Here is a 56837-nt window from a genome sequence, read left to right as displayed (position 1 = left end):
TGGATTCTGTCGGCCAGCGGCGCATGGCCGCCTTGCATGGACGTGGCCAGGGCCGCACGCGCGCCGATCTGGAAGTCAGCCCGAACCTGTGGGCCGGGGTTGGCCTGGTTCGCGGCGGTGCCGGTACCGCCCTGGTCGGCAGCCCGCAGACGGTGGTGCAGCGGATCGAGGAATACGCGGCGCTCGGCATCGACACCTTCATCTTTTCCGGCTATCCGCACCTGGAAGAGGCCTATCGCTTTGCCGAACTGGTGTTCCCGCTGCTGCCACGCGCACGCCGGCAACAACTGCCCGGGCAACCACTGAGCGGCCCCTTCGGCGAGGTCATCGCCAACACCATCGTGCCACGCGCTTCGGCGCGCTGAGAGGAGTACTCATGAAGCGTCGCAACCTGCTCAAACTCGGAACGCTGGCCGGAGTCGCGCTCGGTGCCCCGCCACTGCTGTCCGGCGCCGCAGACGCGCCGCGCAAGATCGCCGTTCCCGAGCGCCTGCGCATGGATTACGCCTACTACTCGCCTACCTCGCTGGTGCTCAGGCACTTCGGCTGGCTGGAAGAGGCGCTCAAGCCGCAGGGCACCGAGGTCACCTGGGTGTTATCGGCCGGCAGCAATCGCGCACTGGAGTATCTGGCCGGCAACAGCATCGACTTTGGCAGCACCGCTGGCCTGGCCGCGCTGCTGGGGCGCGCCAACGGCAATCCGGTCAAGGCGGTCTATGTGTACTCGCGCCCGGAATGGGTGGCCCTGGTCGTCGGCAAGCAATCGCCGATTCAGCGCGTGGCCGAACTCAAGGGCAAACGGGTGGCCGCCACCAAGGGCACCGACGCGTATCTGTTCCTGTTGCGCGCGCTGCGCGAGGTCGGGTTGCACCGGAACGACGTCGACATCGTCCATCTGCAGCATCCGGATGGGCGTATTGCACTGGAACGCGGCAATGTCGATGCCTGGGCAGGACTGGACCCGCATATGGCTGCCAGCCAGCTCGAAGCCGGCTCACGGCTGCTCTATCGCAACGTCGCCTTTAATTCGTACGGCTTCTTGAACACCAGCGAAAAATTCGCCGCCGCCTACCCCGAGCAGATTCCGCTGGTGCTGCAGGCCTATGAGAAGGCACGCCGTTGGGCCATCGCGCATCCGGACGCGTTGGCGAGCCTGATCGCCGAGCAGGCCAGGCTCTCGGTGCCGGTTGCGCAACTGCAATTGCGGCGCACCGATCTCAGCCGGCCACTGATTGGTGCCGAGCAATTGGCGGCCTTGCGCAGCGCCGCGCCGATCCTGCTGGAAGAAGGCCTGGTGCGGCCGGGAACCGACCTGACCCAGGTGCTGGGCACCTTGATCGATCCACGCTATGCCACGCGCGCACGCGTGGCGCAGGGGTGACCGCCACCATGAATCAGACCTCGCTCCGCCTGTCGCGCACCCTGCCACCGTCCCGCCGCCCGCGTCGACACTGGCGCCTGCCTGCCGGCAGCCTGGGCCTGGTGCTGCCAATCAGCTTTTTTGCGGCACTGGAAGTGTGTTCGGCGCTGGGGTGGACGCCACGCTATCTGCTGCCGCCTCCCAGCCAGATCCTGACCACGCTGGCAGACGAAGCCGGCCGGGGGCTGGCCGGCCATCTGGGCGCCAGCGTGCTACGGGTGCTGGTGGGCTTTGCGCTGGGTGCCGGGCTGGGGCTGCTGATCGGCATCGGCGTCGGCTTGAACCGCTGGCTGGAGCACTTGCTGGATCCCAGTTTCCAGGCGCTGCGCGCGGTTCCCAGCCTGGCCTGGGTGCCGTTGTTGTTGCTTTGGATGGGCATCGACGAAGCGCCGAAGATCACCCTGATCGCGATCGGTGCGTTCTTCCCGATGTATCTGGGCGTGGCCAATGGCCTGCGCCAGGTCGACCGCACGCTGATCGAGCTGGGCGAGACCTATGGCCTGCCCTGGGGGCGCATGGTGCGGCGGATCCTGCTGCCGGCCGCGTTGCCATCCATCTTCACCGGGTTGCGCACCAGCCTGAGCCTGGCCTGGATGTTTCTGGTGGCCGCCGAACTGATCGCGGCCACGCGCGGGCTGGGCTATCTGCTGAGCGACGGGCGCGAGACCTCGCGGCCGGACATCGTCATTGCCGCCATCGTGTTGCTGGCCCTGCTCGGCAAGCTCAGTGACAGCGTGCTCAAGGCACTGGAAACCCGCACGCTGCACTGGCGCGACAACCTGCAGAACCGCCGCGCCCACCCACACGCGGCGCACGCGGCATGAGTGCCGGCCTGCAGATCCAGGTAGCGAACAAACGCTTCGGTGCACGCAGCGTGCTGCAGGACATCGAGCTGCGCGTGGCACCGGGCGAAGTCCTGAGCCTGATCGGACCCAGCGGTTGCGGCAAGAGCACCTTGCTACGCATCGTGGCCGGCCTGGAGCGCGACTACGGCGGCGAAGTATTGCTGGATGGCAGCCGCGTGCAGGGAATCGACCGCCGTATCGGCTTCATCTTTCAGGAGCCGCGCCTGCTGCCCTGGCTGGACGTAGCAGCCAATGTCGCCTTCGCCGACGACACCGCCGTTTCGCCGGCGGCAGCGCGGCAATCGCCGCGCGTGCAACAGTTGCTGGCCGAGGTTGGCCTGCTCGACCACGCGCAGGCGTTGCCCAAGCAACTCTCCGGCGGCCAGGCGCAGCGGGTGGCACTGGCGCGCGGGTTGTACCGGCAACCGCAGGTGCTGTTGCTGGACGAACCCTTCAGCGCGGTGGATGCGTTCACCCGCATCCGGCTGCAGCAGCTGTTGCTGCGCCTGGCCGGCGAGCACGGCTTCACCGTGCTGCTGGTGACGCACGATATCGACGAGGCGGTCTATCTGAGCGACCGCGCCATCGTTATCGGCGGCCAGCCCGGGTCCATCGTGCATACCCAGGTACTGGACCCGCCGCGGCCACGCGACCGCCGGGCGCACGAGGCGGCGCTGCGTGAGGCGCGTCAGGACCTGCTGGCTGCGCTGCACGACATCCATGCGGTGTAAGCATGCGGCGTTCGCCTGCAGGCCACCCCGACACATACGGCTGCCAACCGGCACGGGCCGGCGGCACGCGCGCCACCGGGTACCGATCATCTCTCTGCGACTGGAACGAGGCCACAGCGCATGACAAGCCACCAACTGCAACCCACTGTACTGAATCCGCTGCACACGGCCCGCCGCCTGGCCAACGACTTCGCAGCCACCGCAATCGAACGCGATGCGCGTGGCGGCACCCCCAAGGCAGAACGCGATGCGCTGCGCGCCAGCGGCTTGCTGGGCCTGAGCATCCCGCTGCAATACGGCGGTCTCGGCGCCAGCTGGAGCGAGGTGCTGACCATCGTGCGTGAATTCGCCAAGGCCGATAGTTCGATCGCGCACGTGTTCGGCTTCCACCACCTGATGCTGGCCACCGTGCGCTTGTTCGGCCAACCGGCGCAGTGGCAGCCGTGGTTGGAGCAGACCGCGCGCAAGCAGTGGTTCTGGGGTAACGCGCTCAATCCCCTGGATACCCGCACCGTCGCCGTGCAGTATGAGGGCTGGCGCGAATTTTCCGGCAAGAAGAGTTTCTGTTCCGGCGCTCTCGATTCGCAGATGCTGATCGCCTCCGCACTGGACGAGCGCAGCGGCAAGCTGCTGATCGGCGCCGTGCCCACCGCGCGCAGCGGCATCACGCTGGGCCACGACTGGGACAACATCGGCCAGCGCCAGACCGACAGCGGCAGCACTACCTTCGAGCGCGTGCGGGTGGAAGAAAACGAGCTACTGCTCGATCCCGGCCCGCTGAGTACGCCATTCGCGTGCCTGCGCCCCTTGCTGGCGCAGTTGCTGTTTGCGCATGTCTTCCTGGGCATCGCCGAAGGCGCGTTCGAAGAAGCACGCACCTATACCTTGACCGAAACGCGCCCCTGGCATCGCTCCGGGGTCGAACGGGCCAGCGACGATCCCTACATCCTGGCCCATTACGGCGAGTTCTGGCTGGGGCTGGAAAGCGCACGCCTGCTGGCCGGGCGCGCCGCCGATCTGCTCGATGCCGCCTGGCGCAAGGAACACGCGCTCACCGGCGACGAACGTGCACAGGTGGCCCTGGCAGTGGCCGCCGCCAAGGTCGCCACCACACGCGTGGGGCTGGAGGTGAGCAGCAAACTGTTCGAGGTCACCGGCGCACGCGCCACCCATGCGGCGCTGCGCCTGGACCGCTACTGGCGCAATCTGCGTACCCAGACCCTGCACGATCCGGTCGACTACAAGGTGCGCGAACTCGGCGAATGGGCGCTACGGCAACAGGCGCCTACACCCAGCTTCTACTCATGAATCGCTGTGGCGGCATGCTCGTCACCGCGAGTTCGCCTGCGCATCTCGGTGCTGCGTAGCTCCCTCTTCTCTCTCCTAGCATCCGGCCCATGTCCGATTTCCGTCTGCTGACCCTACCGTCGTTGCCGCAACGCGTCGCTGCCGGCAACCGCACGACCGCCGCCGCGCATGTGTTCGAAGACCCGGCATCGCAGGCATTGCTGGCACACCTGGAACGCGTGGCGCCCAGCGAAGCCAGCGTACTGATCATCGGCGAATCCGGCACTGGCAAGGAGCTGGTGGCGCGTCATATCCATAGCCTCAGCGCGCGTGCGCAGCAGCCGTTCGTGGCGGTCAACTGCGGAGCCTTCAGCGAATCGCTGGTCGATGCAGAATTGTTCGGGCACGAAAAAGGCGCCTTCACCGGCGCACTCAGCGCCAAGGCCGGCTGGTTCGAGGAAGCCAATGGCGGCACGCTGTTTCTCGACGAGATCGGCGATCTACCGATGCCGATCCAGGTCAAGTTGTTGCGCGTGCTGCAGGAGCGCGAAGTGGTGCGCCTGGGGTCGCGCCGCAGTATCCCGATCGACGTACGGGTGCTGGCCGCCACCAACGTGCCGCTGGAACAGGCAATCGGCCAGGGGCAGTTCCGCCAGGACCTGTTCTACCGGCTCAACGTGGTCGGCGTCGGGCTCAAGCCGCTACGCGAACGGCCCGGCGACATTCCACCGTTGATCCGCCATTTCGTGCAGATCTACAGCCAGCGCCTGGGCCATGGCCAGGTCATGGTCAGCGCGGAGGCCGAGCGGCTCCTGGTGCAGTACCCGTGGCCGGGCAATATCCGCGAGCTGGAAAATGTCATCCACCACACCTTGCTGATCCACCGCGACGGCGTGGTGCGCGCTGACGACATCCGGTTGTCGCCACTGCGCCTGCCCACCCCGTCCACCAGCGATGCGCAACCCGATGCCACGGCTCTGCTCGCACGCGCCTTCGACACCTTGTTCGAGAGCAATGACGGCGCGCTGCATGCCACCGTCGAAGCGCAGCTATTGCGTGCCGCCTACCGGCATTGCCACCACAACCAGGTCAGGACCGCTGCCCTGCTGGGACTGAGCCGCAACGTCGTGCGTGCGCGCCTGATCGAACTGGGCGAGGTGGTGGTCAACAAGCGCGTCGATTGACGCGCCGGGTGTCGATCCACGCTTGCCACGCTGCCTCGCAGTGCGGCGTCGCACCTTGGTCAGCCTTGCCCGGCGTGAAAATCCGGCCGCTCAGCGGCGCCGATAATCCACGTAAGAAAATGCGAAGGCGTGGCGCGCATCGGCTGCATGCTCCTCGCGCTGCACCGGCACCCACACAGCCGGGTCGATCGGCGGGAAGTGCGTATCGGCATGGTCGACCACGGTGTCCACCTCGGTGACAGCCAACAGGTCTGCGCGTTCCATCGTCAGGCGATACACCTCGCCGCCTCCGATCACGCACAACTCCTGCGCGCCCTCGTGCCCGGCACGCTTTATCGCCTGATCGATTGATGCCACCGCCTGCATGCCCGCGAACGGCACCTGCCCCGAGCGCGTCAGCACCAGATTCAGGCGCCCTGGCAAGGCGCGCCCCAGCGATTGCGCGGTCTTGCGCCCCATCAGGATCGGCTTGCCCAGCGTCAGCGCCTTGAAACGTTTGAGATCGTCCGGCAACTTCCACGGCAGATCGTTATCGCGACCGATGGCGTTGTTGCGGTCGAAGGCGACGATCAGGGTCAGTTTCATCGGTCCGGATACAGCGTGTCGTAGATTTTCATCGCGGCGTGCCGGCCCATCATTCCAAGGCAGAAAGCCACAAGGTACAACACAGCAATCACCGCCAGCGCCGCCGAAGACTGCCCGCCGAAGAGGTTCGTCAGCTGCAGGGGTTCGCCCTTGTACAAGGCAATACCGAAAAAGCCGATCGGTGCGATGAGCAGGATGCTCGTGAGATTCACAAACAGGCTGGCCTGCATTGCCATCAGCGAATCAGCCAGTTTTTCCCGTGCCTTGATCGAATGCTTGGCCATCACAGTGCTGTCGTCTCAAGTGGATGCTGGCGGACCATGCCGCAACTCGCTCGTCACACCGCCACCGGCGCCTTGATCGCCGGATGCGGGTCGTAGCCGTCGATCGCGATGTCCTCGAAGCGGAACCCGAACAGGTCGGTGACTTCGGGATTCAGGCGCAAGGTCGGCAATGCGCGCGGGGTGCGCGTCAGCTGCTCGCGGGCCTGCTCGAAGTGATTCGAATACAGATGCGCATCGCCCAGCGTATGCACGAAATCGCCCACGCCCAGGCCGGTGGCCTGCGCCACCATATGGGTCAGCAGCGCATAGCTGGCGATGTTGAACGGCACGCCCAGAAAGATGTCGCCGCTGCGCTGGTAGAGCTGGCAACTGAGCTTGCCGTCGACCACGTAGAACTGGAACAGGCTATGGCAGGGCATCAATGCCATCTGCGGCAGTTCGCCGACATTCCAGGCGCTGATGACCAGGCGACGCGAATCCGGATTGCGCTTGATCTCATCGACCAGCCACTGCATCTGGTCGATCTCGACGCCGTCCGGGCCGGTCCAGCGCCGCCACTGCTTGCCATAGACCGGGCCAAGATCGCCATTGTCGTCGGCCCATTCGTCCCAGATACGCACCTGGTTGTCTTTCAGATACCCGATATTGGTGTCGCCCTGCAGAAACCACAGCAGCTCGTGGATGATCGAGCGCAGGTGCAGCTTCTTGGTGGTGACCAGCGGGAAGCCGGCATTGAGATCGAAGCGCATCTGCCAGCCGAATACGCTGCGCGTGCCGGTACCGGTGCGATCGGACTTTTCGGCGCCGTGTTCCAGCACGTGTTGCAGCAGATCCAGGTACGGCTTCACTTGGCCGCCTCCACGGTTGCGGCAACCGGCACCACCGGCTGCAACACCGGCGCGCGGCGCGACATCGCCAGCAAGACCAGACCCACCGCAATCAATGGCAAGCTCAGAATCTGGCCCATCGTCAGCCAGTTGAAGGCCAGATAGCCAATCGGCGCATCCGGCACCCGCACGAATTCCACGATGAAGCGGAACACCCCGTACAGCAGCGCAAACAGCCCCGACACCGCATAGCGCGCACGCGGCTTCATCGAGAATGCCCACAACACGACGAACATCACCACGCCTTCCAGCGCGGCCTCGTACAGCTGGGACGGGTGACGGGCGAAGCGATCCAGTGCGCCGGCGGCGTACTGCGCGTGAATCTGCGCTGGTGCGATGTCAGCCAGCTCCGGTGCATGCGGGAAGATCACACCCCAGCCGGCCTGGGTGAACTTACCCCACAGCTCGCCGCCGACAAAATTGCCGAGCCTCCCGAAGCCAAGGCCCAACGGCACCAGCGGCGCGACGAAATCCATCACGTCGAAGAAGTGCAGGCGATGCTTGCGTGCCCACAGCCAGCAGGCGATCAATACGCCCAGCAGCCCGCCGTGGAAGCTCATGCCGCCTTCCCACACCTTGAACAGGATCAGTGGATTGGCCAGGAAGGTCTCGAATGCATAGAACAGCATGTAGCCGATGCGCCCGCCCAGCACCACGCCGAGCATGCCGTAGAACAGCAGGTCGGAAAAACCGTCCATATCCACGCCGGGCAGACGGCCGCGCAGGATGCGCGAGCGGCCCAGCGCCCAGGCCGAGAAGAAGGCGGCCAGATACATCAAGCCGTACCAGTGCACCTGCACCGGGCCGAGCGAGAAGGCGATGGGGTCGATGGCGTGCAGATAGATCATGCGGACCGCGTATGACGAAAAGCGAGGCCGCTATTCTGACACCTCGAGCGCGCTCAGCCTAAGAGCTGTGGCCGATCGGGCAGCTCGTCTTCATGCTGCACGTCGCCGGTGGCCGGGAAATGCGCGACCAGCAGCTCGGTCACCGCCTCGATCCCGGCCAGGACCGCGGCCTCGTGCTGGCCCTCACGCAGGAACTGCTGCATGCGCCGGCACACCTCCGCCCACTGTGCCTCCGGCACCTGGCTGCGCAGGCCGCGGTCGGCGACCACTTCGATGGCATGGTCCGCCAGCAGCAGATAAATCAAGACACCGTTGTTGGCGTCGGTGTCCCAGGTGCGCAGCTGCGCGAACGCCTGCTCGGCGCGCTGGCGGGCCGTGTGCCCACGCCACAGCGCCCCGAGCGGCAGGTCCGCATCCACCGCCACCATGATCTGGCCGGTATGGCTGCGTTCGCTGGCGGCCACGGCCGCAGCGATGGTGTCCATGCAGGCAGCCGGAAACCTGCGCTGCGCCGAGGGCGCGAAAAAATGCCTGAACCACCGCATTACCAGCTCCCCGAGGCGCCACCGCCTCCCGATGATCCACCGCCGCCACCCCAGCCGCCGCCAAAACCACCACGGCCACCGCCCCCGAATCCTCCGAACCCACCGCCGCCCCAGCCTCCGCCACCGACGAAGCGCCCAGGCGAACCGGAGACCAGGCCCGCCAACAGGCCGATGATGGCTGCACCGACGCTGGCGAACAGCAACGAGGTGAACAGCAGGGCGGCAGCGCCGGCGGCGACACCGGTCAACACGGCGCGCAACGGCCGCGGCAAGGCGCCGAGAATGCCGCGCGCCACCATTGCGGCCACAAATCCGATGAACAACGCCATGATCCAGCCGCCACCGCCTGCACCGCTGCCCACGCCACCATCGGCATGCCCGCTGACCGGTTCCGGCAGGGCTTCTCCCTCGATCAGGCCGGCCAGCGTCGCGGTCGCATCGCGAATGCCGCCGCCGTAGTCGCCCTCGCGAAAGCGCGGCGCCAGATACTCCTGGATGATGCGGTTGGCCACGATGTCGGGGATGGCGCCTTCCAGGCCATAACCGGGCTGGATCCGCACGCGGCGATCGTCCTTGGCCACCAGCAGCAGCACGCCATCGTCAACGCCCTGACGCCCGATCTTCCATTGATCGAACACGCGCTGGGCGTATTGCTCGATCGCCTCCGGCTGGGTGGTCGGCACGATCAGGATCTGCAGCTGCGCGCCCTTGCGCTGCTGCAACGCCAGCGCCTGCTGCTCGAGCTGCTGGATCTGCGCCGCATCGAGGGTGCCGGTGACATCGACCACTGGCGAGCGCAAGGGGGGAATGGCCGCAAGATCCTGCGCCAGCACCGAAGCGGGCAGCAGCAGTAACGCCATTATCCAGCACACCCACCTGTCCATTTTCCGCATTACCGACTCCTACCTGATAAGTACTGACAATTCATCAGCACTGACACTTGGCTGTCCCTTCTCCGTGCGGGAGAAGATGCCCCGCAGGGGCGGATGAGGGAGCGAGCGACGCCACGCGCAGTTGGAACGATGCAAGGGCGTCGCTGCGTCCCCTCATCCAGCCCCTCTCCCGAGGGGAGAGTGGCTTGATATACCGTATCTACAAATAGGTCTTGATTGAGCAAGCGACAGATGGATCGACATGGCCAACGTAGCGACTGCCTCGACGTGCCGTGCAGCACACCGCGCAGCATTCGGTACTGCGCAGTGCAGGGATTCAATGCGCAGGCTGCGGTTGCTGCTGTGGCGGCTGCTGCTGCGGCGCTTGCTGATTGCCGAAATCCACCTGCGGCGCGCGCGAGATCTGCGCTTCGTTTTCCACGCTGAAATTCGGCTTGGGCTGATAACCGAAGATCTTGGCGGTGATCACCTGCGGAAACGAACGGATGTAGGTGTTGTAGTCCTGCACCGTCTGGATGTATCTGCCGCGGGCCACGGTGATGCGGTTTTCGGTGCCTTCCAGCTGCACCTGCAGGTCGCGGAACGACTGGTCGGACTTGAGCTGCGGGTAATTTTCACTGACCACCAGCAACCGCGACAACGCGCTGCCCAGCTCGCCCTGCGCCTGCTGAAAACTCTTGAGCGAGGCTTCGTCATCGGCATTGACCTGGATCTGCCCGACGCGCGCACGCGCATTGGTGACTTCGGTCAGCACCTGGCGCTCCTGCTGTGCGTAGCCCTGCACGGTGCGCACGAGGTTGGGAATCAGGTCGGCACGGCGCTGGTACTGGTTCAGGACTTCCGACCAACCGGCTTTGACGCCCTCTTCCTTTTGCTGGATCGCGTTGTACCCGCAACCCGACAGAGAGGCGGTCAGGAGCAGCAATACCAGGGCACGCATCAGGACAGACATGCAGGCGATTCCGTTGAAAGAGAGCCGCAGCATGCCACGCGTCGGGTCAAGCCGGCATACACATGCCTGCGCCTGGCGTGCGCGGCGGTGCTGCACACCAAAGCGACAGGCGGTGCGCAATGCGCAACGCTGTCGATCGGCGCTCCATCGCGACAGCGCTAGCGCCCAAGGCCGCTGCCAGCCAATGCATCGCAGCACCTGTCACCACGCCGATCCTGCGTTGCGCGAACCGGCGGACGTCTCCAACCCGAGTGCCCAACGCGTCATTGCCCATCGCGTGCGTCCGAGCGCGGCATGCAACGCCCAGGGAGCACTAGCGTCCGATTCCGGGCGGCACCAGCGAGCAGTTGCCGCAGCAGCCACCGCATACGGGAGGGCTCTAAAGACCGGTAAAGTCCTTCACAGCACCCGCGGCACCAGAATCACCCCCCAGCACAGCAGCACATTGAGCAGCAGCAGAAACACCGCTGCCGAGCCCATGTCCTTGGCGCGGCCGGCGAGCACGTGGTGCTCGGGACCATAGCGTTCGATCACCGCTTCGATGGCCGAATTCAGCAGCTCGGCGGCCAGCACGATCAACAACGGCGCGACCAGCGCAACGCGTTCCAGCGGCGACTGACCCAGCCAGAGGCCCAGCGGGGCCATGACCACGGCCAGGCAGACTTCCAGCCGGAACGAGGATTCGTGCAACCAGGCTGCACGCAATCCCTGCCACGACCAGATCGCAGCCTTGAGCATGCGGCGCGGTCCGCGCGGCACGTGTCCCAATTGATCGGCCATGCGTCAGTGCTTCCGGCCGCAAGGGCGCGTCGGGGGACAAGGGGGACGCATGGCATGGTCGCTGCTGGGGAAAGTGCGAATCTTGCACCGTGGCGCTGCACACCGCCAGCCACGGTTCGGTTTGCCCTCAGCTCGCAGACTGCTGCACCATGGGCAGCCCGCTTGATTGCTGCAGGTTTTCGCATGACTCGATCCGCCTTGCGCGCACTGCTGTGCACCCTCGCACTATTCTCCGGCCACGCCATCGCCCAGGCCCATCAGGCGCCACACGCCGCACCTGCGGTGCCCGCGCAGATCTCCAACGCGGCCTGGGAAGAAGACATGCAGCGCTTTGCCGCCAACGACGCGCGCCAGCCGCCGCCCAGGCACGGCATCGTGTTCGTCGGCAGTTCCTCGATCCGCTTCTGGGACACGCTGGCGCAGGATTTTCCCGGCAAACCGGTCATCAATCGCGGGTTCGGCGGCTCGGAAGTGCGCGACAGCACCTGGTACGCCGACCGCATCGTGATCCCGTATGCGCCACGCCAGGTGCTGCTGTATGCCGGCGATAACGATCTCAACAGCGGCCGGACGCCCGAGCAGGTGCGCGATGACGTGGTCGCGTTCGTCGCGCGCATTCGGCGCGACCTGCCCGATGCACGCATCAGTTATCTGTCGATCAAACCCAGTCCCTCGCGTGCGCAATTGCTGCCGTCGGTGATCGCCGCCAATCGCCTGATCAAGGACGCACTCGCGCCGCTGCCGCGCGTGGATTTTGTGGATGTCTACACACCCATGCTCGATGCCAGGGGCAAGCCGCGCCCTGAGCTGTTTCGCGAAGACATGTTGCACATGACTGCAGACGGCTATGCACTCTGGCGCAAGGCAGTGGCGCCGGTATTGGAGCAAAAGTAAGGGTTGGCCAAGCGATCTGATGGCGCAGGCCATCGGATCGGTTGATTGGCAGCGGAGATGACCGGCCACCACGAAAGCTCATGCACCGCAGGCGCAGCAAGGACGCAGCGCATGGCAACGGGTGCACTCACCGTCCTGCGTCGTAGAGGCGATGCGCGTTCTCACCACGGCACGCAACGCCAGCGGATGAAGCGAGACGCATCGGCTTGAGGCATCCCGCATCTGGTCACCCATGCACGGATGGTGCGTGAGCGCCTTCATGCCGAAGCGATCGACCGACAACGCCGCGTCTGGCGAACAGCCACCGGCTTACGCCACCACGACCGCCACCGACGTTCCCACACCTGCCTCGCTGTGCAGTTCGATCCGCCAGCCGAAGCGGTCGCACAGCCGGCGCACGATCGACAATCCCAGGCCGGTGCCCTGCGGGCGCGTGGGATCGGCGCGAAAAAACGGTTCGAACGCACGCGCACGCGCTTCTTCGCTCATGCCGATGCCGGTATCGCGCACCACGATGCGGTCCTGGGTCACTTCAACTTCGATGCTGCCGGTATCGGTATAGGCGCAGGCGTTGCGCAACAGATTGCTCAGCACCACCCGCATGACCCGTGGCGGCGCGAACATCTGCAGGCTGCGGTCGCCGACCATGTGCAAGGACACCGGCTTGTCGCCAAGCAATTCGCGGGCGCTCTCCACCTCTTCGCTGGCCAGCTCTGCCGCATCGAAGGTTTCGCTTTGCGGATCGATCTCTGCTTCGCGTGCCAGGATCAGGAACGCGTCGATGACCGCTTCCATGTCGCGGCCGGCGCGCTGGATGCGACGCAGGCTGCGCTGGGTACGCTGCGATAGCTCATCGTCGGCCAGCGCCATGTCGCTGGCCACCCGGATCACCGTCAGCGGTGTGCGCAGCTCGTGACTGGCATCGCGGGTGAAATTGCGTTCGCGCGCGACGTGGTCGCTGACCCGCTGGCCGAGCGCATGCAATGCGGCGGCCAGTTGTCGGGTTTCGCCCTGCAACTCTGCGGGCAAGCGCTCCGGCGACAATTCGTCCACATCGGGGTTGCGCGGGTCCCAGTGCGATACGCGTCGCGCGAGCCAGCTGATCGGCGACACCAGTCGCTTGGACACGCGGTAGGTGAACCAGGAAACGCCGTAAATCCCCAGCAGCACGACAATGGCCGGCACCACGCCGAACCACAGCGTCAGATGCGCGGCACGCGAGCGCGGAAACACCAGGTACAAGCGCCCCTCGGGGCGCTGATCCACATAGACCAGCGCATCGGCAGCAGCCACCTCGCTGAAACCCGGCGACAGCATTTGCAGTGCACGCGGCGCTGCATCGGCGGCATTGCCCGCAGGCGAGAAATACCCTTGGATATTGCGTGTGTTCGGCGGCCGGTTGTCCGGTGTGTTCTTGTGCATGCGCCAGAAGTGCACGGCCTCGTCGGCAAGCACGGTGCGCACCAGGCTGTACTTGATCACGAAGGAAATCAAATACCCGCCAAGCACAATCGCCAAGCTCGCCAGCGCGACCTGCAGCAGGAAGGCAAGACGTATTTTTCGCGGGAGCCCGTGTGGCATTGCTGCATCCAGGGGAGAGCGCCGGATTATAGGCAACGCTTCCGTGAGTCCATCGTGCAACCAGCCGGCGGCACGGGAGAACGAGCGGCGCGTCTGCGCCTACAGGAGCGGCCGGCCGCCAGTCGGCAGCCGGCCGGCGACATCAGGTCATCGGTTGGGCGATGTCGGCAATGCGATAGCCGGCGCTCTGCACGGTGTGCAGCAGCGGGCGATCGAACGGCTTGTCGATGATCTTGCGCAGGTTGTACAGATGGCTGCGCAGGGTGTCCGAATCCGGCAACCCATTGCCCCAGATTTCGCGCTCGATTTCCTGGCGGGTGACCACCCGCGGCGATTCGCGCATCAGGATGGTGAGCAGGCGCAGGCCGATCGGCGAGAGCTGCAGCTCGGTGCCGGCACGGGTGGCGCGCATGCTCACCGGGTCCAGCACCAGGTCGGCGACCTTGAGCACTTCCGAGCCCACCTGACGACGTTCGCGGCGGATCAGGGCACGCAGGCGCGCTTCCAGTTCCTGGATCGCGAACGGCTTGGTCAGGTAGTCGTCGGCGCCGAAACCCAGGCCGGTGAGCTTGTCGTCCAGCGTATCGCGGGCGGTCAGCATCAGCACCGGGGTGGACTTGCGTGCGTCGTTACGCAGGCGGCGGCACACTTCGATACCGTCCAGGCGTGGCAGCATGAGGTCCAGCACGACCACGTCGTAGCTGTTCTCGGCGGCCAGACGGTAACCGTCCAGTCCATCCTGCGCATAGTCGACCTCGAAGCCACGGCCTTCCAGGTATTCGCCGATCATTTCGGAGATATTGCGGTTGTCTTCGACGACCAGCACGAGGCCGGACGTTTCCTTGGTCTGACGCATGGACTTTCCTCGGTCTTCAGCTTTGTGAAACATGCCGGATCGGCGGTGCAAGCGACGTGAAGGCCGAATAACGTTTCATGTCATCCGATCAACGCCCCAGCAGTGGTCGCAGCGCTGGCCACACGGTCTCCAGCACCTTCGGCTGGGCCGCCGCGGTCGGGTGCAGGCCGTCGGCCTGCATCAACCCGGGCTGCAGGGCCACCTTCTCCAGAAAGAACGGCACCAGCGCGGTGTTGTACTGTCTGGACAGGTCGGCATAGGTGGCCTTCAGGCGCTCGCGGTAGGCCGGGCCGTAGTTCGGCGGCACGTCGATGCCCAGCAACAGGACCTTGGCGCCGGACGCTTGACTGAGCTTGATCATCTTCTCCAGGTTTGCCTTCAGCTGGGCCGGGGTCAGCCCACGCAGCGCATCGTTGCCACCCAGCTCGATCACCACCACGCCGGGATGGTGCTTTGCCAGCAGGCCTGGCAGCCGCGTCAATGCGCCCGAGGTGGTTTCGCCGCTGATGCTGGCATTGACGACCGCCGGTGGCGTCGCCATGTCACGCTTGAGGCGTTGGTCGAGCAAGGTGACCCAGCCGGACTGCACCGGGATGTTGTGCGCAGCGCTCAGGCTGTCGCCGACGACCAGGATCGGCGCGGTAGTCACCGGACTTTTGGCAGAGGCAAATCCCGGCGCGAGCAGGGACAGTGTCAGCAGCCACAGGACCAGCGCGCCATATCGCAGTGTTCTTTCACGCATTCGGAGATTCCTCATCGACAGTCTGGCCCCCCGCTCCAGCACCCGCACCGCCATCGACGTCCGCGAGGTCGGTAAATCCGTCAGTGGACCGGAGGGAACACTCCACATCCTCGACAACGTGAGCTTGACGGTCAGTGAAGGCGACAGCATCGCCATCGTTGGGGCCTCCGGTTCGGGCAAGACCACCCTGCTCGGCCTGCTTGCCGGGCTGGACCTGCCCAGCCGCGGCAGCATTGCGCTGTCCGGCCAGGACTTGGGGCAGCTGGACGAAGAAGCGCGTGCCGCCCTGCGCGCGCGCGAAGTCGGCTTCGTGTTCCAGAGCTTCCACCTGCTGCCGGCGCTGACGGCGGAAGAAAACATTGCGTTACCGCTGGAACTGGCCGGGCGCGAAGACCCGGCGCGGGTGCGCGAGGTGCTGGAGGCGGTCGGCCTGAGCGCGCGTGCGCGGCATTACCCGCGCCAGCTGTCCGGTGGCGAGCAGCAGCGCGTGGCGCTGGCGCGCGCATTCGTGGCCAGACCGCGCATCCTGTTTGCCGACGAGCCCACCGGCAGCCTGGACCAGACTACCGGCGCGCAGATCAGCGACCTGCTGTTTGCGCTCAATGCCACCAGCGACACCACCCTGGTGCTGGTCACCCACGACATGACCCTGGCACAGCGCTGCCATCACATCTACCGCATCGACAGCGGCCGCCTGCACGCACAGACCGGTCCGGCCGCATGAACGTACTGCGACAGGCCGCGCGCGCGGTGCGCCGCGAATTCCTGGCCGGCGACCTGCTGACCGTGTTCGCCGCGCTGGTGCTGGGCGTTGCGGTGATGACGGCGGTGGGCACCCTGGTGGACCGGGTGACGCTGGCATTGACCTCCAGTGCGGCAGAGGTGCTCGGTGGCGATCTGGGCGTCACCGGGCGCCAGGAGATTCCGGCCGGCTTTGCCGAGGAGGCACAGCGACGCGGGCTGCAGAGCACGCGCATGGTCAGCTTCCCCAGCGTGCTGTTCCATGGCGATGCCAGCCAGATGGCCAATATCCGCGGCGTCGGCGCCGGCTACCCGTTGCGTGGGCAGTTGCTGGTGTCCAAGCACGGCAGCGGCGGCGAAGGCAGCCCTGCCACCGCACCGCCGCCGGGCCAGGCCTACGCCGACCCGCGGCTGCTGGAAGCACTGGGCCTGCGCGTGGGCGAGCAGCTGGAATTCGGCGCCGGCCATCTCACCATCACCGGCGTGCTGCGCGCCGAGCCGGATGCCTCGGGCGAGTTGATGCAGCTGTCGCCGCCGCTGCTGGTCAATCGCGCCGACATTGAGGGCGCCGGCCTGCTTGGCCCGGGCAGCCGCGCCTCCTACCGATTGATGTTTGCCGGTGCGCCGGCCGCGATCGCCGACCTGCGCGCCTGGCTCAAGCCGCGCGCCAGCGAATACCGCCTGGTCGGTATCGAAGACACCCAGCGCGGCATGCGCGCCGCGTTCGATCGCGCCGGGCGTTTCCTGGCCCTGTCGGCCTTGCTGGCGGTGTTGTTGTCCGGCGTCGCCACTGCGCTGGCGGCCAACCGGTTTGCGATGCGGCGCATCGACACCGTGGCGGTGCTGCGCTGCCTGGGCGCCAGGCAGCGCGACATCCTGGCGATGCTGTCGCTGCAGTTGCTGTTGACCGCGATCCCGGCCTGCCTGGTCGGCATCGGCTTGGGGATGCTGGCGCAGGAAGGCCTGGTACAGGCGCTGGGCAGTCTGATCCCGAACCGGCTGCCGCTGCCCCAGGCCACGCCGGCCCTGGCCGGTGCAGGCATCGGCCTGGTGCTGCTGCTGGGCTTCGGCCTGCCGCCGCTGCTGCGGCTGCGCAACGTGCCGCCGATGCGCGTGCTCAACCGCAGCTTTGCCGCGGTGCCGCCGAGCTCGTTGCTGGTATATGCGGCCGCATTGGCCGCTACGCTGGCGCTCACCGTCTATGCCACCGGCAACCTGGTGCTGGCTGGCTGGGTGCTGGGCGGCCTGGCCGCGCTGGCGCTGGTGGCGATGCTGCTGGGGCTGGGCTTGCTGGCATTGCTGCGGCCGATCCAGCACCGTCTGCGCGGGGCCTGGAAGCTGGGCTTGGCCTCGCTGACGCGCCGACGCGGGTTGAGCGTGGTGCAGCTGGTCGGCCTGTCGCTCTCGTTGTGCGCGCTGCTGCTGCTGGCGGTGGTCGGCCCCGGCCTGCTGGGCCAATGGCGCGACCGCCTGCCTGCGGACACGCCCAACTACTTCCTGATGAACATCCAGCCCGAGCAGACCGAGCCGGTGCTGCAGACCTTGCGAGGCCTGGGCGTGGATAACGCTGCGGTGGAGCCGTTTTCCACCGGCCGGCTGGTGGCGATCAACGACAAGCCGCCGGTACGCGGCGACCGCGACCCGCAGGACGATGGCGACGGCGACAACCGCCCGGTCAACTTTTCCTGGCGGCATGCATTTCCGCCGGCCAACACCTTGCTGCAAGGCAAGTTCTGGAGCGCCGACAGCACGCAGGCCGAGGCGTCAGTGGAGGAAGGCTGGGCACAGCGCTATCAGCTCAAGCTCGGCGACCGCATCACCTTGTTGCTGGGCGAACAACAGCGCAGCTTCACCGTCACCAGCATCCGCAAGGCCGATTGGGATTCGTTCCGGGTCAACTTCTTCCTGCTGCTCAACCAGGGCGCGGTGGGCGATGCGCCGTACAACCTGATTTCCGCCTTCCATCTGCCGCCCGGCAATGCGCCCAAGCTGGCATCGCTCAGTCGCGACTACCCCAATATTTCGGTATTGGACATCGATGCAATTCTCGGCCGCGTACGCGAGGTGATCGACCAGGTGGCGCAGGCCGTGCAGCTGGTGATGGGCTTCAGCCTGCTGGCCGGCGTGCTGGTGCTGCTGGCCGCGCTGCAGGCCACCGCAGGCGAGCGCCGCTACGACAGCGCAGTGCTGCGCACGCTGGGCGCGCGGCGCGGGCAGTTGCGTGGCGCCGTGCTGGTGGAGTTCGGCGCATTGGGGCTGCTGGCTGCGGGCCTGGCGGTCACGGCTGCGGCCGTCATCGGCGCGGTGGTCGGGCAGCAGGCGTTCGACATCGCGCTGGCGCCGGATTGGCCGCGGCTGCTGCTGGGCGGCGCGTTCGGGCTGGCATTGAGCCTGCTCGCAGGCTGGTCGGGCACCCGGCGCATCCTGTCCACGCCGCCGGCATTGGCACTGCGCACAGAATAAGGCCGGCCAGGAGCCGGCCCTGTGGTGGCGATTGGCCAAGGATTGCGCCACCAGCTGCGCGCCATGACCCACCGGCATGGAGCGCTGCGCCTTGCGCAGCGTCGGGCATCGCGCATGTTGCAGTGCATATACCTGCAGCGCATAAGCACCTTGCCAATCGTACGTTCGCAGCGGCGGCATGACTGCCTAGAGTGACCAGTCCGGTCGCCGTTCGGGCGGCCTCTGCTGTTGTCGAGGTGCCAACGTCATGGCTAGCGTGAATTCTGCAGCGCGCGTGCAATCGCCGCGCAACGATGCCACCGCCGCGCAGGCGTCGGCCGTGCGGATCGTGCCGTTCGACGCGCCACTGGGTGCGGAAGTCCTGGGGCTGGATCTGTCGCAGCCGCTGGATACCGCGACCTTCGCGCGCATCCACGCTGCGCATCTGGACCATCACGTACTGGTGTTCCGCGATCAGCGCATCACGCCCGCGCAGCAGGTGGATTTCAGCCGTCGTTTCGGACCGTTGCAGATCCATGTGCTGCGCAACTTCCAGCTGCGCGGGCACCCGGAAGTGCTGGTGGTGTCCAACATCAAGGAGAACGGCGAGCCGATCGGGCTCGGCGATGCCGGGCATTACTGGCACTCGGATCTGTCGTACAAGCAAACGCCCAGCCTGGGTTCTCTGCTGCACGCGCAGGAACTGCCCAGCGAAGGTGGCGACACCTTGTTCGCCAATCAACATCTGGCCTGGGAAACGCTGCCCGCGCCGCTCAAGCGCCGCGTGCAGGACCTGCAGGCCGAACATAGTTATCTCGCCAAGTACGAAGAGCTGCGCGCACGCAACCCGTGGCGCCCGGCGCTGACACCCGAACAGATTGCCGAAGTAGTACCGGTGCAGCATCCCATCGTGCGGACGCACCCGGAAACCGGGCAAAAGGCGCTGTTTGTCAGCGAACACTTCACCACCCGTATTGTCGGGCTGCCCGAAGACGAAAGCCGTGCCCTGCTGCAGGTGTTGTTCGAACACAGCACGCGCGCGGCGCTGGTGTACCGGCATCAATGGCAGCCGTACGACATGGTGTTCTGGGACAACCGCTCGGTCATGCATCTGGCCGCCGGCACGCCCGATCACCTGCGCCGCCGGCTCAACCGCACCACCATCGAAGGCGATGCGCCGTTCTGAGCGCGCGCCTGTCCCTCCCCCCTTTCGACTGGAGCGCCGTATGCGTTTGACCGTCACCTCTCACGCACCTTCCAGGCGCCGCACAGTCTCAAAGCGCGTCGCGGCATTGTTGCTGGCCGCACTGCCATTGCTGCTGAGCGCCACTGCGCAGGCAGAAGGAAAGCTGCGCATCGCCAAGCAGTTCGGCATTGTCTACCTGCTGCTGGACGTGGCACAGGAGCAGAAGCTGATCGAGCAACAAGGCAAGGCCGCCGGCGTGGACATCGACGTGCAGTTCCTGCAGTTGTCCGGTGGCGCGGCGGTCAACGATGCCTTGCTCACCGGTTCGATCGATATCGCAGGTGCAGGGGTCGGACCGTTGTTCACCATCTGGGACCGCACCCGTGGTCGGCAGAATGTGCGCGGCGTGGCCTCGCTGGGCAATTTCCCCTACTACCTGATCAGCAACAACCCGCGCATCAAGAGCATCGGCGACTTCACGCCGCAGGACCGTATTGCGGTGCCGGCCACCGGCGTGTCGGTGCAATCGCGGTTTCTGCAGCATGCCTCGCAACAGCGCTGGGGCGATAAGGGCACCCATCAGCTGGACCCGCTGCAGGTGGCATTGCCACACCCGGATGCCGCCGCGGCAATCATCCGTGGACGCAGCGAAATCACTGCGCATTTCGCCAGCCCACCGTTTCAGGAACAGGAACTGGCGCGCAACCCGGCCGCACATATCGTGACCAGTTCCTACGACATCGAAGGCGGCCCATCGTCGGCCACGGTGCTGTACGCCACCGAGAAGTTCCGCCGTGACAATCCCAAGACCTATCGCGCCTTTGTCGCTGCATTGGACCAGGCGGCGACATTCGTCACTGCACACCCGGAGCAGGCGGCGGACATCTTCTTGCGTCGTAACGGCTCGAGCATCGACCGCGCGCTGGTGCTGCAGATTCTCAAGGACCCCAAGGTGCAGTTCACCGTGGCGCCGCAGAACACGCTGAAGCTGGGCAAGTTCATGCAGCACAGTGGTGCGATCAAGCAGGCACCCGCCAAGGTGGGCGATTATTTCTTCGATGATCCGCTGATTGCGGGCGGGAGCTGAGCGATGCGTGTGCCGCTGCTGCAAGTCGATCATGTCAGCCTGGAATACGCCTCAGCGCAGCGCGTGGTGCGCGCCACGCATCGGGTGCGCTTCGATGTGCATGAAGCCGATCGCTTCGTGCTGCTGGGGCCGTCGGGTTGCGGCAAATCCACCCTGCTCAAGGCGGTGGCCGGCTTCGTCACCCCGCGCGAGGGGCAGATCCGTCTGGATGGCAACGCGGTCACCGGGCCGGGTCCGGATCGCGTCGTCGTATTCCAGGAATTCGACCAGCTGGCGCCCTGGAAGACCGTCCGCGAGAACGTGGTCTTCGGCCTGCGCGCAGCGCGCAAGCTCAGCCGCGCCGAAGCGCGCGAGCGTGCCGACGAAAGCCTGGCGCAGGTCGGGCTGAGCGCGTTTGCCGAGGCCTACCCGCACACCTTGTCCGGGGGCATGAAGCAGCGCGTCGCCATAGCACGCGCGCTGGCGATGCGTCCGCGGGTGCTGTTGATGGACGAGCCGTTCGCGGCGCTGGACGCGCTGACGCGCTCGCGCATGCAGGAGCAGGTACTGGAGCTGTGGGAGCAATTGCGCTTCACGCTGTTGTTTGTCACCCACTCCATCGAAGAAGCGCTGGTGGTCGGCAACCGTGTGTTGCTGCTGTCGCCGCATCCCGGCCAGGTCCGCGCCGAACTCAACGCGCACGCATTCGGCCCGCACAGCGCCGGCAGCGTGGCGTTTCAGCAAACCGCCCAGCGCATCCACCGTTTGCTGTTCGACCTGCCCGACGCCACGCTCGACGACGACAAGGTGGCGCCTTTGCGTCGTCCTGCCTTGCGTCAGCGCGAGGCGCTGCCATGAGCCGCAGCACTGCTGCCAGGCTGCCGCCGCTCCCGCCGGTGCGCGCCGAATACGAACTGGCCGTACAGCCCCTGGATCCTGCACTGGTCGCCACTGCAGTGCCCGCGCGCTGGCAGGCGCCGCCATGGCTGCGCAAGGCGCTGGTACTGGTGGCGCTGGTGGCGGTATGGGAGATCGCCGCGCGGGTGGTCGGCGACGATCTGATGCTGCCGAGCGCATGGCAGACCGCACATGCGTTCTACGACGGGCTGTTGTCGGGCGAATTGCTGCGCCGTGTGGGCGCCTCGCTGCGGGTGCTGGCGCAGGGCTATGCGCTTGGCGTGGTGCTGGCTTTCGTGCTGACCGCACTAGCCGCGTCCACGCGCTGGGGCCGCGATGTGCTGGGCACGCTGACGGCGATGTTCAACCCGCTGCCGGCCATCGCGCTGCTGCCGCTGGCCCTGCTGTGGTTCGGGCTGGGCACCGGCAGCCTGGTGTTCGTGCTGGTGCATTCGGTGCTGTGGCCACTGGCGCTGACCACCTACGCCGGCTTCCAGGCGGTGCCGGAAACCCTGCGCATGGCCGGCCGCAACTATGGCTTGCGTGGCCCACGCTACGTGGCACAGTTGCTGATCCCGGCCGCCCTGCCGGCGATCCTGTCCGGCCTGAAGATCGGCTGGGCGTTTGCCTGGCGCACCCTGATCGCGGCCGAGTTGGTGTTCGGCGCCACCTCCGGCCAGGGCGGCCTGGGCTGGTACATCTTCCAGAACCGCAATGAGCTCTACACCGACAAGGTGTTCGCCGGCCTGGCCATGGTGATCGTGCTGGGGCTGCTGGTGGAAGGCGTGGTGTTCCAGGCCATCGAACGGCTCACCGTCAGGCGCTGGGGGATGCAGCGCTAGCGGGGTGGGCGCAGGCGCTTCGCTGCGTGGCCAAACGTTCTCCCTAGCCATGCCTCATGCAGGCGCTTCGCATCGGCTCGACGGCCTGAGCCCGCATGCCGGACTCATCGGCACGGTCGCGTGCGCTTAACGGCGCTGGCTTATGCTGCCGGCCCCTTTCCTGCCGTCCGCCGTCATGCCCACCGCACCCTTCACTGCTTACCTGTACCCAATCCTGCTGCTGATCGCCAGCAATGTGTTCATGACCTTCGCCTGGTACGGGCATCTGAAGTACAAGAGCACGCCGCTGATGATTGCGATCCTGGTCAGCTGGGGCATCGCGTTTTTCGAATACTGCCTGCAGGTGCCGGGCAACCGCCTGGGTAGCGCGGTGTATTCGGCACCGCAGCTCAAGGGCATGCAGGAAGTGATCACGCTGCTGGTGTTCGCAGGCTTCTCGACCTTTTACCTGGGCCAGGCACTGAAGTGGAATCACTGGGCCGCGTTCGGCCTGATCCTGGTGGCGGCGTTCTTGATGTTCAAGGAATAAACCGCTGCCTTGCCCGTAGGAGCGCACCCGGGCGCGCTGGGCATTCCCGGGAAAGCCACGTCGCGCCCGGGTGCGCTCCTACGACATCCGGTGCGGCATTCGCCGGCGTGTCGCGCTTGTCCCTGGGCCAGGCGCTGAAAAGGACTAGGCAATGCCCTGTAGGAGCGCGCTGGCGCGCGATGAGGCTTTATCGGTAAGGCCTCATCGCGCGCAAGCGCGCTCCTACACATCAGCGATGTGTTTAATCTGCGCGCTCCACCCACTGTGCAAACACCGCGTCGATCTGCGCGTCCTTGACCCGCTTGCCCTTCTGCACGGTCTCGGCCTGTTCGAACATCGGCATGATCATCGCCATGCCATCGGGCTTGGTTTTCAGATGCAGGCCTGGCGGCGTGTCCAGGAATGCGGCCCAGCGGGTGCGTACCTTGGCCCAATAGCCTTGCGTGCCTTTCCAGTAGGCATAAGCCGGGGCGAAGTCGACCTCGGTGGTCTTGCGGTAATCGTTGAAGCCGAACTCGCGCGCGATGGCCTGCTGGCTGCCATCGGGCTTGCGCAACACCTTGGTGTTGAACTGTTCGTGGGTCCAGCCATTGGGTGTGAGCGTGTGGCGATTGATGACCGACAGCGCGTTGTAGTCGCTGCGCTTGGTGTATTCGCGGCGCGGCAAGGGACGCCAGCTCACGTCGCTGGTCCAGGTCGGGTGACCATCGGCGTAGTCCCAGCGTCCGGTGCCGCAATAGCGCGGCGCATCACTTACCTCGAAGACGCATTGGGTCCAGGCACCGGCAGTCACCGCCGCCGGCACTGCGCGCACCTGCCAGGTCTGTTCGGAGCTGAATTCGAAGCGCTGCGACGCTTCGTAGACCCAGTCCTGCCGCCAATGTTTGGTCACATGCTTGGTCTTTTCATCCACCAGCAGGTGCTGCAGCACGATCTTGCGTGGTGTGTCTTCCACCACGATCACCACCTCGTTGGCGCCGCTGCGCATCGCCGACGCGCGCTCGTAACCGGGCTTGAGCAACACGGTCTCGTCGAAGGCGAAATCCACAGCGTATTCGCCCTGCATCGCCAGGATGCTCTGGCGGTCGCGCTCGGGCTCTGCAGCCGCGGCGGCGACCGCCGGTAACAGGCTCAACATCACGGCAGGAAAATACGTAAACAATCGGCTCATCGGAACTCTCGGTCGTGGTCGTGGAAACGTCAGCGGCGCAGGCGCAGCAGCGACGTGGTCATGTCGGTGGGATCGGTACCGCGCGAGGCCGCCTGCGTGGCGCGCGCGGCGGCAGCGCGTGCGCAGCAGCAATCGTCCACGGCCACACGTCCGTCGATGCCTTCTTCGCGGGCCAGTCGTGCGGCAACCTCGGCGCCCAGCGCGGAAACGGTCGCAAGACTGGCGACCAGCGGCTGCTGGCGGTTGGCCGTGGACTGCAGGCGCAGCGCGCTCAACCGCCAGCTTTCACCGCGCATGCGTCCGGCCAGCCGGCGCCATAGGCGCTCGCCGACGCCCAGGCCGTGCGTTTCCGCCGGCAGTGGCGGCAAGCGCGAGACCAGGCGATCCCAACTCAAAAAATCGCTGTCCGGCAACAGGCACAGGCGCCAGCAGCATTGGCCGTCGGCACCGAAGAACCAGATGCTTTCGCGCACGCCATCGCTGTCCACCTGGCGCGAGGCGGCCGCATCGACCGCGTGCCGCCAGCCATCGAGTTCAGTGCCCAGCGCCGGACGATACAAGCACAGCACCGTACCCAGCGCCGACAGCTGCGCTGCGCGCGGCAACGCTGCGCGGTCGGCACGTGCACCCGAGGACAACGGCAGTGTGCGGGCGATGGGCATGGCCGCTACCAGCTCACCGCCAGGCTGACCGAGGCCGTGCGTCCGGCGCCGGTGAAGCGATCCAGCACCGTGCTGCTGGCCAGCGTGCCGTTGGGCAGCGCGTTCCAGTCCACATAGCGGCGGTCGGCGAGATTGAAGATGCCGGCGGTGACCTTGGCACCGGGCGCGAACTCCCAATGCCCCATCAGATCCAGCGTGGCGTAGCCGGCCGGGGTGTAGTAACTGTCCAGCTGCGGGCGACGCTTGCGTGCGACAAAGGTGCCGATCAGTTCCGCACCCCAGCCATCGCTGTCGAAGGCCACGCCCAGCGTGCCGCGCAATGGGTCGACCGAATTCAGCGGCGTATCGTCGGTGAGGTTGTCGCCTTCCGAATAGGCCACCGCGCTGCTCAACGACCAGCCCTGCCAGCCGGCCAGCGCGCCAAGATCCAGCCCGCCACGCGCTTCGGCGCCCTTGATCACCACATCGTCGACATTGCGCGACTGGAACAGCATCAAGCCTTCCGCATTGACGCCGGCCGGTGCGTAGGATTCGATGAAGTTGCGGTAGTCGGTGTAGTACACGCTCACACCCAGATAGCCCACGGCATCGTTGAAGCGCAGCCCCAGCTCGCCGCCGCGACTGGTTTCCGATTTCAGATCCGGGTTGGCGATGGCGGTGTAGCGCGCCTGCAGATTGGTGAAGCCGATATTGACGTCGTTGTACGGCGGCGCGCGGAAGCCGTGCGCGTAGTTGGCATACGCCGACCAGGCTTGCGAAAACCGCCACACCGCGCCGAATTTGGGCGACACCTGGGTCTGGTCGATGGTTTCGACCGCCACACCCGGGTTGTCTTCGCGGAAGATGTCGTCCACCTGCGGCGACAGCCGGAAATAATCCACGCGCACGCCTGGCGTCAGCGACAGCCTCCCATCCAACAAGCCGATCTCGTCCTGCGCATACACCCCGAGCTTGGTGGTTTCGCTCTTCGGGAAATCGCGCACCGGAAACACGTCCTGCCCCACACGATTGGTGATCGCGCCATTGGCCAGGTTGACAGAGTAGCCATCGCGCTTGGCGCGGGTGTCGGTCCAGGTGCCGTCCAGGCCATAGGTGATGTCGTGATTGAGCGTGCCGGTGTCGATGGACTTGTGCGCGTTGACCAGCAAGCCGTAGACGCGCTGATCGAAGTTGTGTTCGTTATGACGGCGCGTGTTGTTGCCACGCAACTCGTCGGTGCGTTGCAGGCTTTCGCTGTCCTGGCGATAGAGCTGCCATTGCAGGTCGTCGGCCAGCGCCGCGTCCAGTGCGTCCAGCTCATGCCGCAGCGACACCCGCGTACGGGTCTGATGATCGCGGCCGTCCTGCGACAGGATGCGCAACGATGGCGTTGCCACGCGCGGGTCGATGCCGGTCAACGCCTCGATGCTGCCGTAGTCTTCGTTGCCCTCCACGGTAAGCTTGAAGCGCTGCTGCGTGCTCGGCGCGTACACCAGTTTGGTCAGCACGCTGCGGCCATCGATACGCTGCGGGTTGGCCGCGGTGCGGGTGAAATCGCGACTGCGGTTGTCGCCCTGGTTCTGCGCTTCCTGGCCCTGGCGATGCGCCACGGCCACCATGCCGCTCCAGCGATCGCCGCCGAATGCCGCAGTGGCACCGGCAAACAAGCCGTTCCAGTCGCCTTCGTACCCGAACTTCAGGCCGACATAGCTGCGCTTGTCGGCGCTCAGGTAATCGGCAGGGTCCTTGGTGACGAAAGCCACCACGCCACCCAGCGCATCGGAGCCATACAGCGAGCTGGCCGGCCCACGCACGACCTCCACTCGCTTGAGCGTTTCAAGATCGACGAAATTTCGGTTGGCATTGAGATAGCTGCCGAACGCGAAGGTATCCGACACCGGTACGTTATCCACCAGGATCGCGACGCGGTTGCCGTCCAGCCCGCGGATGCGGATGCCGCTGGCGCCGGCAAAGCGGCCGCTGTTGCTGGTCACCGACACTCCGGGCGTGTAGCGGAACAGGTCCCTGAGTTCGCGTACCAGTTGGTTGTCCAGTTGTCCGCGGTCGATGACGTCCACCGTGCCCGGCACGTCGATCAATGCACGCTGGGTGCGCGTGGCGGTGACCTGCATACGATCGAAGTCGTGTACCTCACGCGCAGCATCGCCGCCAGCGTCTGATTCGGCAGCGTGGGCACACAACGGAACAGCAGGCAGCGCAAGCGACAGCGCGACCACCAGCGGATGCAGGCGAATCATCGGGAACCTTTGAGGGGAAGTTCCCGGCAGCACCTGCTGCAGACAAGGCCGACACCGGCCGCCGGGGAAAGAGCGTGGGAAGCGCGGACGGCGGCGGCAACGCCCGCGACAGACGACCCGAGCCCCGCGCCAATGCGCGGGTCGGAGGGTGGAACTTACTTGGTCAGGATGAGCTTGTCGTTGCTGGTATGGCGCAGGCGGTAGACGCGGTCGCCGTGCTGGATCAGCACTTCGCGACGGCCCTTGAGCAGCGCCTCGCTGCTGATCAGGTCTTCGGCAGGAACGACACGTGGGACGGCGCGGTCGCGCAGGTTGACCGGTTCGGAGCGGAGCAGCACGGGATGAGCGGTCATGGTCTGGATCTCCAGTCGGTTGGCCAGACAAATAATAACCATTCTCATTTAATGATCAAGAGCCATTCTCATCTTCGCGACGCGAGCTTTGCATGGGTTTAACTATTTCGATTCACTAAACCTATCGAAAAGGTCCCTGTGGGGATTCCGCAATGCAGTGGACAAACCGGGGGACCGCCGCGAGAGACGGCAGCACCTTGCCATATAGGGAATCGGATCGGCGTGCACCGGCCAGTTGCGGCGTCTCGTTGCGTACAAGCGCCCGCCAAACCCGCGCAGCCAACCGTCCCCCTCCCGTGCCCACCGCACATGGCTGCCCTCAGCGCGTGGCGTCCTCCACCCGTGCCCAACCGGCGGCATCGACCTGGGTCAAGGTCTCCAGGGCGCCGAGATTTTCTTCCAGCTGCGCCACGCGGCTCGCACCCAGAATCACCGTGGACACGTGCGGGTTGCGCAGGCACCAGGCGATGGCCAGCCGGGCCGGCGACTGCCCGAGCTCGGCAGCCACTGCGCAGAACGCGCGGGCCCGTTCGAGACGGCGCGACTCCTGGGTGCCCAGCACTTCGTCCTGCAGCCAGTGATTATCCGGTTGGCCGAGGCGGCTATCGGCGTCTACACCGGCGTTGTACTTGCCGGTCAGCAGGCCCGACGCCAGCGGCGACCAGATGGTGGTACCGAGCCCGCCCTCGCACAGGGGCGCGTATTCGCGCTCCAGCCGGTCGCGGTGCAACAGGTTGTACTGCGGTTGCTCCATCGAAGGAGCGTGCAGGTGCTCCTGCCCGGCGATGGCGATGGCCGTCCGCAACTGCTCGGCACTCCATTCGGAGGTGCCCCAGTACAGCACCTTGCCCTGGCGGATCAGCGCGTCCATCGCACGCACGGTTTCCAGGATCGGCGTGTCCGGGTCGGGCCGGTGGCAGAGATACAGATCCAGATAGTCAACGCGCAGGCGCTTGAGCGCCGCATGGCAGGCGTCGGTGACATGCTTGCGCGAGAGCCCGCGCTGGGTCGGGCGCGGGCTGTCCACCGCACCGAAGAACACCTTGCTCGACACGCAGTAGCCATCGCGCGGCAGGCGCAGGTCGGCGATCACATCGCCCATCACCTCTTCGGCGCGGCCGCGTGCGTAGACCTCGGCGTTGTCGAAGAAATTGATGCCGTTGTCCCAGGCCGCGGCAATCAGGTTGCGCGCTTCGCCGCGCCCGATCTGCTTGCCAAAGGTCACCCAGGCCCCGAACGACAAGGCCGACAATTGCAGCCCGGTGGAACCCAGACGACGGTAAAGCATGGCGATCTCCTGCAACCTCCAGGGCACCTGCCCCGGACCGGCTTGCGCAGTTTACCGAGCTGGAGGCCTGCGCAAGCCTGCGACGGCCTTCTGAATGCCGTTCGCCTTGCCCGCCGTCACCCCCTGCTCTAGGCTTCCCGTTTTGCCGTTGGCAGCCCGGGGATTGGAATGGTCGAAGGTTTGGGAAGGATCGGTTTCGGCCTGTTCGGTCTGGCGGTGCTCATCGGCATCACCTGGCTGTTTTCGACCAACCGCCGCGCGATCGACTGGAAGCTGGTCGCCACCGGCCTGTTGCTGCAGATCTCGTTCGCCTCGCTGGTGCTGCTGGTACCGGGCGGGCGCGACGTGTTCGATTCGCTGGGCAAGGGCTTTGTGAAGGTGCTGAGCTTCGTCAATGAAGGCTCCACCTTCATTTTCGGCAGCCTGATGAACATCGAAAGCTACGGCTTCATCTTTGCGTTTCAGGTGCTGCCGACCATCATCTTCTTCTCTGCGCTGATGGGCGTGCTGTACCACCTGGGCGTGATGCAGCTGGTGGTGCGCGCGATGGCCTGGGCGATCACCAAGGTGATGCGCGTGTCCGGCGCGGAAACCACCAGCGTGTGCGCCAGCGTCTTCATCGGCCAGACCGAGGCGCCGCTGACGGTGCGCCCGTACATCCCCAAGATGACCCAGTCCGAGCTGCTGACGATGATGATCGGCGGCATGGCGCATATCGCCGGCGGCGTGCTGGCTGCGTATGTGGGCATGCTCGGCGGCAGCGACCCTGCGCAGCAGGCGTTCTACGCCAAGCATCTGCTGGCCGCCAGCATCATGGCCGCGCCTGCCACGCTGGTGGTGGCCAAGCTGCTGGTACCAGAGACCGGCACGCCGTTGACCCGCGGCACGGTCAAGATGGAAGTGGAAAAGACCACCAGCAACATCATCGATGCGGCCGCGGCCGGTGCCGGCGATGGCCTGCGCCTGGCGCTGAACATCGGCGCGATGCTGCTGGCCTTCATCGCGCTGATCGCCTTGATCAACGCCCCGCTGACCTGGCTGGGCGAAGTGACCGGCGCGGCAGCGGCGCTGGGCCGGCCGACCAACCTGTCGACGATCTTCGGCTACGTGCTTGCACCGGTGGCCTGGGTGATCGGCACGCCGTGGGCGGACGCGACAACGGTGGGTTCGCTGATCGGCCAGAAGGTGGTGATCAACGAATTCGTCGCCTACACCGAGCTGTCGCAGATCGTGAAGGGCCAGGTCGCCGGCGTGAGCCTGAGCGAGGAAGGCCGCCTGATCGCCACGTATGCCCTGTGCGGCTTCGCCAACTTCAGCTCGATTGCGATCCAGATCGGCGGCATCGGCGGGCTGGCGCCGGAACGTCGTCACGATCTGGCCAAGTTCGGCCTGCGTGCGGTGCTCGGCGGTTCGATCGCCACCTTCATGACCGCTACCATTGCCGGCGTACTCTCGCACTTCGGTTGAGGCGGCGCGGGTTCATCGGTGTCGCGGTCTAATCGCCGGACGCCACGTTTCATTCAAGTCATTCAAGCAAGCAGGTATTTATGAGTTCGGTCGTCGTTGTCGGGTCTTTCAATGTCGATCACGTGTGGCGCTGCGATGTGCTGCCTGCGCCGGGTGCCACCATCGCCGGCCGCTACAGCACCGGCCCGGGTGGCAAGGGATTCAATCAGGCGGTCGCGGCCGCACGTGCCGGCGCCAAGACGCACTTCCTGTGCGCGCTGGGCGACGATGCCGGCGGCGCGCTGGCGCGCTCGCTGGCCGCGCACGACGGTTTTGCGCTGATCGCCGAGCCGAGCAATGAACCGACCGGCACCGGCGGCATCTATGTCGACGGCCACGGCCGCAACACCATCGTGATCGGTGCCGGCGCCAACTCGGTGCTGAGCACCGGTTTTGTCGAGAACCAGCGCGCGCTGGTTGCCTCGGCCCGCGTGCTGTTGGCACAGCTGGAATCGCCGGCCGAAACCATCGAGTCGGCACTGACCCTGGCGCACGAATGCGGCGTACTGACCGTGCTCAACGCCGCACCGGCCAACGCACCGACCTCGATCGGCCTGCTCAAGCTGTCGGATGTGCTGACCCCGAACGAAACCGAGTTCGCCGCCCTGCTCGGCCGCCACGTCGGCGAGCGCATCAATGCCGACGATGTGGCCGCACTGGATGGCAATACGCTGCATTCGCTGTGCCGCAAGCTGCTGCCGGGCGGCACCGTCGTGGTGACGCTGGGCGCGGTAGGCGCCTTCATTTCGCATGCCGACGAGCAGTTGCGCGGCGATAGTGCGGCGCATTACCGCGTGGGCGCAGAAAGCGCGCAGACGGTGGACACCACCGGTGCCGGCGACGCCTTCAACGGCGCGCTGGTGGCCTCGCTGGCGCAGTCGCCGGGCGCGAGCTTCATCACCCATGTCCGCTTTGCCACCCGCTACGCCGCCCGCTCCACCGAAGTGGAAGGCGCCGCGGCATCGATGCCACGGCTGCTGCCGGACGCCGGCTAACCGCCTGCGCCGATGGCGACATCGGCTGGCATTCACTCGGGCCACCGCACTTCACCGCCCGTCGCCGTGACGGGCCTGCATCACGACAAGGAGTTCTCGATGCGTCATTTTTCCCTGATCCGGTTCGTTGCGCTGTGCGCCTGGCTTGTCCCGCTGTCGGCCGCTGCGCAGCGTTGCGACTGGAACGGCACTGCCAGCGATGCCGACCGCGCTGCGGTAACCGCGTCTGCGGACAGCCTGCAACAGGCGATCGCAGCGCATTACGACGATACCGACCAGGAAGACGGCGCCGCGCTGGCGCGCACGCTGCTGCAGCGCGCTGGGTCGCCGCAGGTGCCAGGCAAGCTGGACGGCCGCTGGCAGGTGCGCTCGATCCAGGTCGACCAGCGGTTCGCCTATGCCTACCCCTATTTCAAGGCCGAGATCAGCCGCGATGCCTGCGGCTATCGCTTCCGCAAGGTCAGCGGCTCGCAGCGTCGCAGCGGCACGCTGTATCCACTGGCCAAGGACAGCCGCGAGTTTGCCTTCCTCGGTGCCAGCACGGTCAACGACGAACCGGAAGGCCGCTACGCGCCCGGCAACATCTCCGACGGCACCAACGGCAACAGCGTCGGCCGGCTGGTCGCTCTGGGGCCGGACGAACTGCTGCTGATCCTGGACGGTGGCGCCAAGGGTTTCGAGCTGTACCAGCTGATCCGCTGACCTGCCGATCCCGGGCCCGGTCGCGTCGGTGCGATCCGGCCGGCGCGTGCTGGCCTGCTCCAGCACCGGTCCGCGCTTGTGTGGCGGCGCCCGAGTTGGCAGCAGCAGCTACCCCAGCGACAATGCGCGCATGCAGATTGGCCCTTACACCATTGCCCCCAAGGTGATCCTCGCCCCGATGGCGGGCGTCACCGACAAGCCGTTCCGGCTGCTGTGCAAGCGGCTGGGCGCCGGGCTGGCGGTATCGGAGATGACCATCTCCGATCCGCGTTTCTGGGGCACGCGCAAATCGCTGCACCGCATGGACCATGCCGGCGAGCCGGATCCGATCAGCGTGCAGATTGCCGGCACCGAGCCGCAGCAGCTGGCCGAGGCGGCGCGCTACAACGTGGACCATGGCGCGCAGCTGATCGATATCAACATGGGCTGCCCGGCCAAGAAGGTCTGCAATGCCTGGGCCGGCTCGGCGTTGATGCGCGACGAGGAACTGGTGGCGCGGATCTTGCGCGCGGTGGTGCAGGCAGTGGATGTGCCAGTGACCCTGAAGATCCGCACCGGCTGGGACTGCGACCACCGCAACGGCCCGGTCATCGCGCGCATCGCGCAGGATTGCGGCATCGCTGCGTTGGCGGTGCATGGGCGTACCCGCGACCAGCATTACACCGGCACTGCCGAGTACGCCACCATCGGCGAGATCAAGGCGGCGCTGCAGATCCCGGTGATCGCCAACGGCGACATCGATTCGCCGCAGAAGGCCGCGCAGGTGCTGCGCGCCACCGGTGTGGATGCGGTGATGATCGGGCGCGCGGCGCAGGGGCGGCCATGGATCTTTGGCGAAGTGGCGCATTACCTGGCCAGCGGCACGCTGTTGCCGCCACCGACGCTGGCCTTCGTGCGCGACACCCTGCTCGGTCATCTGGACGCGCTGCATGCGTTCTACGGCCAACCGCAGGGCGTGCGCATCGCGCGCAAACACCTGGGCTGGTACGCAAAGGATCACCCGCAGAGCGCCGACTTCCGCGCCGTGGTCAATCGCGCCGAAACGCCCGAAGCGCAGCTGGCGCTGACCCGCGATTATTTCGACGCCTTGATTGCCGGCGTGGCACCACCGCTGCCGAACGCCGCCTGAGGCATCTGGACGGCACCCGAACACGCGCAGCTGCGCTGCGCTGCGTGCTGGCATCCGCTGCGCACCATGGCCTGGCATGGCTCACGACACCTTGCAAGCAGCCGTCAGGCACGGCGCGCTGCGAACGCAAATGAAGTGCGCCTGGTGGATGCCGCACCGAGCACCGGCCGCGCCTAGCTGGCGGCGGCACGGTCGGATTGTTGGCGGCTCTAGTGTGTCGACGTCGCCGGCGTATTGACCTGCTCCAGATCGCCGGTGAGCGCCGTGCCGGCGGGCGCATGCCAGATGCGGTGCCACATCTGCGCCAGCACTGCGCCGATCTGATCGCGGGCCACCGGCGCGCGATAGGCCGCCTGGACCTGACGCGGCACGATCGGCTGCCATTGCCCGCCGTCGCGGTGCGCGACGACGAAATTGAAGTTGTAGTCCGGCTCCAGGCCCATGCGCAGATCGCTGAGCATCAAGTCGTCATCGACCAGGCGTGCGCGCATGAAGCCGCGGTTGAACCAGGTCAGCCGACGCACCGAATCGAACGCGGCCACTTCGCCCAGCGCCTGGGTGTTGCTGGAAAAGCCGCGAAACTGCATCGGCCCGGTGTCGGCCACCAGCGAGCGCTCGCCGATCACATAGCCGCCGGGCGTCATCGCCACCACCCGCCATAGCAAGGTGTTGAGCGGCATCGGCACCGAGAAGCGCGGCGCATCGGCCAGCCCCATCGCTGCCAGCGCGCGGTCGGCTTCCTGATCGACCAGATGCTTGGCGATCAACGACCAGCCCAGATAGGCCGAACTTGCCACCAGCCCGATCACCAGCACGCGCTGGGCGAGTGGGCGCGCGCGCGCGAACCAGGCGATCGCGCAGGCCAGCAGCAGCCACAGCGTGTAGGCCGGGTCGATGATGAAAACGCTGGACCACATGGTCGGATGCGGCTGCAGCGGCCACCACAGCTGGGTGCCGTACACGGTGAAGGCGTCCAGCAGCGGATGGGTGATCAAGGCCAGTTGGATCGCCCAGAACCAGCGCCTGGGCGCGCTGGCCACCCGTCCATTGCCGTAGCGCCGGAACAGCCACCAGATCAGCCAGCCCAGCAGCGGCAGCACGAACAGCGAGTGGCTGACGCTGCGGTGCACCGTCATCAGGGTGACCGGGTCGTCTGTCAGTGGCAGCAAGACCAGTGAATCGAGGTCGGGCAAGGTGCCCAGTGCCGCGCCGGCGAGCAGGGCGGCACGCCGCTGTCCGGGCGGCGCGATGGCGGCAGCGATGGCACCGCCAAGAACGATCTGGGTGAGGGAATCCATCGCCCGATGCTAGCAGGCCCCACATGCACGGACGGGCATCGCCCCACGCGCTTTCAGTCGGCACACAGCTGCGCTGGCGCGGAGCTGCAGGGAAGATCCGCGCCAGGGCGACCAGCGGCGCATTGCAGCGGCCGGCACGTTGCGCGGGTGCAGCGGATAGTGAGGCGCAAGCGCAGCCTTGACGAGCGGTCGCCGTACGTGTGGAACGCTACGCACCTGTCGCGGCTCGGACACAAGAAGACTCGCGACCGGCTGCATGGCAACGCTGCGCAAGTGACCTTTTGTTGTTTGAAGCAAACCGGGAAAGCGCCGCCTCTGCGTCACGGCCGGCGCAACAGCAACCGATGCGAAAAGACCTGGCACGGATGTTTCACCGCTGGGAAGCGCCTACCCCGGTGGAGGCCTAGGCAGTGGAGTCCCTTGCCAGCCCGGTCTGAAGGACGCATGGTGTGCGCCCCAGGCAAGGAGTGCGGGAATGCCAGACCAACAGCACCAGTACAGCGTCAGGGTCACCTGGACCGGCAACCAGGGCAGCGGCACCTCGGGATATCGCGCCTACAGCCGTGACCACCGTATCGAGGCGGAGGGCAAGGCCAGCGTGATCGACGGCTCATCAGATCCAGGCTTCCGCGGCGACCCGGCACGCTGGAACCCCGAAGACCTGTTGGTCGCCTCACTGTCGGCCTGCCACAAGCTCTGGTACCTGGGGTTGTGCGCCAATGCCGGCATTATCGTGCAGGCCTACGAGGACAACGCCGAAGGTGCCATGCTGGAGCAGGCCGATGGCGCCGGGCAGTTCACCTCGGTGGTGCTGCGCCCGCTGGTGACCCTGGCACCGGGCAGCGACCTCGAGCAAGCCAGAGCGCTGCACCACACCGCGCATGAAAAGTGCTTCATCGCCCGCTCGATGAATTTCCCGGTCAGCCACGAGCCCCGGCTGCAACTGGCCGAATCGACCTGAACGGCGGGTTGCTCGAGGCTGTGGCAAGTCCTGTCGTGGATGGATGCCCAACGCCGACCACAGCGTTTGCAGCTCGAACCCAGTGTCGGCCAGGTGTTCGAGCAGCTCATGCAGTGGCAGACGGCCCCATTGCATGCCGCGCCTTGGCAGGTAAGGCGCTGGGCTGTGGGGATCGGCCCGCCTCGCTCACGCATGGCCGACTTTGCCGCGATGCGGACACCTCATTGCCGACTGCCGGAGCGCCTTGTCGGTCGCGCTTAACCCCACGGCATCGCGTTCAGGCGCACAATGCAACCGACACACGGGGCGTGTATCATCCGCACCCATCTTTTCATCCGAATTAAGGGATATAAGCCTGATGTCCAGCTACCTGTTCACCTCCGAATCGGTCTCCGAAGGCCATCCGGACAAGATCGCCGACCAGATCTCCGACGCCGTGCTGGATGCCATCCTGGCCCAGGACAAGCGTGCCCGCGTGGCGTGCGAGACCATGGTCAAGACCGGTGTGGCGATCGTTGCCGGCGAAGTGACAACCAGCGCCTGGATCGACCTGGAAGCCCTCACCCGCAAGGTGATCCTGGACATCGGCTATAACAGCTCCGACGTCGGCTTCGACGGCGAGACCTGTGGCGTGCTCAACCTGATCGGCAAGCAGTCGCCGGACATCAACCAGGGCGTGGACCGCAAGAAGCCCGAAGAACAGGGCGCCGGCGACCAGGGCCTGATGTTCGGCTATGCCACCAACGAGACCGACAGCTTCATGCCGGCGGCGATCCACCTGTCGCACCGCCTGGTCGAGCAGCAGGCGAAGATCCGCAAGAAGAAGAACTCGGCGCTGTCCTGGCTGCGTCCGGACGCCAAGTCGCAGGTCACCCTGCGCTATGAAGACGGCGTGGCGACCGCGATCGACGCGGTGGTGCTGTCGACCCAGCACGACCCGGGCATCAAGCAGAAGGACCTGATCGAAGCGGTGCGCGAGGAAATCCTCAAGCCGGTGCTGCCGGCCAAGTGGCTGCACAAGGGCACCAAGTTCCACATCAACCCGACCGGCAAGTTCGTGATCGGCGGCCCGGTGGGCGATTGCGGCCTGACCGGTCGCAAGATCATCGTCGACACCTACGGCGGCTGGGCCCGTCACGGCGGCGGCGCGTTCTCCGGCAAGGATCCGTCCAAGGTCGACCGTTCGGCCGCCTATGCCGCGCGCTATGTGGCCAAGAACGTCGTGGCCGCCGGCCTGGCCGACCGTTGCGAAGTGCAGGTTTCCTACGCCATCGGCGTGGCCGAGCCGACCTCGATTTCGGTCACCACCTTCGGCACCGGCAAGATCGCCGACGAGCAGATCGAAAAGCTGATCCGCAAGCATTTCGACCTGCGTCCGTTCGGCATCATCCAGATGCTCGACCTGATCCACCCGATGTACCAGCAGACTGCGTCTTACGGCCACTTCGGCCGCAAGCCGAAGGACTTCACCTACACCGACGGTGCCGGCACGCAGCATTCCGCCACCTCGTTCTCGTGGGAAAAGACCGACCGCGCCGACGCCCTGCGCGCCGATGCAAAACTGAAGTAAGCACGCCGCTCCTGCAGGAGCGAGCGCGATGCACAACGACCGGGCCGCTGATGCGGCCCGGTTTCGTTTTGAGGTCTGTCGGTGGGTTGCCCAACTCCAGGAAGTGGCAAGTTAGGCTTACGGCGGCCCCACACGCGGATGGGCGTGACGAAATAGAGCCCCTTTCTCCGCAGGAGAGGGGTTGGGGTGAGGGTTCGGGCGAAGCCGCTCACCTGCCGAATACCACGTGGCTGCGCACGTACCCTCATCCGCCCCTATGGGGCACCTTCTCCCGCCTTGCGGGAGAAGGGACCACGACGCCAACCGCTGCTCAAGCCCCTCTCCTGCGGGATAGGGGTTGGGGTGAGGGTGCGGACGAAGCCGCTCAGAAGCCGCTCACCTGCCAATAGCACGTGGCTGCGCACGTACCCTCATCCACCCCTAGGGCACCTTCTCCCGCCTTGCGGGAGAAGGGACAACGACGCCAACCGCTGCTCAAGCCCCTCTCCTGCGGGATAGGGGTTGGGGTGAGGGTGCGGGGCGAAGCCACATGCCATGCAGACCACCGCAGGACAGCTGTCGCGATCGCGAAACTACCGATCGAGCTGCAACTGCTGTTCGAGCGCCGTAGCAAAGTCCGCCAACGGGCAGGCCATGCGTTGCTCCGGAGCGCACAAGCCCAGCGACAGCTCCTGCTGCAGCGGCGGATGGGCAAGATCCAGCGGTGCCAGCGTGCGCAGTTGATCCAGCGATTGCGCCAGGTAGCGGGCACGCACGACCTGGCGGCCGTCGCTCTCCCGCCACAGGCCGAGCACCAACGCGCCACCCGGTGGCGGATCATCTGCACCGTAGCCGGGCAGGTGGAAATGCACGCCCAACAACCCGCTCAATGCAGCGATATGCGTATCGCTGCCGACAAACAACGAAGCCTTCGGCGCCTGCGCATCGCCGAAGCGCAGCATGACCTGGCGGGCCAGCGGCGCGCCGGAGCGCTGCGCCATGTAGTGCGGGCGCGCGTAGATATCGAACAACAGCGCGTGCAGGCGCGAGACCTGCGCCAGTCGTTCGGGTGTGGCGCGGCCCCAGCCGACCTGCGACAGCGGCAGGCCGTCGGCGTACTGCAGCAACAGCACTTCGCCGGTGCCGGAGGTCAGATCGATCGGCCCGCCCAAGGCCAGTCCACGCCCATTGGCCGATGGCGCCAACGTCGAGGGCATGCGCGCAAAGTCGCAAGGCGTGCGCGTGCAACCCAGGATCTGCTGCATCGCCTGCAACTCGTCCGCATGGCCTTGCAGCACTGCGGCAGGGCCACCGGTCTGCCGCTGGATCGATGCCACCGCGGCTGCCGCATCGAACGCCACCACGCCCGCCTCGATCGGCCGGAACAGCGGGTCGTTACTGCCCGCCTCGCGGTGCCCGGCGACGATGCCGCAGCCCGGCGCCAGTGCGTCGGCCAGCAAGGCACCGCTGTCGATGGTGCGCTGATCGGTATTGACCCAGACCGACACGCTCCCCGGTGCCGGGCATCCGGTGCGCGGCAGCAGCGCCTGCTGGGCCAACCACTGACGCAGATACTCGCCGCTCAATCGCACTGCCTTGCGGCCGCGCGGAGTGAGCAGGCTGGCCGGGGTGGACCACTGCGGCCAGGCTTGGTCGGCGTAGCGCGCGGCAGCCGCCTCGCCCTGCAGCGGCGCACGCACACCGTGGCGGAACACCACCACCACGCGCTCCAGCTGCTCGGTTTGCCGGTCTGCGCCACCAGCGTCGTGGTCGCGATCATTCGCACGACCATGCGATGCGCTGCGCGAGGGCAATGCACAGCCGCCCAACAGCGCGGCAAGCGCCATCAGCAGGCAGGCAGCGGCGATCGCAGGCGCGATTCCGCGACGCCGCACTGGCGCTGCGCGTAGCGGAGGCGACGCGATCCCCATCGCATCGCCTCCGGCCCCTTTGCATCGCCCAGACTGCGGCGGCTCCCCACCGCCAGTGAGTGCCCCGCACTGCGATGCGCCCTGCTCCGCAGCCTTGCGGTTGCGCTGCTGCACACCTGCCGACACGCCCCACCCTGCACAATCCGACTCAGAACACATATTTGGCGGTCACCAGGCTGGTCATGCCCGAATCGACGATGTCGGAAATGGCCGTGGTGTCGTGCCCCACATGCGCCCAATAGCTGTGCTGCCTGGTGAGATTGGCAACCGACAGATCCACACGCAGGTGATCGCCCGGCGCATAGCCCAGATGCAGATCGACGCGGGTGATCGGCTTGATCCACAGGTTGTCCCAGCGCGCGCCCTGGTTGAGATAGTCGTAGACCGACACGTATTCGCCGGAATAGTGGTAGCTCAGGTTGATCGACCACGGCCCCTTTTCGTAGAACACTTCCGCGTTGGCGAGCAGGTTCGGTGCATTCTGGATGCGTTCGTGCGCAAAGCCTGCTTCACCCAGATCCACGCGTGTAGTCTGGCGGGTGACATTGGCGCCGACGCCGACGCCATCCAGCGGCGCAGGCAAGCCCTGGAAGGTCTGCCGCACGGCGGCCTCCAGGCCCAGCACGCGGCCGTCGCCACCATTTTGCGGACGCACGAAGCGGGTGCTGGCGGCGCCGCTCTGCCCGGCGTTGGCCGCCTCCGATCCACTCTCGTAGATGTAGTCGGTCAGGCGCTTGTAATAACCGGCCAGCATCGCGTGGCCGCCAGCGTCGTTCTGCCATTCGCCCGACAGATCCACGTTGAGCGACTTAATCGGTTTCAGGTCCGGATTGCCTTCGGTGATGATGGTCTGGCCATCGCTGGAAATATCCGTGGAGCGGCCACCTCCCAGTTGCACGAATGCCGGGCGTGTGTAGCTGGTCCACACCGAGCCGCGATACACCGCGCTGTCGCCGGCGGGCCGGTAGTTCACGAAGACGCTCGGCAGCACCACGTTGTAGCGGGTGCGATTGTTGGCGAATGCACCGACCTGCTCGGCCCCGTTGACGGCCGCCGGCTGCGCCCAGAAGGTGTTGGTGATGGCGGTATGTTCCAGGCGCACGCCCGGCAGGATTTCCCAATCGCCGCTATGCAATGTCGCCATCGCATAGGCAGCGCTGACCGCTTCGGTGGCGCGCATGGTATTGCAGTTGAGGTTATTGATCGCCAGTTTTCCGCAGCTGTCGAAACTGGCTGGCGTCAGCGTGCGTGCGATCAGGTCGTTGAGCGCGGCATTGCTCAGCCGCACCGTGGGCAGTGCGTATTGCCCCGGATAGACCGCGTCGTAGCGCTGCGCGATCAGCCCGGTGTCGCGCAGCAAGGTGCCGTCGGTGTACTTGGCATTGGTCCAGTCGCGATCGGTGAAGCTGCGCGAGCTGTCGACATACTTCACGCCGAACGCGATGCGGCTGAGCAAGCCGTCATCGAAATCGTAGCCCACATCGAATTTGCCGCCGCCCTTGTCCTGGCCGCTGTACTGCCTGGAAAGCTGCCCGGTACGTCGCGCGAACAGGCTGCCCACATCGGAGGCCTGTGCCTGCATCGCAGGAGTCAGCAGCGGGATGGGAAAGCCGTCGCCGTCGTAACTGATGAAGCGGTTCGCGCCGTAGGCGAAGTTGCTCGAGGTGTATTGATCGTTGCGCGCGGAAATTTCCACGTGGTCCGGGCGGTCGTTGCTGCCGGTGCCGTAAAAGAGGTTCGGCGCAAACGTCCAATGGCCGAGCTGTTTTTCCGCACCGAACTGGAGGGTGGCAAGGTCGGCCTGCTCGGGGTTGGTCTCGTACCAGTAGCGCACCGCGATGCGATTGATCTGCGGCTGGTACACGCCACTGCTGCCGATCTGGGTGAAGCTGACATTGGCCGGTACGAACTGCGTGTAGCCGGTGTTCTGCTCGGTCTTGGCGAAGGCGTAGGTCATGCGCGCATAGAGATGCAGACTGGGGTCCACCCGCCAATCGAACGCAGCATTGCCGCCGTAGCGGCGGGTGTCGCCTTGCGAATACCCGATGTTGATGCCAGTGCTCTGCAGCACCTGTTGCGGGTCGCTACCTGCAGCCAGATTGCCGCCGGCATCGGCGCGCGCAAACTCCCACGAACCATCGTTGCGCGCGGCCGACGCGCCGGCCACTTCGCTGTTCACGAAATGGCGCTCGTCGTAATACGCGCTGACCGCCACGCCGAACTGCCCGGTGTCGCCAAAGCGTGCATGCCAATCGCCGGCTGCGCCACTTCCCAGCCCGGAATCGCCGTAATCGCGCGCACGACTCTCCATGCGTCCGCTCAAGGTCACGCTGCCGCCCTGGCGATCGGGCGAATCGAAGGCGCTGGGCGTGCGGTAGTCGATGGTGCCGCCGATCGCATCGCCATCCATATCGGCGGTGGACGTCTTGTTCAACACGATGGTCTGCAGGCCCGAGGGCGGCAGCAGGCTCAATTGCACGCCACGGCTGTATGGCATGCCCTGCGCGACGTTGATGCCGTTGATCAGGTTGACGTTGTACTCGGCATTGAGGCCGCGCACCGACGAAAACATGCCTTCGCCGCGCGCAGCGCCATCGATGCCGCCGAAGTACGATTGCCCGGTGTTGATGACATTGACGCCCGGCATCAGCCCCAGTGCTTCGGCCACGTTGTGCACGGCGGTGGTCTTGAGGTCGTCGGCCGACAACACGTTGACGGTGTTGGTTGCGGCCATCTGCATGTCGGTCGCGTTGTAACGGGTGGCGGCGACGGTGACCTTGTCCAAGGTCGCCATCTCGCCTTGCGCAGGCGTTGCTGCGGCAGACTGCGCGGCTGCATGGCCGCACACGATCGACAACGACACGCACAAGGCCTGCGACAGGCGCGAAGGACGCGACAACGTACAACGAACGATCATGATCAAATCCAATGCGTGCAGCAACGCGCCATGGACGCATGCCACGGCGGCGCCACGGTGATGTGTGGGAGAGCGGCGCGGCCTGCAGCGGCGGACCTGCGTCACACCTGCAAGCAGGCGCCGCGCATGGTGGTGACGGCATATTTCAATGCCGTGACGCGAGCTGCCGACATGACAAATGCGCGCAGCGAGCGCGCAAGTCGGCATAGTCGCTGGCGTATGGAAGCGCGGATCGCTGCCGGCATGCGCATACGGCCGCTTGCGCGGGTGCGCACGCATCTTCGCAGGGCGCGACACGACCACGCATGACGCGGTGGCGTCATGGTTCCAGCCGTGTGTCTCGCAGCAAAGCGGCCCCTTCTGCGAAGAAGATGCCCACAGCGCGCTTGAAGGTCCGACGTACGCGACGACGCGTCGTGACGCATCGCGACTCGCGAGGCGACAATCCGCTCGCGACAGCGCCCAAGGCCTGCGTCAGCGTGATCGAGATCTGTGCCGACGCAGCACGCAGCTGCAGCCGATCGCGCTCACCCCATCCTGCGTATCCCACTCATGTGCGCAGGAAGATCTCGACGCGGCGATTGAGTTGACGACCGCCCGGATTGTCCTGGCCGTTGACCGTGTTGGGCGCCACCGGTTGCGATTCGCCATAGCCTTTTGCGCCGGCGGCCTGTGCGGCGCCGCGTGTGCGCAATGCGGCCAGCACCGCGTTGGCGCGGCGCTCGGACAGGGACTGGTTGTAGGCGTCGTCGCCCTTTGCATCGGTGTGCCCGCGCACTTCCAGCTGCTTGGTGGTCACCTTGCCCAGCGCGGCCGCCAGCGTGTCGAGGACGCGTGCGGCATCGGTGCGGATGTCGGACTTGTCGAAGTCGAACAGGATGCGGTCGTTCAAGCTGATCAGATAGCCGCAAGGCGCCCCGGGCGGAGCGAACTTCTGCAATGGAGGGAAGCGGCCGGCCGGCGGTACCTTCGGCAGCGGCGGCATGCGCACTTCGCGCGGCGGGGTGCCGACCGTGCCGGTCCCGTCGCCGCGGTTCTGCACCAGGCCATCCGGCCCGTTCCAGGTGCCGGAACCATCGGCATTGACGGTGACCAACCCGCGCGGCCCATTCCAGGTGCCGCTGCCATCGCCGTGATTGTCGATCAGGCCGCTCTTGTCGCTGTTCCAGGTGCCTGCGCCCTTGCCGTTCAAACTGATCAAGCCGGCCGGGCCGTTGTAGGTGCCGCCACCGTTGGATTGCACGTCGATGAGGGCATCGTCGCCGCCCTGCCCGGATGCGTTGATGGTGCCGCTGCCATCGGCGTTGACGTTGACCAGGCCGCCCTCGAAGTTGGCGGTGCCGCTGCCGTCGGCCTTGAGGTTGAACAGGCCGTCGCCGCCGTTGCGCAGCAGGTTGCCGTCGGCGTCGATGCTGGTGATGCCGGCATCGTTGATCAACGCGCCGCCATCGCCGCAGCGCGCAGGTGCGACGCTGACGCCTTCGATCGGGTCGAGGATGTCCTGCAGCGAGGCTTCCAGCGCGCGTTGGGCTGGGGTCACGCCGACGATCTCGGGGATGACGATGGTGGGGATGGCCGGAAATTCCGGCACGGTTTCATCCGCTGCTGCGGACGCGTCCGGCGCGCCGTTGGCCTGCGCCGCCTGCGCTGCTGCGGGCGCTGGATCGGCAGCCGCCGCTGCATCCTTCGCACCTTCGCCACTTCCGCAACCGACCAGCAACAGCGGGACCCACAGCACTGCCGACAGCTTGCGCATCGCCTCTTCCTTGTTCGAGCCTGTACGAGAGCTGCCTGATAGCACGCGCACGGTAAACAAGGCGCTAAGGCCGGTCCGGATGCTTGCCGACGGCACTGCCGGCGCTAACAGATGACGGCTGCGCGTCGAGAAACAGACCGATCGAGCAGGGGTACGGCAGCGTGGCACGCAGCAACACGAGGATGCCGTCGGCGGGCAACCTGCTGGATGCAAGGCGAGCCGTGCCCCTCATGCGCGCGGCGCGGCCGTCACCAGGCGCGGCGCGCGTATCTGCATGCCAGCTCCGCCGCGCTTTCCGGCAATCGTCCTCGGTATCGAGCGATCGCGCGGGCGGCAGCCTCACAACATCGCGGGCGTCGCCGCAGCCGCGGGCGCGGCACCCTGCGCAGGTGCCTGCCCGGCCTCGGCCTGCGATTGAGCATGCAGGATGCGGCGGATCTCCAGGATCGCCTGCGGGGTTTCCTGCACGCTGTGCCAGGAGGTCACCACCAGCTCGGAGGCGGCACCGTCCAGATGCGCGCTGCGATACGGCACCAGGCCGTCGTCGGAATCGGCCAGCGGCACCTGCGGTTTTTCGCGGCCGACGATGGTGTGGTACCGCACCTGCGGCGAAATCGGCAGATCCATCGTGGCGCGCACGAACGGGTCGGTATCGCGCAGGTTGTCGATGCTGGTGGGCGGCAGCAGGCGCCCCTTGCGCCGGTAGTCACCGCCGTGCCCCTCGCGCTCGCTGTTGGCGAGATCCTGCAGCACGTCGCCGAAGCGATCCAGCAAGGCCACCGGCAGCCGCACCAGGCGGCCGACGAAGCGCCCGAGCCCACCTTCGGCCAGTGGCGTGCCGCGATGCGGTGCGGCGATGAAGATGGCGCGGTCGATTTGCGGCATTGGCGAAAAATGCAGCAACGGCGACAACGTCGCACGCACCCGTGCGCCGCGCTCGCCGTCCAGCCGATAGTCCTGCAGCAGCGCGTTCCACAGCTGTTCGCCGGACGCAGACACCAGCAGGCGTCCGATCACCCCGCCCATGCTGTGGCCGATCAACACCATGTCCTGCGAGGCGATCGCCGTGCCGGATGGGTCGAAGTGGCGCAGGCTGCGCTCCACCAATGCCTGGATTTCCGCACGATTGACCGCAATCGGCGCATTGGTGGGGTAATACACTTGCCAGATCTGATACCGCTGGCGCAGGGTTTCGTCGCCCATCACTTCATTGGCCACGTTGACCCAGGCTTCCGGGCTGCTGGCCAGCCCGTGCAGCATCAGCAGCACGCGGCGGTTGGGGTCGTAGGGCTGCATCAGATACAGATGCGGGCGATCGATGCCGCGCGCGCTGCCCAGCATCGAGCGCAGCGATTGCGCGGCAAAGCCCGACTTGGCCAGCCACAGCCCGTAGGCGGCGGTGAAGTTGGCTGCCAGCGGTACACGCTGACCATGCAGCACCACCTCGTTCTGGCGATACGGGTCGTACGGCACCACGGTGACCACATCGGTCCGCAGCACCGCATCCAGGGTATCGCCATCGAAACGCAGCAGCAGCGTTGCCGGTGCGTACGGCATCTCGCTGAAGGTCGGTATCGGGCGCTGTGGCGGCGCACTTGCGGCGGCGGCTTGCTGCAGGGCCAGCCCGGCCGGGTCGCCGACCACCTGCGGGTCCACTTCGGCCACCAGTTCGGCACCAAAGCCATCGCGTCGATAGGTGCTGCGCAATCCATTGAAGCGTAGCGCCGAGGCGGCAAAGATCGCGCGCGGCGTGTTGCCGCCACCCGGCAGCCGATACGCGGACATGTCGATGGCCACCTGCCAGCGGCCCACCTGCGTCGGCGTAGGCGCCGTGTCGCCGGCCTGTTGCGCGCGCGCGAACAGCCGTTCGACCACCTGCTGCACGGCATAGTTGTAGTAGTCGCGCACCTGCGTCTGGCGGTTTTCGAACGCGCGCGCACTCGGCGCCCGCGCGGTGAAAAACAGATAGGCATACGCGTGCCGCGCGGCCTCCAGCCAGGCCTGCACCGCCGCGTCGCTCATTTGTGCCGGGTTGCGGCCGCTCAGGTCGATCGCGTGTGCCGTCCACAGCTCGGCTTGCGTGGCCAGGCGGCGCTCATCGCCGACGCCTGCCACCGTGGTGAGCTGCTGCGCGCACGGCAACGGCTGCTTGCGGCAGGCCTTGGGGTGCAGCCCGGCCACCTGCAAGGTCTCGCTGCCGGCCTGGCTGAGCGCACCGGTGCTGAGCACATCGCCACGCGTGCGCGCGATGTAGTCGCCGCTGTTGCGCGCTTGCACCGTGACCATCGCGCAGCCGCTCAGCCACGTGCAGGCGAGCAGCGCCGCCAAGACCACGGCGACGCGACGCGGATGCCCGTGCAACATCACCGTGATGCGCTCGTCGATACGCCGGGCGCAGGCACCTGCGGCATGCCGGCGCGGATGCGTTCGGAGAAGTCGGCCGCGGTGTCGGCGGCGATGGCTCGCGCGGTGAAGTGCCCGCGCTGCTTCAAGGTCGCAAAGTCATAGCCCGGCATCAGGCCATGATGGTCGTACGCGTACTGATCGGCGTAGCCGGACAGCAGCAAGCGGTGATCCAGCGGCAAGCTGGGCTGCAGCTGGCGCACCAGGGCATACACGATCGTGGTGCAGTTGCTGGTCAGCGTGTTGTAGAAGGCCGGCTTGCGATTCAAGTCGTTGGCCAGCGCCACGTAGCCCATGAACATGCGCCGCAGACCCGCCCTGGGAATGGCCAGGCGATACAGGTACATGTCTTCGCCACGCACGTTGGTGCGCACGCGCAGGATGTCGCGCTCGTCGGCGGCCACCAGGGTTTCTTCGAAGCTGCGGAAGAAGCCGCCCACCGCAGAAAACGATTCGCCGCGTTCCTTGCGGATTTCCAGCGAGAACACCACGTGCGAGCCATCGTCGAAGCCGAACGACACCAGCGTGTGCGCAATCGCCGGGCCCATCCAGTACGACAGGGCCAGATCGGCGCTGACCAGGCGATCCAGATCGTACTGGCGGGTCTCCCAGCGTGGGACGTAGTTGGTTTCGCTACGCCAATCGAAGTTGCGCACGTTGTGCAGGGTGACGATGTTGCCGCGCACCTGCGGCTGCAGGCGCTGGGCGACATCGTCGGCCCAGTCGCGGTCCTGGCTGGGCTGCATCAACCCCCACGACACCGCCAGCGCCACGAACGCGGCACCGAAGATGCCCACCAGGGCCCAGTTCTCGCGGCCACGGCGCAAGCCCCATAGCGCGGCCAACGCCATCGCGCACCACGAGGCCACCCAACCGCCACGCACCAGGGCGTTGCCGGTGAGCGCGAAATAGATCGCCAGGCCGCCCCACAGCGCCGCCAGCACCAGCAGCGCGCGCAGCGCCCAGCGGCCGATCGCCGCGCGGGTGGCTGGTGTCATCGCGTGCCGCCTTGCGGCACCTGCATGCCCAGCGCGTGCATCAACAGGTCCGCCGAGCGATGCGCCAGGCGCTTGCGCTCCGCTTCGTCGTTACCGCGCAGGCAACTGCCCAGCATGTCGATCACCAGCAGCAGTTGCTCGTCGTCGACATCGGCCCGGCACAGGCCGGCATCGCGGGCGCGGTGCACGAACGGCAAGAAGATCGCCACCACCCGCCGGTCGGCCGCTTCCACCGCCGGATTTGCGCGTTCCATCGAGCGCCAGAAATCCACCAGCGGCGCAGACTGGGCGATGTGCTCGGCCACGTCGTGCAGCAGCACGGCCAGGCCGTCCGCTCGGTCGGCCAGATCGGCGGCCAGCCGCTCCAGGCCATCCAGACCACGCGCCATCAGCGCGGTCATCAACGCCACCCGATCCGGAAAATTGCGGTACAGGGTGGCGCGGCCGAGGCCGGCACGTTCCACCACCAGTTCCAACGGGGCATTGACGCCGTGTTCGCTGAACACTTCGTCGGCGGCATCGAGAATCTGCCGGCGGCGTAGCGCGGCATCGGGGCGGGGAGTCGTCATGCCGGCATTATCGGACAGATTTGTCCGCTAATGCCAGAGTCCGCTTGCCGCTTGCGCGCCCTCTCCGACCAACGGTCGGATCAGCCGGTGTTCTGCACGCCTTGCGAGACGCCGTTGACGCAGGCGACCAGCGCACGCAGCAGGTCCTCGTCTTCGCCACCGGTGGCGCGCCAACGTTGCAGCAGGTCGACCTGCAATACGCTGATCGGGTCGATGTAAGGGTTGCGCAGGCGGATCGACAACGCCAGGCGCGGGTCGTGCTGCAGCAACGATTGCTGTTGCAGCAGCGCCTTGACCCAGTGCTTGGTCAGCGCCAGTTCGTCGCGAATCTGCGGAAAAAACCGCGCATGCAGGTCGCCCGACAAGCGCGAGAACAGCTCGGCGATGTTGAGGTCGCCCTTGGACAGCACCATGGCGATGTCGTCCAGGAAGGTGCGGAAGAACGGCCAGTCCTGCGCCATCTCGCGCAGGCTGTCCTCATGCCCGGCCTCCACCGCCGCCTGCAAGCCGCTGCCCACGCCGAACCAGCCCGGAATCACCGCGCGCGCCTGGCTCCATGCAAACACCCACGGGATCGCGCGCAGATTCGACAGCGCCGCGTCCTGGCCCAGCCGACGCGAGGGGCGCGAGCCCAGCGTCATGCGTTCGATCACATCGATCGGCGTGGCCAGGCGGAAGTACTGCATGAAATCCGGTGCACCGACGAAGGCGCGATAGGCCACGCTGCTGCGTTCGGCAACCAGATCCATCACCGGACGCCAGGTGTCCTCGCGCGGCTCGGGCATACGCGGGCGCAGGCTGGACAGCAATACCGCGCCGGTCATCTGCTCCAGCGAGCGCAAGGCCAGTGCGCGAATGCCGTACTTGCGATGGATCACCTCGCCCTGCTCGGTGACGCGCAAGCGGCCGTCGACGCTGCCGCGCGGCGCCGCATCCAGCGCGCGGCTGGTCTTGCCGCCGCCGCGGGCGATCGAGCCGCCGCGCCCGTGGAAAAAGGTCAGCCGCACGCCGAGTTCGGCGGCCGCTTCCAGCAGTTCCACCTGCGCGCGCTGCAGGCCCCAGCGCGACGCCGCGATGCCGCCGTCCTTGCCGCTGTCCGAATAACCCAGCATCACCATCTGCGTATCGCCGCGCGCCGCCAGATGCTGGCGATACACCGGGTCGGCCAGCAAGTCCTGCACGGTGCCGGTGCCACCGCGCAGATCGTCCACGGTTTCGAACAGCGGCACGATATCCAGCGGTACGGCACCAGCGTCATCGACCAGGCCACCGCGCCGCGCCAGGGCGAGCACGGTGAGCACGTCGGCGCGGTTATGCGCCATCGAAATGATGTAACTGCCCAGCGCATCGGCGCCGTGGCGCGTGCGTGCATCGGCAAGTGCGGCGAACACCGCGTCCAGCCGCGCATTGCCGTCGTCCTGCACACGCGGCAACGCCTGCTCGCCAGACGCGTACGGGCCCAGCAGCGCGGCGCGCTGGGTGGCGTCCTGCGCGTCCCAGTCGCCCTGTTCCAACGCATCGGCAACCGCGCGCGCATGCACGCTCGATTCCTGACGCACATCCAGACGCGCCAGATGGAACCCGAAGCTGCGCACGCGCCACAACAGCCGACGCACCGCAAACCAACCGGCATGCAGCCCCTTGTTGGCCTGCAGGCTGTCCAGGATCACCTGCAGATCGTGCTCCAGCTCCGACGGTGCGCTGTAGGCGCCATCGGCATCGTCCAGCGTGGCCTGCAGCCGTGCACGCATCAGGTCGTTGAGCAGCCGGTACGGCATGTCGCCGTGGCGCGGGCGCGAGCGCGCGGCTGCGTCCGGCAGCAATGCGCGGTAGCGCTCCAGTTGCGCATTCAATGCCGGGCTCGCCGCCACCAGCGTGGTCGACTGGCTGAGCAGGCTGGCCAGTTGCCAGAGTTCCTTCTGGTAGCGGTCCAGCACCGCGCGGCGCTGCGCATCCAGGGTGCCGGCGATGGTGGTGGCATCCACGTTGGGATTGCCGTCCATGTCGCCGCCCACCCAGGTGCCGAAGCGCAGCAGCCGCGGCAGGGTCGGCACGCTCCCGTAGGTTTCTTCGATGGCGTGTTCGAGGGTTTCGTACATCACCGGGATGACGCGATAGAGCACCTGGGTGAGATAGAACCCCACGTGTTCGCGTTCGTCGTCCACGGTGGGACGCACCGGCGAGGAATCGGCGGTCTGCCAGGACGCGGTCAGGGCCATGCGGAAGCGCGCCGCATCGCTGGCGCGCTCGTTGGGGGTGCGCATGCCGTCGAGGTTGTCGACCAGGCTGGCGACCATCAGCTGTTCTTTTTCCAGCAGCGCGCGGCGCACCGCTTCGGTGGGGTGCGCGGTGAACACCGGCTCCACGTCGATGCGCGGCAACCACTGGCTGAGTTCTTCCAGGCTCACGCCCTGCGCCTTGAGCCGGCGCAGGGCATCGTGCAGGCCATCGGGCTGCGGCGTATCGGTACCGCTGCGCTGGTACTCGCGGCGGCGGCGGATGCGGTGCACGCGCTCGGCGATGTTGACCACCTGGAAATAGGTGCTGAAGGCACGCACCAGCGATTCGGCATCGCGCGGCTCACGGCCGGCCAGCTGCTCGCTCAACGTGGAAGGCGGCGCATCGCTCTCGCGACGCGCAATGGCGGTGGTACGGACGCGTTCGATTTCGTCGAGGAATTCCGCAGATACCTGCTCGGCGAGCAGATCGCCGACCAGTGCCCCCAGGCGACGCACATCGTCGCGCAAGGGAAGATCGGGGGTAGCGAACACAAGACTGCTGCGGTACTCGTTCATCGGAAACGCACACCCTCATCAAGCGCAAAGTCGTCGAAGACTAACCCAAAAGGATTAGATGATCGCGACCATCACGACGGTTTCAACACCAACCATCGTGTGCGCCTACCGACGACCTGTAGGAGCGGGCTTGCCCGCGATGGGCTTTCCCGGTAACGCCCATCGCGGGCAAGCCCGCTCCTACGCAACGTGGCTTCCCTGGTAAGGCCCTCGCGGGCAAGCCCGCTCCTATGGGTGATCGCGCAACCATCCACGCGGCTCAGCAGACGTTGCCGGCAGCGCAACAGCCGCATCCGCTGTAGGAGCGCACCCGGGTGCGACGAAGCTCACCGGTAACGCCGCATCGCGCGCAAGCGCGCTCCTACCGGTGCCAGCGCACCATCGATCAACGCGCGCGTGTCGCACCGGTCTCCTTCACCGGCTCGCCAAGATTGCTCTTCAACCACTGCTCGCTCTCGGCCAGCATCTGCAGGATCGATTGCCGCGCGCGATACGCATGCGATTCGTTGGGCAGCATCACCAGCTTCGCGGTGCCGCCCAGACCCTTGATCGCGGCGAACATGCGCTCGCTCTGGATCGGGAAGGTGCCGGTGTTGTTGTCGTCCTGGCCGTGGATCAGCAGCAGCGGGTCCTTGATCTTGTCGGCGTAGTTGAACGGCGACATCGCCTGATACACCGATTGCGCCTGCCAGTAGTTGCGTTCCTCGGCCTGGAAGCCGAACGGCGTGAGCGTGCGGTTGTAGGCGCCGCTGCGTGCGATGCCGGCCTTGAACAGCCGCGTGTGCGCAAGCAGGTTGGCCGTCATGAACGCACCGTACGAATGCCCGCCGATGGCGATGTGCTCGCGGTCGGTGACACCGCGCCGCACCACTTCATCCACCGCCGCCTGTGCGTCGGCGATCAGCTGCGGCACATAGGTGTCGTTGGGTTCGGCATCGCCTTCGCCGACGATCGGCATGGTCGGGTTGTTGAGCACCACATAGCCGATCGCCAGGAATGCCTGCGGCCCCCAGTAGCTGATCGCATTGAAGCGATACGGCGAGTCGGTGACCTGGCTGGCGGTGTCGGCGCTTTTGAACTCGCCCGGATAGGCCCACATCAGCAGCGGGCGTGGGCCATCGCGTTTGGGGTCGTACCCCGGCGGCAGCAACAGCGTGGCGGTGAGGTCCACGCCATCGGCGCGCTTGTAGCGGATCTGCTCCTTCTGCACGCCGCGCAACTGCGGCAACGGGTGCGCGAACTGCGTCAGCGCACGCGGTGCCGGCGCCGCATCGCCCAGCGACTGCACGAAATAATTGGCGGGTTCTTCAGGCGATTCGCGGCTGAGCAGCAACTGCGTGCCCTGCGCATCCAGCAATGCCAGCGGCGCGGAATAGGTGGGCGCCTGCGAATGGAACAGCCGCGTGGCGCGCTTGCTCTGCAGATCGAAGCGATCCACGAACGGGCGGTCGCCTTCCGGCGAAGCACCCTTGCCAAGCAGGAACAGGCTGTTGCCATCGGCACCGGTCTGCAGCAATGCGCGGCCCTTGCCATCGGCCATGGTCGCCGGCGTGCCGGGATCGTTATAGCGGTCCTGCGAGGAACGATCCCACAGCAGTTCCGGCGCGCGCTGCGGCTGGTCTGGCGCAATGCGCCACTGCTTGGTGCGCCGGGTCTTCCACCAGCTCTCGCTGAGGATGGCCAGATCGCCGCGGCCCCACTGGATGCCCTCGAACCGGCTGCCCAGCTGCGCCAGCGTCACCGGCCCACGCGCGAATGGCGCCGCCTGCATCCGGACCACATCGCGCACCTTGCTCTCGCGTGCCGGGTCGCCGCCATCCTGCGCCTCGGCCCAGACCAGGGTGGCCGGCGCATCGTGCCGCCAGGCGATGTCGCGCACGCCGGTGGGCACGGCGTCATTGCCGGTCGGCAAGCCTTCCACCAATGGCAACTGGGCAATCTGGCGCACCAGCTTGCCCTGCAGGTCCAGCACCTCGATGCGGCGCGGGAAGTTGTCTACCGGCACCAGGTAGGAAAACGGCCGCTCGCTGCGTTCGCTCAGGATGTAGCGCCCATCCGGGGACACCGACAGGTTGAGATAGATGCCGGGCGTGGCGATCGGGCGCACCTGCCCGGTGACGCTGACGATGACCGGCTGGCCGGTGGCGTAGTACTCGAACACGCGCGCATCGGCCTCGTTGCGCAGCAGGTCCTGATAGGTCGGCAGCGAGCGCACGCCTGCGGCGGCGCTGGTCTGCTGGGTCGCCGGGCCGTCCGGCACCACGTCGCGGGCAGGCGGCGCACCCTGCCCTGCCACTTGCTGTTGCAACAGCAGGCCGCTGCCGTCGGGCAACCAGTGCAACTCGTCGTCGACGCTGGTATTCAAGCCAGCGACCAGGCGCCTGGCCTGCCCGGCCGCCACGTCCACCAGCCACAGCTCGTTGGCACCGCTGGTCGCGTCCTCGCGCCGGAACGCCAGGTAGCGCTGGTCCGGCGACCAGCTCAGCGTGGCCAGCGACAACGGCGTCGGCAGCCCGGCGATCTGCCGCTCGCTGCCATCGGCTACCGACAGCATCCACAGCTTGCCGGCGAAGGCAAACCGGCTGCTGGCGAAGGTCTTGGGATGGATGCGCAGGCCGGCCAGCTTGAGCTCGGGCTGGGCCACCTCGGCGATGTCCGGCAATGCCGGCAACTGCAGCATCGCAGCCAGATCGCGTTTGGGCGAGAGGTGCAGCAGCGGCGCGCGCGGTGCGTCGACCACTGCCTGCAGCGCCTTGGAGGGCAGTTGATACCCGCTACTTGCTGCCGCGGCGGTGGGTGTCGCTGGTGAGCTGGCTGCCGATGCCAGCAACGGCGCGCTCAACCCCAGCGCTCCTGCGCCTGCCCACACCAACGCCCATGTGTGCTGCCGCCAGCCTTGCGCATTCCGTTTCGCCTGCATTGTCCGCTCCCGGTCTCGATCAACCCTGGACCTTAGCAGCCGCTCGTCGGCGACTCCCCTGCCGTTGGTTGGGGGTCGTGCCACTTCATGCCCGCCAATTCATGCCGGAGGGGGGTGCTGCCGATATAATCACCGCTCTCGTCGAGGGGCGCTGCGACCGGTATGGCGGACTGATCCGCCAACTGCACCAAAAGGTGCAAGAAATACGGCCAGGCTCGACAAGCATCCATCGTTCAACGGCGCCCGGCATTGCAGACATCGATCTGCCTACCGGAGCTATTGCATGAACGCTGTCACGAAAATCGCCCCACACAACGACTATAAAGTCGCCGACCTCTCCCTGGCCGATTGGGGCCGCAAGGAGCTGGACATCGCCGAGCACGAGATGCCGGGCCTGATGTCGATCCGCCGCAAGCACGCGCAGAGCAAGCCGCTCAAGGACGTGCGCATCACCGGCTCGCTGCACATGACCATCCAGACCGCCGTGCTGATCGAAACGCTCAAGGACATCGGCGCCAACGTGCGCTGGGCCTCGTGCAACATCTTCTCGACCCAGGATCACGCCGCAGCCGCCATCGCGGTCAGCGGTACGCCGGTGTTCGCCTGGAAGGGTGAGACGCTGGAAGAGTATTGGGATTGCACCCTGGACGCGCTGACCTTCACCCTGGCCGACGGCACCCAGACCGGCCCGGAGCTGGTGGTGGACGACGGCGGCGACGTCACCCTGCTGATCCACAAGGGCTATGAGCTCGAAAACGGCTCCACCTGGGTCGACGAACCGGCCTCCTCGCACGAGGAAGGCGTGATCAAGGCGCTGCTCAAGCGCGTGGCCGTCGAGCGTCCGGGTTACTGGACCCGCGTGGTCAAGGACTGGAAGGGCGTCTCCGAAGAGACCACCACCGGCGTGCACCGCCTGTACCAGATCGCCGAAGCCGGCAAGCTGCTGATCCCGGCCATCAACGTCAACGACTCGGTCACCAAGAGCAAGTTCGACAACCTCTACGGCTGCCGCGAGTCGCTGGCCGATGGCCTCAAGCGCGCGATGGACGTGATGCTGGCCGGCAAGGTGGCCGTGGTCTGCGGCTATGGCGACGTCGGCAAGGGCAGTGCCGCCTCGCTGCGCGCCTACGGCGCCCGCGTGATCGTCACCGAGATCGACCCGATCTGCGCCCTGCAGGCGTCGATGGAAGGCTTCGAGGTCAACACCATCGAATCCACCCTGGGCCGCGGCGACATCTATGTCACCACCACCGGCAACAAGGACATCATCACCGTCGAGCACCTGCAGGCGATGAAGGACCAGGCCATCGTGTGCAACATCGGCCACTTCGACAACGAGATCCAGGTCGATGCGCTGAATGCACTCAAGGGCGTGGAGAAGATCAACATCAAGCCGCAGGTGGACAAGTATGTGTTCGCCAACGGCAACGCGATCTTCCTGCTGGCCGACGGCCGCCTGGTGAACCTGGGCTGCGCCACCGGCCACCCGAGCTTCGTGATGTCCAACTCGTTTGCCAACCAGACCCTGGCGCAGATCGACCTGTGGGAAAAGCGCGACAGCTACGAGAAGAAGGTCTACATCCTGCCCAAGCACCTGGATGAGGAAGTGGCCCGTCTGCACCTGGAAAAGATCGGCGTCAAGCTGACCACGCTGACCAAGGACCAGGCCGAGTATCTGGGCGTGGACGTGGCTGGTCCGTACAAGCCGGATCATTACCGCTACTGATCCATCGGGCGAGCCATCGCCCAGGCAAGGACGTGCAGAAAAAACGGGCGCCGCAAGGCGCCCGTTTTGCATGCGATCGGCGAACCGAACGCGCCTTGATGGTGCTGGCTGCAACGCTGTCTTGCGTCGAGGGAGTACCGCAGTGCAGTGCCGCGCTTGGGAAGATCGGGTGCTGCACACGTCTGCGGCTAACAACTTTCCAAACTCCGCCGACCAACATGGCGCGCAACGCTTGCGCCGCTCATGGCGTGCGTTGGTGATTCCTCGCCGCATTCGCACTTTCAAGAGAACTCGTCATGAACAAATGCATGCTCACGTTGGCGCTTTCGGCGCTGGTACTGGCGGCTGCACCCGATGTCTTCGCGCAGTCCGCATCCGGCGACGGTGCGGGTTGGTTCGTCAACGGCGGGGTCGGCCGCACTTCGCTCAAGAGCGGGCCTTACGATGGCAGCGATACCGGCTACAACGTCTCCGCCGGGTATCGCTGGAACGCGCTGTTTCCGTGGCTATCGATTGGCCTGGAAGCTGGCTACAACGATCTTGGCAATATCCAGGCGAAAAACCTGTTCAGCGGTGATGCGGTCGTGGAAGACGAGAGCCAGCTACGTGGATGGACGGTCGGGGTGAGCCAGCGCTTCGCACTGGGCGACAAGTGGTACGCAAGCATGCGTGGCGGGCTGTATGGCTGGAAGGGCCAGGGCCTGCGCAATGACACCGTGTCGGACCGCTCCGACCTGGACAAGCTCTCGTGGTACGCGGGCGCAGGCGTGGGCTACAACCTGGGCGAGCACTTCAGCATCGGCGCCAACTACGACCATTACAACGCCAAGAAATTCGATGTCGATCTGAGCACCGACATGGCATCGGTGAATGCCGAGTACCGGTTCTGACAGTCATCGGAATGTCGAGCTGCGGTGCGTTCGGAAAACCGCAGACGCAGCTCGGCTCTACAGCCGCACGTGCAATCCGTTCAGGCCAGGCGAAAGGATGCGCTTGCGGTGGCGCAGCGATGCTGCGCCGCCGACACGCATGAGTTCACGCGCGGCGCTTCTGCTTGCCCGCGCGAACGAATCGCACGATACGCTGCGGCTAGCTGCCTGCTACGGCCGCCAATTCGCATTGCGTTCCCAGAACGCAACGCTGCGCCGGTAGGCCTCGCGGTCCAGTGGCACGCCGGAGCCGCCCTCTTCCACGCCCAGCGCATTGCGCAACATCGTGATCGGTGCCATCGGGATGTCGTCGGGCTCGGCGGTGTACAGGCAGCCCACCACGCCCCAGTCCGCATCGATCGGCGCGCCTTCCTTGGCGAGCTGATCGCGGCTGTACAGGATCGGCACCATGTACTGCGCAACCGGCGACTCGACGCCTTCGAACCAGCGCACCAGAACGGGAAGCTCCTGCGTGTTGCGCGCCTCATAGCCCGAGCGCAGCAGATGCCGGTTGTCGGCAGTGATCGGCACCGTCAGGCAGCGCGTGCTGGTCCAGTTGCGGTGTACATGCAGCTGGCAGAACGGGGCGTAGCCTTCGATCACGCGCAACGGCGGGGTGTCATTGAGATGCTGGATGAACTGCTCGGGCGTGCAGTCCTGGATGGCATTGCGCCGGCCATCGCGTGGAAACAGACGGGGGCGGGCAAACGCAGTAAGAACGATGGACATGGCAGTGCGGGCAGCGGCTAGGCCCTCAAGGGTAACCTCTGTCTGCGGCCGTTACCCGCAGGCCTATGCTGACGAGCAAGCGGCATTGCACGGCATGCGTCACTGCTGTTGACGCACCGCTGCGGGCAGCGAGCAACAGGCAGCGACAGCGCCCGTCGCGGCCTCACCAGATCAGATCGTCCGGCACCTTGAACTGGCTGTAGTAGTCATCGTCGCCATCGCTGGCGGCCGGTGCCGTGCTACGGCCGTGATCCAGCACCACGGTCGCTGCGTCGCGGCTGTAGACCTTCTCGGCC

Annotated in this window: 49 protein-coding genes and 1 riboswitch (2 of these 50 running past the window's edge); of the genes, 22 read left to right on the top strand and 27 right to left on the bottom strand. The window is 66.3% G+C overall.

The features are described 5' to 3' along the window. The 6 genes from ssuD to VZ068_RS05010 form a co-directional block, all read left to right on the top strand. Window positions 1-365 carry the 3' portion of an FMNH2-dependent alkanesulfonate monooxygenase gene (gene ssuD, locus VZ068_RS05035; protein WP_259154341.1) on the top strand. The gene continues 799 nt to the left of window position 1, outside the view, so the window shows 365 of its 1164 coding nt (coding positions 800-1164); its start codon lies off the left edge, out of view; its stop codon occupies window positions 363-365. An 11-nt stretch (window positions 366-376) separates the two neighbouring features. Further along, complete coding sequence (locus VZ068_RS05030) at window positions 377-1381, top strand: aliphatic sulfonate ABC transporter substrate-binding protein (protein WP_349657085.1); 1005 nt, start codon at window positions 377-379, stop codon at window positions 1379-1381. An 8-nt stretch (window positions 1382-1389) separates the two neighbouring features. Then, window positions 1390-2244: an ABC transporter permease gene (locus VZ068_RS05025; RefSeq protein WP_349657084.1), complete on the top strand. Its 855-nt coding sequence runs from the start codon at window positions 1390-1392 to the stop codon at window positions 2242-2244. Further along, on the top strand, window positions 2241-2996 hold the full coding sequence (locus VZ068_RS05020; protein ID WP_349657083.1) for an ABC transporter ATP-binding protein: 756 nt from the start codon (window positions 2241-2243) through the stop codon (window positions 2994-2996). Before VZ068_RS05025 ends, VZ068_RS05020 begins: the two co-directional genes overlap by 4 nt. Before the next feature lie 120 nt (window positions 2997-3116). Next, on the top strand, window positions 3117-4304 hold the full coding sequence (locus tag VZ068_RS05015) for an acyl-CoA dehydrogenase family protein (protein ID WP_349657082.1): 1188 nt from the start codon (window positions 3117-3119) through the stop codon (window positions 4302-4304). An 89-nt stretch (window positions 4305-4393) separates the two neighbouring features. After that, entirely contained in the window at window positions 4394-5467 is a 1074-nt protein-coding gene (locus VZ068_RS05010) for a sigma-54 dependent transcriptional regulator (protein ID WP_259154367.1), read from the top strand. 90 nt (window positions 5468-5557) lie between these two features. On the opposite strand, the gene VZ068_RS05005 is transcribed toward VZ068_RS05010, so the two are convergent. From VZ068_RS05005 to VZ068_RS04970, 8 genes are all read right to left on the bottom strand, one after another. After that, window positions 5558-6052: a dihydrofolate reductase gene (locus tag VZ068_RS05005; protein ID WP_349657081.1), complete on the bottom strand. Its 495-nt coding sequence runs from the start codon at window positions 6050-6052 to the stop codon at window positions 5558-5560. Continuing rightward, window positions 6049-6336, bottom strand: a complete 288-nt coding sequence (locus tag VZ068_RS05000) for a hypothetical protein (protein ID WP_259168267.1) — start codon at window positions 6334-6336, stop codon at window positions 6049-6051. The genes VZ068_RS05005 and VZ068_RS05000 overlap by 4 nt, the downstream gene beginning before the upstream one ends. Window positions 6337-6389: 53 nt before the next feature. Continuing rightward, window positions 6390-7184 carry a thymidylate synthase gene (locus VZ068_RS04995; protein ID WP_259154370.1) on the bottom strand — a complete coding sequence of 265 codons (795 nt, stop codon included), beginning with the start codon at window positions 7182-7184 and terminating at the stop codon, window positions 6390-6392. Next, on the bottom strand, window positions 7181-8071 hold the full coding sequence (gene lgt / locus VZ068_RS04990) for a prolipoprotein diacylglyceryl transferase (protein WP_349657080.1): 891 nt from the start codon (window positions 8069-8071) through the stop codon (window positions 7181-7183). Before lgt ends, VZ068_RS04995 begins: the two co-directional genes overlap by 4 nt. Window positions 8072-8124: 53 nt before the next feature. Next, window positions 8125-8616: a TPM domain-containing protein gene (locus VZ068_RS04985; protein ID WP_349657079.1), complete on the bottom strand. Its 492-nt coding sequence runs from the start codon at window positions 8614-8616 to the stop codon at window positions 8125-8127. Beyond that, window positions 8616-9509, bottom strand: coding sequence for a TPM domain-containing protein (locus VZ068_RS04980; protein WP_349657078.1), 894 nt, complete (start codon window positions 9507-9509; stop codon window positions 8616-8618). Before VZ068_RS04980 ends, VZ068_RS04985 begins: the two co-directional genes overlap by 1 nt. Before the next feature lie 316 nt (window positions 9510-9825). Further along, entirely contained in the window at window positions 9826-10461 is a 636-nt protein-coding gene (locus tag VZ068_RS04975) for a LemA family protein (protein WP_259154386.1), read from the bottom strand. 399 nt (window positions 10462-10860) lie between these two features. Further along, the gene (locus VZ068_RS04970) at window positions 10861-11241 is read right to left on the bottom strand and encodes a diacylglycerol kinase (protein WP_349657077.1); all 381 of its coding nucleotides are present in this window, start codon (window positions 11239-11241) and stop codon (window positions 10861-10863) included. 183 nt (window positions 11242-11424) lie between these two features. Here VZ068_RS04970 and VZ068_RS04965 point away from each other — a divergent pair, with 183 nt between their 5' ends. Then, entirely contained in the window at window positions 11425-12135 is a 711-nt protein-coding gene (locus VZ068_RS04965) for an SGNH/GDSL hydrolase family protein (RefSeq protein WP_349657076.1), read from the top strand. Between the two features lie 309 nt (window positions 12136-12444). Here VZ068_RS04965 and VZ068_RS04960 read toward each other — a convergent pair whose 3' ends face one another. From VZ068_RS04960 to VZ068_RS04950, 3 genes are all read right to left on the bottom strand, one after another. Next, window positions 12445-13716 carry a HAMP domain-containing sensor histidine kinase gene (locus VZ068_RS04960; RefSeq protein WP_349657656.1) on the bottom strand — a complete coding sequence of 424 codons (1272 nt, stop codon included), beginning with the start codon at window positions 13714-13716 and terminating at the stop codon, window positions 12445-12447. Between the two features lie 142 nt (window positions 13717-13858). Next, window positions 13859-14572, bottom strand: a complete 714-nt coding sequence (locus VZ068_RS04955) for a response regulator transcription factor (protein WP_005408123.1) — start codon at window positions 14570-14572, stop codon at window positions 13859-13861. An 88-nt stretch (window positions 14573-14660) separates the two neighbouring features. Next, on the bottom strand, window positions 14661-15329 hold the full coding sequence (locus tag VZ068_RS04950; RefSeq protein WP_259155954.1) for an arylesterase: 669 nt from the start codon (window positions 15327-15329) through the stop codon (window positions 14661-14663). Between the two features lie 109 nt (window positions 15330-15438). On the opposite strand from VZ068_RS04950, the gene VZ068_RS04945 reads away from it, so the two are divergent. From VZ068_RS04945 to VZ068_RS04915, 7 genes are all read left to right on the top strand, one after another. After that, a complete protein-coding gene (locus VZ068_RS04945) occupies window positions 15439-16038 on the top strand; it encodes an ATP-binding cassette domain-containing protein (protein WP_043889686.1) in 600 nt (199 codons plus the stop codon). After that, complete coding sequence (locus VZ068_RS04940) at window positions 16035-18518, top strand: FtsX-like permease family protein (protein ID WP_259168257.1); 2484 nt, start codon at window positions 16035-16037, stop codon at window positions 18516-18518. The genes VZ068_RS04945 and VZ068_RS04940 overlap by 4 nt, the downstream gene beginning before the upstream one ends. Window positions 18519-18765: 247 nt before the next feature. Next, on the top strand, window positions 18766-19683 hold the full coding sequence (locus VZ068_RS04935; protein WP_349657075.1) for a TauD/TfdA family dioxygenase: 918 nt from the start codon (window positions 18766-18768) through the stop codon (window positions 19681-19683). Between the two features lie 40 nt (window positions 19684-19723). Further along, window positions 19724-20770: an ABC transporter substrate-binding protein gene (locus VZ068_RS04930; protein ID WP_349657074.1), complete on the top strand. Its 1047-nt coding sequence runs from the start codon at window positions 19724-19726 to the stop codon at window positions 20768-20770. Between the two features lie 3 nt (window positions 20771-20773). Continuing rightward, window positions 20774-21607, top strand: a complete 834-nt coding sequence (locus tag VZ068_RS04925; RefSeq protein ID WP_259154416.1) for an ABC transporter ATP-binding protein — start codon at window positions 20774-20776, stop codon at window positions 21605-21607. After that, entirely contained in the window at window positions 21604-22488 is an 885-nt protein-coding gene (locus VZ068_RS04920) for an ABC transporter permease (RefSeq protein ID WP_349657073.1), read from the top strand. The genes VZ068_RS04925 and VZ068_RS04920 overlap by 4 nt, the downstream gene beginning before the upstream one ends. 175 nt (window positions 22489-22663) lie before the next feature. Next, window positions 22664-23017, top strand: a complete 354-nt coding sequence (locus tag VZ068_RS04915) for a DMT family protein (RefSeq protein ID WP_349657072.1) — start codon at window positions 22664-22666, stop codon at window positions 23015-23017. Between the two features lie 241 nt (window positions 23018-23258). Here the strand turns inward: VZ068_RS04915 and VZ068_RS04910 are convergent, their stop codons facing one another. The 5 genes from VZ068_RS04910 to VZ068_RS04890 all read right to left on the bottom strand — a co-directional run bounded on the left by VZ068_RS04910 (window position 23259) and on the right by VZ068_RS04890 (window position 28743). Then, window positions 23259-24188: a DUF6607 family protein gene (locus tag VZ068_RS04910; protein ID WP_349657071.1), complete on the bottom strand. Its 930-nt coding sequence runs from the start codon at window positions 24186-24188 to the stop codon at window positions 23259-23261. A gap of 29 nt (window positions 24189-24217) precedes the next feature. Further along, window positions 24218-24850 carry a Hemin transport protein gene (locus VZ068_RS04905; protein ID WP_349657070.1) on the bottom strand — a complete coding sequence of 211 codons (633 nt, stop codon included), beginning with the start codon at window positions 24848-24850 and terminating at the stop codon, window positions 24218-24220. 5 nt (window positions 24851-24855) lie between these two features. Continuing rightward, the gene (locus tag VZ068_RS04900; RefSeq protein ID WP_349657069.1) at window positions 24856-27087 is read right to left on the bottom strand and encodes a TonB-dependent hemoglobin/transferrin/lactoferrin family receptor; all 2232 of its coding nucleotides are present in this window, start codon (window positions 27085-27087) and stop codon (window positions 24856-24858) included. Between the two features lie 155 nt (window positions 27088-27242). Beyond that, window positions 27243-27482, bottom strand: a complete 240-nt coding sequence (locus VZ068_RS04895; RefSeq protein WP_259155955.1) for a hemin uptake protein HemP — start codon at window positions 27480-27482, stop codon at window positions 27243-27245. A 277-nt stretch (window positions 27483-27759) separates the two neighbouring features. Then, window positions 27760-28743 carry an aldo/keto reductase gene (locus tag VZ068_RS04890; RefSeq protein ID WP_349657068.1) on the bottom strand — a complete coding sequence of 328 codons (984 nt, stop codon included), beginning with the start codon at window positions 28741-28743 and terminating at the stop codon, window positions 27760-27762. Window positions 28744-28896: 153 nt separating this feature from the next. On the opposite strand from VZ068_RS04890, the gene VZ068_RS04885 reads away from it, so the two are divergent. The 4 genes from VZ068_RS04885 (at window position 28897) to dusB (ending at window position 33060) form a co-directional block, all read left to right on the top strand. Then, window positions 28897-30195, top strand: a complete 1299-nt coding sequence (locus VZ068_RS04885) for a nucleoside transporter C-terminal domain-containing protein (RefSeq protein WP_259154444.1) — start codon at window positions 28897-28899, stop codon at window positions 30193-30195. Between the two features lie 80 nt (window positions 30196-30275). Then, the gene (locus tag VZ068_RS04880; RefSeq protein ID WP_259154446.1) at window positions 30276-31229 is read left to right on the top strand and encodes a ribokinase; all 954 of its coding nucleotides are present in this window, start codon (window positions 30276-30278) and stop codon (window positions 31227-31229) included. Window positions 31230-31328: 99 nt separating this feature from the next. After that, window positions 31329-31931 carry a DUF4893 domain-containing protein gene (locus VZ068_RS04875; protein WP_349657067.1) on the top strand — a complete coding sequence of 201 codons (603 nt, stop codon included), beginning with the start codon at window positions 31329-31331 and terminating at the stop codon, window positions 31929-31931. Between the two features lie 130 nt (window positions 31932-32061). Beyond that, a complete protein-coding gene (dusB, locus tag VZ068_RS04870) occupies window positions 32062-33060 on the top strand; it encodes a tRNA dihydrouridine synthase DusB (protein ID WP_259154450.1) in 999 nt (332 codons plus the stop codon). A gap of 209 nt (window positions 33061-33269) precedes the next feature. On the opposite strand, the gene VZ068_RS04865 is transcribed toward dusB, so the two are convergent. Then, complete coding sequence (locus VZ068_RS04865) at window positions 33270-34358, bottom strand: metal-dependent hydrolase (protein ID WP_349657066.1); 1089 nt, start codon at window positions 34356-34358, stop codon at window positions 33270-33272. Window positions 34359-34833: 475 nt separating this feature from the next. Between VZ068_RS04865 and VZ068_RS04860 the strand changes: the two genes are divergently transcribed. After that, the gene (locus tag VZ068_RS04860) at window positions 34834-35319 is read left to right on the top strand and encodes an OsmC family protein (protein WP_349657065.1); all 486 of its coding nucleotides are present in this window, start codon (window positions 34834-34836) and stop codon (window positions 35317-35319) included. A 358-nt stretch (window positions 35320-35677) separates the two neighbouring features. Continuing rightward, entirely contained in the window at window positions 35678-36889 is a 1212-nt protein-coding gene (metK, locus tag VZ068_RS04855) for a methionine adenosyltransferase (protein WP_259168233.1), read from the top strand. 572 nt (window positions 36890-37461) lie between these two features. On the opposite strand, the gene VZ068_RS04850 is transcribed toward metK, so the two are convergent. The 8 genes from VZ068_RS04850 to VZ068_RS04815 form a co-directional block, all read right to left on the bottom strand. Beyond that, window positions 37462-38799, bottom strand: coding sequence for a histidine-type phosphatase (locus VZ068_RS04850; protein ID WP_349657064.1), 1338 nt, complete (start codon window positions 38797-38799; stop codon window positions 37462-37464). A gap of 148 nt (window positions 38800-38947) precedes the next feature. After that, window positions 38948-41716, bottom strand: a complete 2769-nt coding sequence (locus VZ068_RS04845; protein ID WP_349657063.1) for a TonB-dependent receptor — start codon at window positions 41714-41716, stop codon at window positions 38948-38950. A gap of 550 nt (window positions 41717-42266) precedes the next feature. Beyond that, on the bottom strand, window positions 42267-43532 hold the full coding sequence (locus tag VZ068_RS04840) for an OmpA family protein (RefSeq protein ID WP_349657062.1): 1266 nt from the start codon (window positions 43530-43532) through the stop codon (window positions 42267-42269). Window positions 43533-43811: 279 nt separating this feature from the next. Beyond that, complete coding sequence (locus VZ068_RS04835) at window positions 43812-45836, bottom strand: alpha/beta hydrolase (protein WP_349657655.1); 2025 nt, start codon at window positions 45834-45836, stop codon at window positions 43812-43814. Further along, window positions 45836-46873, bottom strand: coding sequence for a DUF4105 domain-containing protein (locus VZ068_RS04830; RefSeq protein WP_349657061.1), 1038 nt, complete (start codon window positions 46871-46873; stop codon window positions 45836-45838). The genes VZ068_RS04835 and VZ068_RS04830 overlap by 1 nt, the downstream gene beginning before the upstream one ends. Next, window positions 46870-47442, bottom strand: coding sequence for a TetR/AcrR family transcriptional regulator (locus VZ068_RS04825; protein WP_259154478.1), 573 nt, complete (start codon window positions 47440-47442; stop codon window positions 46870-46872). Before VZ068_RS04825 ends, VZ068_RS04830 begins: the two co-directional genes overlap by 4 nt. 80 nt (window positions 47443-47522) lie before the next feature. Then, window positions 47523-50237, bottom strand: coding sequence for a phosphoenolpyruvate carboxylase (gene ppc / locus VZ068_RS04820; RefSeq protein WP_349657060.1), 2715 nt, complete (start codon window positions 50235-50237; stop codon window positions 47523-47525). Between the two features lie 385 nt (window positions 50238-50622). Further along, complete coding sequence (locus VZ068_RS04815) at window positions 50623-53157, bottom strand: prolyl oligopeptidase family serine peptidase (RefSeq protein WP_349657059.1); 2535 nt, start codon at window positions 53155-53157, stop codon at window positions 50623-50625. 137 nt (window positions 53158-53294) lie between these two features. After that, window positions 53295-53409, top strand: a riboswitch (S-adenosyl-L-homocysteine riboswitch). 31 nt (window positions 53410-53440) lie between these two features. Here VZ068_RS04815 and ahcY point away from each other — a divergent pair. Beyond that, entirely contained in the window at window positions 53441-54883 is a 1443-nt protein-coding gene (gene ahcY, locus VZ068_RS04810) for an adenosylhomocysteinase (RefSeq protein WP_259154483.1), read from the top strand. Window positions 54884-55179: 296 nt separating this feature from the next. Further along, window positions 55180-55773 carry a porin family protein gene (locus VZ068_RS04805; protein WP_349657058.1) on the top strand — a complete coding sequence of 198 codons (594 nt, stop codon included), beginning with the start codon at window positions 55180-55182 and terminating at the stop codon, window positions 55771-55773. A 210-nt stretch (window positions 55774-55983) separates the two neighbouring features. On the opposite strand, the gene VZ068_RS04800 is transcribed toward VZ068_RS04805, so the two are convergent. Both VZ068_RS04800 and VZ068_RS04795 read right to left on the bottom strand, forming a co-directional pair. Next, on the bottom strand, window positions 55984-56541 hold the full coding sequence (locus VZ068_RS04800) for a DUF3228 family protein (protein WP_349657057.1): 558 nt from the start codon (window positions 56539-56541) through the stop codon (window positions 55984-55986). Window positions 56542-56704: 163 nt separating this feature from the next. Beyond that, window positions 56705-56837 carry the 3' portion of a DUF2058 domain-containing protein gene (locus VZ068_RS04795; RefSeq protein WP_259154495.1) on the bottom strand. 413 nt of this gene lie beyond the right edge of the window, so the window shows 133 of its 546 coding nt (coding positions 414-546); the start codon falls outside the window, past its right edge — the gene reads right to left on this strand; its stop codon occupies window positions 56705-56707.

Source organism: Xanthomonas sp. 10-10, assembly GCF_040182365.1.
GTDB classification, from domain to species: domain Bacteria; phylum Pseudomonadota; class Gammaproteobacteria; order Xanthomonadales; family Xanthomonadaceae; genus Xanthomonas; species Xanthomonas arboricola_F.
This window is presented reverse-complemented; position numbering and strand designations above follow the sequence as displayed.

What these genes read in the sequence shown, in the direction of transcription:
- VZ068_RS04980 (WP_349657078.1), bottom strand. Translation starts at nt 9,509, where the DNA reads ATGCGGAAAATGGACAGGTGGGTGTGCTGGATAATGGCGTTACTGCTG.
- VZ068_RS04965 (WP_349657076.1), top strand. Translation starts at nt 11,425, where the DNA reads ATGACTCGATCCGCCTTGCGCGCACTGCTGTGCACCCTCGCACTATTC.
- VZ068_RS05025 (WP_349657084.1), top strand. Translation starts at nt 1,390, where the DNA reads ATGAATCAGACCTCGCTCCGCCTGTCGCGCACCCTGCCACCGTCCCGC.
- VZ068_RS04835 (WP_349657655.1), bottom strand. Translation starts at nt 45,836, where the DNA reads ATGTTGCACGGGCATCCGCGTCGCGTCGCCGTGGTCTTGGCGGCGCTG.
- VZ068_RS04920 (WP_349657073.1), top strand. Translation starts at nt 21,604, where the DNA reads ATGAGCCGCAGCACTGCTGCCAGGCTGCCGCCGCTCCCGCCGGTGCGC.
- ppc (WP_349657060.1), bottom strand. Translation starts at nt 50,237, where the DNA reads ATGAACGAGTACCGCAGCAGTCTTGTGTTCGCTACCCCCGATCTTCCC.
- VZ068_RS04860 (WP_349657065.1), top strand. Translation starts at nt 34,834, where the DNA reads ATGCCAGACCAACAGCACCAGTACAGCGTCAGGGTCACCTGGACCGGC.
- VZ068_RS05030 (WP_349657085.1), top strand. Translation starts at nt 377, where the DNA reads ATGAAGCGTCGCAACCTGCTCAAACTCGGAACGCTGGCCGGAGTCGCG.
- VZ068_RS04935 (WP_349657075.1), top strand. Translation starts at nt 18,766, where the DNA reads ATGGCTAGCGTGAATTCTGCAGCGCGCGTGCAATCGCCGCGCAACGAT.
- VZ068_RS04905 (WP_349657070.1), bottom strand. Translation starts at nt 24,850, where the DNA reads ATGCCCATCGCCCGCACACTGCCGTTGTCCTCGGGTGCACGTGCCGAC.
- VZ068_RS04895 (WP_259155955.1), bottom strand. Translation starts at nt 27,482, where the DNA reads ATGGTTATTATTTGTCTGGCCAACCGACTGGAGATCCAGACCATGACC.
- VZ068_RS04865 (WP_349657066.1), bottom strand. Translation starts at nt 34,358, where the DNA reads ATGGATTCCCTCACCCAGATCGTTCTTGGCGGTGCCATCGCTGCCGCC.
- VZ068_RS04830 (WP_349657061.1), bottom strand. Translation starts at nt 46,873, where the DNA reads ATGACACCAGCCACCCGCGCGGCGATCGGCCGCTGGGCGCTGCGCGCG.
- VZ068_RS04845 (WP_349657063.1), bottom strand. Translation starts at nt 41,716, where the DNA reads ATGATCGTTCGTTGTACGTTGTCGCGTCCTTCGCGCCTGTCGCAGGCC.
- ahcY (WP_259154483.1), top strand. Translation starts at nt 53,441, where the DNA reads ATGAACGCTGTCACGAAAATCGCCCCACACAACGACTATAAAGTCGCC.
- VZ068_RS04825 (WP_259154478.1), bottom strand. Translation starts at nt 47,442, where the DNA reads ATGACGACTCCCCGCCCCGATGCCGCGCTACGCCGCCGGCAGATTCTC.
- VZ068_RS05000 (WP_259168267.1), bottom strand. Translation starts at nt 6,336, where the DNA reads ATGGCCAAGCATTCGATCAAGGCACGGGAAAAACTGGCTGATTCGCTG.
- VZ068_RS04850 (WP_349657064.1), bottom strand. Translation starts at nt 38,799, where the DNA reads ATGGGGATCGCGTCGCCTCCGCTACGCGCAGCGCCAGTGCGGCGTCGC.
- VZ068_RS05010 (WP_259154367.1), top strand. Translation starts at nt 4,394, where the DNA reads ATGTCCGATTTCCGTCTGCTGACCCTACCGTCGTTGCCGCAACGCGTC.
- VZ068_RS04800 (WP_349657057.1), bottom strand. Translation starts at nt 56,541, where the DNA reads ATGTCCATCGTTCTTACTGCGTTTGCCCGCCCCCGTCTGTTTCCACGC.
- VZ068_RS04900 (WP_349657069.1), bottom strand. Translation starts at nt 27,087, where the DNA reads ATGATTCGCCTGCATCCGCTGGTGGTCGCGCTGTCGCTTGCGCTGCCT.
- VZ068_RS04925 (WP_259154416.1), top strand. Translation starts at nt 20,774, where the DNA reads ATGCGTGTGCCGCTGCTGCAAGTCGATCATGTCAGCCTGGAATACGCC.
- VZ068_RS04970 (WP_349657077.1), bottom strand. Translation starts at nt 11,241, where the DNA reads ATGGCCGATCAATTGGGACACGTGCCGCGCGGACCGCGCCGCATGCTC.
- VZ068_RS04875 (WP_349657067.1), top strand. Translation starts at nt 31,329, where the DNA reads ATGCGTCATTTTTCCCTGATCCGGTTCGTTGCGCTGTGCGCCTGGCTT.
- VZ068_RS04880 (WP_259154446.1), top strand. Translation starts at nt 30,276, where the DNA reads ATGAGTTCGGTCGTCGTTGTCGGGTCTTTCAATGTCGATCACGTGTGG.
- VZ068_RS04915 (WP_349657072.1), top strand. Translation starts at nt 22,664, where the DNA reads ATGCCCACCGCACCCTTCACTGCTTACCTGTACCCAATCCTGCTGCTG.
- VZ068_RS05020 (WP_349657083.1), top strand. Translation starts at nt 2,241, where the DNA reads ATGAGTGCCGGCCTGCAGATCCAGGTAGCGAACAAACGCTTCGGTGCA.
- lgt (WP_349657080.1), bottom strand. Translation starts at nt 8,071, where the DNA reads ATGATCTATCTGCACGCCATCGACCCCATCGCCTTCTCGCTCGGCCCG.
- VZ068_RS04930 (WP_349657074.1), top strand. Translation starts at nt 19,724, where the DNA reads ATGCGTTTGACCGTCACCTCTCACGCACCTTCCAGGCGCCGCACAGTC.
- VZ068_RS04815 (WP_349657059.1), bottom strand. Translation starts at nt 53,157, where the DNA reads ATGCAGGCGAAACGGAATGCGCAAGGCTGGCGGCAGCACACATGGGCG.
- VZ068_RS04955 (WP_005408123.1), bottom strand. Translation starts at nt 14,572, where the DNA reads ATGCGTCAGACCAAGGAAACGTCCGGCCTCGTGCTGGTCGTCGAAGAC.
- dusB (WP_259154450.1), top strand. Translation starts at nt 32,062, where the DNA reads ATGCAGATTGGCCCTTACACCATTGCCCCCAAGGTGATCCTCGCCCCG.
- VZ068_RS04975 (WP_259154386.1), bottom strand. Translation starts at nt 10,461, where the DNA reads ATGTCTGTCCTGATGCGTGCCCTGGTATTGCTGCTCCTGACCGCCTCT.
- VZ068_RS05005 (WP_349657081.1), bottom strand. Translation starts at nt 6,052, where the DNA reads ATGAAACTGACCCTGATCGTCGCCTTCGACCGCAACAACGCCATCGGT.
- metK (WP_259168233.1), top strand. Translation starts at nt 35,678, where the DNA reads ATGTCCAGCTACCTGTTCACCTCCGAATCGGTCTCCGAAGGCCATCCG.
- VZ068_RS04885 (WP_259154444.1), top strand. Translation starts at nt 28,897, where the DNA reads ATGGTCGAAGGTTTGGGAAGGATCGGTTTCGGCCTGTTCGGTCTGGCG.
- VZ068_RS04910 (WP_349657071.1), bottom strand. Translation starts at nt 24,188, where the DNA reads ATGAGCCGATTGTTTACGTATTTTCCTGCCGTGATGTTGAGCCTGTTA.
- VZ068_RS05015 (WP_349657082.1), top strand. Translation starts at nt 3,117, where the DNA reads ATGACAAGCCACCAACTGCAACCCACTGTACTGAATCCGCTGCACACG.
- VZ068_RS04985 (WP_349657079.1), bottom strand. Translation starts at nt 8,616, where the DNA reads ATGCGGTGGTTCAGGCATTTTTTCGCGCCCTCGGCGCAGCGCAGGTTT.
- VZ068_RS04940 (WP_259168257.1), top strand. Translation starts at nt 16,035, where the DNA reads ATGAACGTACTGCGACAGGCCGCGCGCGCGGTGCGCCGCGAATTCCTG.
- VZ068_RS04805 (WP_349657058.1), top strand. Translation starts at nt 55,180, where the DNA reads ATGAACAAATGCATGCTCACGTTGGCGCTTTCGGCGCTGGTACTGGCG.
- VZ068_RS04950 (WP_259155954.1), bottom strand. Translation starts at nt 15,329, where the DNA reads ATGAGGAATCTCCGAATGCGTGAAAGAACACTGCGATATGGCGCGCTG.
- VZ068_RS04960 (WP_349657656.1), bottom strand. Translation starts at nt 13,716, where the DNA reads ATGCCACACGGGCTCCCGCGAAAAATACGTCTTGCCTTCCTGCTGCAG.